The following is a 56,032-nucleotide window of genomic DNA, read 5'->3' on the forward strand; positions in this document are numbered from 1 at the left end:
GCGATGTTCGCGGGACCAGCCGATGCAGCGGCGCGCGTCGCAACGCTGGCGGCGCGCGGCGACCTGACCGACCGTAACGGTGCGCCCCTGGCGCGGACGATCGACGCGTGGACGATCGCGGTGCATCCGCGCAAGCTGGTGGGCGACCCTGCTGATATCGCGGCCAAGCTTGCCGCCCTGATGCCCGAGAAAGGCGACCAAGCCTGGTTTGAGCGGCAGCTGCGCCGGGACACCAGCTTCGTGTGGCTGCAACAGCGTGCAAGCCCGGCGCTGGTGGAACAGGTCAACGCGATCGGTGAGCCCGCGATCGAATTCGGCCGCCAGACCCAGCGGCTCTACCCGCAATCCTCCCTCGCTGCCCATGCGCTCGGCTTCTTGTCGACCGACGGGCACGGAATGAGCGGCATGGAGCGCGTTCTCGATGCCGAGTTGTTGAGCCCTGCGCGGGCGGGCAAGCCCATCCAGTTGTCGCTGGACACGCGGGTGCAGGCCGCGATGGAGTCGGAGCTCAGCCGCGCCATGACGACTTTCTCCGCGCGCGGCGCTGCGGGCCTCGTGCTCGACGTCAACACGGGAGAGGTCATCTCCATGGTGTCGCTGCCGGTGTTCAACCCCAATCGGGTCGGCATGTCGGGCAGCGAGCAGCTGCGCAACAACACTGTGCAGAGCGTGTATGAGCTTGGCTCCACGTTCAAGCCGATCACGGTCGCGACCGCGCTGGAATCCGGTGTGGTGAAAGACATCAGCCGCCGGTTCGACGCAACAAAGCCGCTGCACGTCGGCCGTTTCACCATTCATGACGAGGCGGGTGATCCCAAGCGCTGGCTCAACATGCCCGAAACGCTGATCTATTCGTCGAACATCGCGACTGCGCGGATCGCGGACGAACTGGGGCCGCAGCGCCTGCAGGCGATGTTCCGACGCCTGGGGCTGGACACCAAGCCCGACATCGAGCTGCGCGAAAAGGGCCGGCCGCTTTGGCCGACCTATTGGGCGCGCACGACCACTATGACCACCGCCTATGGTCATGGCATCGCGATCACTCCGCTTCAGCTTGCCGCCGCCTATGCCGCGCTGGTCAATGGCGGGACGTGGCGCCCGTCCACGCTGCTGAAGGTGGGGCCGGGCCACCCCGTGCCGCCGGGCCGCCGCGTGATCAGCGAGTCAACCAGCTATCGCATGCGCCAGATGCTGCGACTGATCGTGCTGAAGGGCACGGGTCGCAAGGGTGAGGCGCCCGGCTATCGCGTGGCAGGCAAGACAGGCACCGGCGAAATCCCGGCTGCTGGCGGCTATGACCGGTCGCGCAACATGGCGACGTTCGTGGCGACATTCCCGATCGACAATCCGCGCTACGTGGTCCTGTCCATGCTCGACTCCCCGAAGGGCACGAAGGAAACCGGCGGCTGGAAGACAGCGGCCTGGAACGCGGCGCCCGTCGTTGGCCGGGTGGTCAGCCGGGTCGGCGCTATGCTGGGCGTGATCCCCGACGCGACCCGCGACATCGACGAATCGGACCTGTTGCCGCTGCTGTGGACGGCGCCGGGCGAGAAACAGGCGGACGCGAATTGAGGGCGGTCGCATGAAGCTGAGCCAATTGATCGGCGGGTCGGACGATGCTGCGGTGACCGGCTTTGCGATCGATCATCGCAAGGTCGCGCCGGGCACCGTGTTCGGCGCGTTTCGCGGCGCGCGCTTCAATGGCGAGGAGTTCATCGAGGACGCGGTGCGATCCGGCGCGGTAGCGGTCGTGGCGGCGCCCGGTGCCCGGGTCGAGGGTGCAGTCCACGTATCCGACGACAACCCTCGGGAGCGCTTTGCCGCGCTTGCCGCGCAGTTCTTTGCGCCATTCCCCGAGGTTGCGGTGGCGGTGACCGGGACAAACGGCAAGACCTCCACCGTGGAGATGACGCGCCAGCTGTGGCGGATGGCGGGACACCATGCCGCGTCCATCGGCACGCTTGGCGTCACTACGGCGGACGACCGTGTTTATACCGGCCTGACCACGCCGGACGTGGTGACGTTTCTGTCCAACGTCGCCGGCCTTGCGCGCGAAGGCGTAACGCACCTGGCGTTCGAGGCGTCGAGCCATGGCCTGACGCAGTACCGGACGGAGGGGCTGCCCGTCGCCGCAGCGGCCTTCACCAATCTCGGCCGCGACCACCTCGACTATCATGGCGACATGGGCGCGTACCTTACCGCCAAGCTGCGCCTGTTTTCCGAAGTGCTGTCGCCCGACGGTACGGCGGTGGTGTGGGCCGACGATGTGGAGGCGGGGCGGGTCATCGACCTTGCCCGGGCTCGCGGCAACAAGCTGGTGACGGTTGGAACGCGGGGCGGGACGCTGCGACTGGTGGATCGTACGCCGACCCTGCTGGGGCAAGGGCTGGTGATCGAGGCGGATGGGGCGACCCACCAGGTTCGCCTGCCGCTGATCGGCGGATATCAGGCCGCCAACGCGCTGGTCGCTGCCGGGCTGGTCATTGCGACGGGCGGAGATGTCGCGGGCACGATCGCCAATCTTTCCCGGCTGCAGCCCGTGCCCGGCCGACTGGAGCGCGCCGCCATCGCGCGCAGCGGCGCGCCGGTTTACGTCGATTATGCTCATACGCCCGATGCGCTGGAGGCGGCGATCGCGGCGCTGAAGCCCCATGCGGGCGGACGCCTGGTGGTCGTGTTCGGCGCGGGCGGTGACCGCGATGCTGGCAAGCGTGAGACCATGGGGCAGGTCGCGAATACCCAGGCCGACGTGGTGATCGTCACCGACGACAACCCGCGAACCGAGCATCCCGCCACCATCCGCGCCGCCATCCTGCGCGGTGCCCCTGGCGCGCGTGAGATCGGCGATCGTCGCGAGGCGATTGCAGCGGCGGTGCAGGAAGCCGGTGCGGAGGACATCGTCCTGATCGCGGGCAAGGGGCACGAGCAAGGACAGGTCGTGGGTGACCTGGTTCTGCCATTTGACGACGTAACCGTGGCACGGGAGAGTGCAGCGTGATGCAGAGTGTTCGTAACGATCGGATCCGGGCAAAGATGACGGCCAAGCGCACGGAAGCGGGCTCACCGCCCAGCGACGCGCAGCCTGCGGGTAGCGGAGGCACCGAGCGCAAGCGACTGAGCCTCAAGTTCGGCGGGTGAGCAGCGTGTGGACCGCCGCCGAGATCGCCGACGCGACTGGCGGCACGGCCAACGAAGAGTTCGCGGTCGACGGCGTCGCTTTTGACAGCCGGGAGGTTGGTGCGGGCGACCTGTTTATCGCCCTGACCGGCGAGCATACCGACGGGCATCGGTTTCTTGAAGGCGCCTATGCCCAAGGCGCGGCGGGTGCCCTGGTCAGCCGGGACGCAGGCGGGCCGCACGTGCGCGTTGCCGACACCTTTGCCGCGCTCGAGGACCTGGGCCGCGCCAGCCGCGCGCGAACGGCTGCGCGAGTGATCGGCGTCACCGGCTCGGTCGGCAAGACCAGCGCCAAGGAAGCGCTGTGGGCTTGCCTGGACCGGTCTATGCCGGGCGAGGTGCACCGTTCGGTCAAGAGCTACAACAACCATACCGGCGTGCCGTTGAGCCTGGCGCGGATGCCGCGCGACACGCGGGCTGGCGTGTTCGAGATGGGGATGAACCATCCGGGCGAACTCGCGCACCTGACCCGTATAGTTCGTCCGCATGTAGCACTGGTCACCGCCATCGCGCCTGCCCACACCGAGTTCTTCCCGGACGAAAGCGCGATCGCGGATGCGAAGGGCGAGATCTTTCAAGGGCTGGAGCCGGGCGGTACCGCGATCGTGCCCTTCGACAGCCCGCATCGCGACCGGTTGATCGCGGCGGCGAAGCCGTATGCGGCACGGATCGTGACCTTTGGCAGCAGCGCTGGTGCCGATGTGCGTGCAATCGAGGCGGTGCGGTTGCCGACCGGCGCAAGCTTCGTCACGGCGCGGTTCGGGAGCGACCCCGCGACCGCGCGCGAGCTGAGCTTCACCCTGGCGCAGCCCGGCGCGCACTGGGTGTCAAACGCGCTTGCCGTGCTGGCCGCCGTTGACGCGATTGGTGCCGATCTGGGGCTGGCCGGGCTGGCATTGGCGGACCTTGGCGGGCTTCCCGGGCGGGGCGCACGTTTCACGGCGCCGCTGCCTGATGGCGGCGGCGAGGCGCTGGTCATCGATGAAAGCTACAACGCCAATCCCGCCTCCATGCGGGCGACGCTGGCGGTGCTGGCTAACGAGCCGGGGCGGCACGTCGCCGTGCTGGGTGAAATGCGGGAATTAGGAGAGCACTCGGCCCGCTACCATGCCGAGCTTGCCCCAGCGCTGGCGGCTGCACGCGTTGAAGCGGCCTTGCTGGTCGGCGAAGCGATGGGGCCGCTAGCCCAAGCCCTTGAGCAAACGGTTAACGTCGTTCATGTGCCCGACACCGCGAGTGCGATCGGCGCCCTGGGCGGCGTGCTGTCGCCGGGCGACGCGGTACTGGTCAAGGGATCGAATGGCGTGGGGCTGTCGCGGCTCGTCGCGACGCTGAGGGGGCAATAGACGGGCATGCTGTACCTGCTTGCCGAGCATCTCGGCTTTCCAGGCTTGTTGAACCTCATTCGCTACCTGTCGTTCCGCACGGGTGGGGCGATCGCGACCGCGTTGTTCCTGGGCCTGTTGATCGGCCCGAAGTTCATTGGCTGGCTGCGCGTGCGGCAGGGCAAGGGCCAGCCGATCCGCCTGGACGGGCCGCAATCCCACCTCGCCAAGCGGGGCACGCCGACCATGGGCGGGTTGATGATCCTGACCAGCATCACGGTGTCGGTGCTGGTTTGGATGGACCTGGCCAACCCCTATGTCTGGGCATGCCTGGCGGTGACGCTGGGCTTTGGGCTGATCGGGTTCCTCGACGACTATGACAAGGTGCGCAAGGCGAGCACCGCGGGCGTTTCGGGCCGTACGCGGCTGGCACTCGAGTTCCTGATCGCCGGTATCGCGGCCGTGCTGATCACCTACAAGGCGGGAACGCACCTGTACCTGCCGTTCACCACGCGCATGTACCTGGACCTTGGTTGGTTCTACCCGGTCTTTGCCGCCTTCACGATCGTCGCGTTTGGCAATGCGGTGAACCTGACCGACGGTCTGGATGGTCTGGCGACCATGCCGGTCATCATCGCGTCGATCGCGTTCATGCTGATTGCGTACCTGGTCGGCAACGCGAAGTTCGCCGCCTATCTCGGTATCCACCATGTACTGGGGTCGGGAGAGTTGGCGATCCTGTGCGGCGCCATCGTCGGGGCGGGGCTGGCATTTTTGTGGTTCAACGCGCCCCCGGCAGCCGTCTTCATGGGCGACACCGGCAGCTTGGCGCTGGGCGGCGCGCTTGGCACGATCGCGGTGGTCGCGCGGCACGAGATCGTGCTCGGCATCATCGGCGGGCTGTTCGTGGTGGAGGCGCTGAGCGTCATTATCCAGGTGTTCTTTTACAAGCGCACCGGCAAGCGGGTGTTCCGCATGGCCCCGATCCACCACCATTTCGAGCAGCTCGGCTGGAACGAGAGCAAGGTCGTGATCCGGTTCTGGATCGTCGCCTTTGTACTGATGCTCGCCGGCCTTTCGACGTTGAAGCTGCGGTGATCACAAGCCGCGCCTGGGCTGGCAAGCGCTTCGCGGTGCTGGGCCTTGCGCGCTCGGGCGCGGCGACGGTCGCTGCGCTGCTGGCGAGCGGCGCGAGCGTGGTTGCCTGGGACAGCGACGCTGCAAAGCGCGTCCATCCAGGCGACGGGCAGGGCAAACTGGAATTCCGTGAGTTCGACGACCTGACCGGCTTCGACGCGCTGGTGGTGTCGCCGGGCGTGCCGCTCAACACGCATCCGCTTGCGGCCAGGGCGCGCGATGCCGGCGTGCCGATCATTGGCGACATCGAGCTGTTCGCTCAGGCCCGCGCCGAGCTGCCGCCGCACAAGGTCGTCGGGATCACCGGCACAAATGGCAAGTCGACCACCACGGCGCTGGTCACGCACATGCTGCAGACAGCCGGGGTGCCTGCCCTGATGGGCGGCAATATCGGCCTGCCGATCCTGGCGCAGCATCCGTTGGCGGAGGGCGGGGTCTATGTGCTGGAGCTGTCGAGCTACCAGATCGACCTGACGCAAAGCCTGGATTGCGACGTGGCGGTGCTGCTCAATATCACACCCGATCACCTCGACCGGTATGACAACTTCGACACCTACGCCGCGTCCAAGGCGCGGCTGTTCGCGATGCAGTCGGGGGAGCACGACGCGATCATCGGCATCGGCGACCTGCCTTCGTCGCAAATTGCACGATCGCTGTCCGCGCGGGGCGAACACCTGACCAAGATTGCACCGGGCCTGTGTCTGGACCAGCGGCGCTGGCCGGCGTTGCAGGGTCCGCACAATGCACAGAACGCGCTTGCCGCTATCGCGATCGCCAAGGCGCTGGGCGTGTCGGAGGCGGATATCGACCGCGGTCTGCAGAGCTTTGCCGGCCTGCCGCATCGGATGGAACGCGTCGCGACGCTGGACGGCGTCACCTGGGTCGATGACAGCAAGGCGACCAATCCGGAAAGCACGGCGCCGGCGCTGGCGGCGTTCCCGCGGGTGCACTGGATCCTGGGCGGGCGCGCCAAGGGCGATGATCTGGACGCTTGTGCGCCCAACTTCCCCCATGTGGTGCGCGCTTACACGATCGGTGAGGCCGGCGGACGATTTGCCGAGGTGCTGCGCGGGCGCGTTCCGGTGGAGGAAGCTGGTACGCTGGACGTCGCCGTGGCCCGCGCCGCAGCGCATGCCGAGCGAGGTGAGGTGGTGCTGTTGTCGCCCGCAGCCGCCAGCTTTGACCAGTTTCGCGATTATGAGGACCGGGGGCGTGCGTTTCGCGCGGCGGTTGAAAGCCTGACGGGGAGGGAGCGCGCATGAACGCCGACACGGGCCTCATCGCCAGGGTCAAGCGCCGGGGTGGGCGCGGGGACCGGTCGCCACTGGGTGCCTGGTTCTGGGACATCGACCGCATGCTGCTGCTGCTGACGCTGTTCCTGATCGCGATCGGGCTGGTCGCGGTCGCGGCGGCGAGCCCTGCGACCGCGGTTCGTTATTCTGGCGAGCACCGCAAGATTGCGCCGCTATACTATTTCTGGCGGCAGCTGATGTGGGTTGGCGTGTCGCTGCCGGTGATGTTCCTGGTGTCGATGCTGCCGGTCGCGACCGCCCGTCGCTTTGCACTGGGCGGTGCGGCGTTGCTGGTGGCCCTGCTCGCGGTAACGCCCTTTATCGGGGCGGTGCACAACGGCGCGCGACGCTGGATCGGGCTGGGCATCGCCGAATTCCAGCCGTCTGAGTTCCTGAAGCCCTTGTTCATCGTCACTGTCGCGTGGCTGCTGTCGTTGAAAGCCAAGGACGAAGACCTGCCAACCGTGCTGATCACGGGCGGGATGACGGCGGCGGTTGCAGTGTTGCTGATGCTGCAGCCCGACTTTGGCCAGACGGTCATCTTTTGCGTCGTGTGGATGGCGCTGCTGACCATCGCGGGAACGCCCACTCGGGTATTGTTGGGGCTTGCCGCGTGTGTGCCGGCGGGGCTGGTGGCCGCGTACCTGTTCTACAGCACGGCGCGCGCGCGTATCGACGCGTTCCTGTTTCCGGGCGTGGAGGGCGAGGGCGCGGCCGATCATTTCCAGGTCAACGCCGCACACGATACGTTGACGGCGGGCGGCTGGACCGGGACGGGCCCTGGCGGTGGGCAGGCGAAGTTCGGGTTGCCCGAGGCGCATACCGATTACATCTTCTCCGTGATCGGTGAAGAATTCGGTCTGATCGCCTGTTCGATCATCGCGATCACGTTCCTTGCCATCGTGGTGCGGGTGTTCGTGAAGCTGCTGGACGAGCATGACGAGTTCAAGCTGCTGGCCGCGTCGGGGCTTGCCGTGCAGTTCGGCGCGCAGGCGCTGGTGTCGATGTTGGTCAACACCGGGCTTGCCCCGTCAAAGGGGATGACGCTGCCCTTCATCAGCTATGGTGGGTCGTCCATGATCGCGCTGTCGATCGGAATGGGACTGTTGCTGGCCTTTACGCGTCGCAATCCGTTCCTGACGCGCAGCCCTTATGTCGTTAAGTGGGGAACGACATGAGCAAGCATTACGTCCTTGCCGCCGGGGGAACCGGCGGACACATGGTTCCTGCGTCCGCGCTGGGGGCGGAACTGATGCGCCGCGGCCACCGCGTCGCGCTGATCTCCGACCCGCGCGGGGTGCGTTTCCCCGGGCTGTTCGACGACATCCAGACGCACGTCATTCCGGCCGGCCGCTTTATGCTGAAGAAGCCAGCCCGGTGGGTGCCGGCGATGCGCGAGATGTGGCGTGGCCGGGCGATGGCGCGCGAGCTGTACCGGACGTTCAGGCCGGCGGCCGTGATCGGGTTTGGCGGCTATCCGGCCTTTCCAGCGCTGATGGGCGCCTTTGCGGAAGGCATTCCGACCGCGGTGCATGAACAGAATGCGGTGCTGGGCCGGGTCAACCGCACGGTGTCGCGGCGCGTCGACGCGATCGCGACCAGCTATGACCAGACCGAGCGCCTTTCGCCCGCGCTGGCCGGCAAGGTGCATCTGGTCGGCAACCCCGTTCGCGAAGCGGTGCTGGCGCTGAGGGCCAAGCCGTATCCGCTGCTGGAGGAGGACGGCATCTTCCGCGTGCTGGTGACTGGTGGCAGCCAGGGCGCCTCTGTGTTGAGCCAGGTGGTGCCTGACGGGCTTGCCATGCTGCCCGTCCAGTTTCGCCGCCGGTTGCAGGTGACTCATCAGGCGCGGGTCGAGGACATCGACGCCGCGCGTGCCCAATATGCGCAGCATCATATCGCCGCGGACCTGGCGACGTACCTGCCCGACATGCCCGAACAGCTTGCCTGGGCGCATCTGGTGATCGGGCGTGCGGGTGCATCGACGATTGCGGAACTGACTGCCGCTGGCCGGCCTGCGATCCTGGTGCCGCTGCCGGGCGCGACGGACGACCACCAGACCGCGAACGCGCGCGAGATCACGCGCGCTGGCGGCGCGCGCACGATCCCGCAATCCGAGTTCACGGCGGTGGAACTGGCCAAGCAGATGCAGAAGCTGGGCCTCGATCCCGCCGCGCTGGAGAATGCCGCCGGGCGCGCGCGCAGTGTCGGCCGGCCCAAGGCGGTGAGCGACCTGGCCGACCTGGTCGAAAGCCTTGATGCCCCGGTAGCGCGCCTTCCTGTCGCGGCGCCCGCACGTCCCAAGCCTGCGATGGCCGGCGCATGAAGCTTTCCTCCACAAGCTCAGGACAGGCAATCCCCCTTGGCGGAGCTGTCCGATGAAGGGCGTTGCGACCGACATCGGCACGATCCACTTCGTCGGCATCGGCGGGATCGGCATGTCCGGCATTGCCGAGGTGATGAAGAACCTTGGTTATAGCGTGCAGGGTTCGGACGTGGCCGAGGGCTATGTCGTGCAGGGCCTGCGCGACCGGGGCATCCCGGTGATGATCGGCCACGCGGCAAGCAACGTCGCGGACGCGGCGGTGGTGGTCGTCTCCACTGCGATCACCCGCTCCAACCCGGAAGTCGAGGCGGCGCTGGAAAAGCGGATTCCCGTGGTGCGTCGCGCGGAGATGCTGGCCGAACTGATGCGCCTGAAATCCACGGTCGCGGTGGCGGGCACGCACGGCAAGACGACCACGACATCGATGGTCGCGGCGCTGCTCGACGCGGGCGGGGTCGATCCGACCGTGATCAACGGCGGCATCATCAACTCCTATGGCTCCAACGCGCGCCTGGGCGCATCCGACTGGATGGTGGTGGAGGCCGACGAGAGCGACGGCAGTTTCCTGCGCCTGGACGGTACGGTGGCGGTGGTCACCAACATCGACCCCGAGCACCTGGACCATTACGGATCGTTCGAGGCGGCCAAGGACGCCTATGTCGAGTTCGTCGAGAACGTGCCCTTTTACGGCGCGGCGGTGATGTGCCTGGACCATCCAGAGGTGCAGAACATCCTGCCGCGCATCCGTGACCGGCGCGTCGTGACCTATGGCTTTTCGGCGCAGGCCGATGTGCGGGGCGCGAATGTGCAGCCCATACCGGGCGGCAACCGCTTCGATTGCCTGGTGCGTGAGCGCGACGGGTCCACGCGCGTGATCGAGGGCGTGGAGCTGCCGATGGCGGGGCGGCACAATGTCCAGAACGCGCTGGCGGCGATCGGCGTGGCGCTGGAGCTGGGCATTGACGATGAGACGGTCGCGCGCGGCTTTCATGCGTTCGGCGGGGTCAAGCGCCGCTTCACCAAGGTTGGCGAGGTCGCGGGCGCGACCGTCATCGACGATTATGGCCACCACCCGGTCGAGATTCGCGCGGTGCTGGCCGCGGCGCGCGAGAGCGTGGCTGGCGGTAGCACCGGCCGCGTGATCGCAGTCGTGCAGCCGCATCGTTATTCGCGGCTCGGCAATCTGATGGAAGAGTTCCAGACCGCGTTCAACGACGCCGACCGCGTGATCGTGACGCCGGTCTATGCCGCGGGCGAGGCGCCGGTGGCGGGCGTCGACGCACAGGCGCTGGTGGACGGGCTGAAGCGACGGGGGCACCGTTCTGCCTGCACGGTGGCGGACGTGGGTGAGCTGGCCGATGAGCTCGCAACGATCGTGCGCGCGGGCGACATGGTGGTCTGTCTGGGCGCGGGCGACATCACGAAATGGGCGGCGGGACTTGCCGAGGCCATCGGCGAGCGCAGGGTGGAGGCGGTATGAGCGGCGCCACGCTCGAGATGCCCCGCGTGCGCGGTCGCCTGACCCCGGGCGGTGCGCTGGCGCCGCTGGTCTGGTTCAAGACGGGCGGGGCGGCGCAGTGGCTGTTCGAACCGGCGGACGTGGACGACCTGTCCGACTTCCTTCGCGACCTGGACCCGGCGGTGCCGGTGATGGCGCTAGGGCTCGGGTCCAACCTGATCGTGCGTGATGGCGGGGTGCCGGGCGTGGTGGTGCGGCTGGGCAAGCCGTTCGCAAAGGTCGAGGCGGACGGGATGACGCTGCGCTGCGGAGGCGGGTCGAGCGGGATCCTGGTTTCCTCCACCGCACGCGACGCCGGGATTGCGGGGCTTGAGTTCCTGCGCTCCATCCCGGGTACGGTCGGCGGCTTCGTGCGGATGAACGGCGGCGCTTATGGGCGTGAGACGGCGGACGTGTTGACCGAGGCCGAGGTGGTGATGCGCTCTGGCGAGCGACGGGTCCTGCCGGTGGCCGAGCTTGGCTATACCTACCGCCATTCGGAGCTGCCGGCGGGCGCGGTGGTGGTCAGCGCGACGTTCCGGGGCGAGCCGGGGGATGCGGCGCAGATCCAGGCGGAGATGGACCGCATCGCCGCCGCGCGCGAAGCGTCGCAGCCGCTGCGGTCCAAGACGGGCGGATCGACCTTCAAGAACCCGGACGGGCACAAGGCCTGGGCACTGGTGGACGAAGCGGGCTGCCGCGGGCTGACGCATGGCGGCGCGCAGGTGTCGGAAAAGCATACCAACTTCCTGATCAACACGGGCGCCGCGACCAGTGCGGAGATTGAGGCGCTGGGCGAAGAGGTCCGGTCGCGAGTGAAGGCCAAGTCGGGCGTGGAGTTAGAGTGGGAAATCCAGCGCGTGGGAGTGCCCGCATGACGAGCCCGCTTCATATCGTTGTCCTGATGGGCGGCTGGTCGGGTGAGCGGCCGGTGTCGCTGATGTCGGGCGCGGGGGTTGCCGACGCGCTCGAGGGCCTGGGCCATCGCGTCACCCGCATCGACATGGATCGTGACGTCGCCGCGCGGCTGGCGGACGCGAAGCCGGACCTGGTATTCAATGCGCTGCACGGCTCGCCCGGCGAGGACGGCACGGTGCAGGGCATGATGGACCTGATGGGGATCCGCTACACCCATTCCCGGCTGGCGACATCGGTGATCGCGGTCGACAAGGTGCTGACCAAGCAGGCGTTGGTGCCGCACGGCATTCCCATGCCCGGCGGCCGCGTGATCAAGTCGGTCGAGCTGTTCGACGGCGATCCGCTCGCGCGGCCGTACGTGGTGAAGCCGGTCAACGAGGGATCGTCGCTGGGCGTCGCCATAGTCACGGCGGATGGCAATTACGGCAACCCCATCGGCCGCGATGTTGCGGGGCCGTGGCAGGAGTTCGAGGAACTGCTGGCCGAACCCTATGTGCGGGGGCGCGAGCTGACGACCGCCGTTCTGGGCGAGCGCGCACTGGGCGTGACGGAGCTGCGGCCCAAGTCGGGCTGGTATGACTTCGACGCCAAGTACACGGACGGCATGACCGAGCATGTCTATCCCGCCCGCATCCCCGACGACATTGCCGAAGCCTGCAACCGGCTGGCCTTGCAGGCCCATCGCCTGTTGGGCTGTCGCGGGTGCAGCCGGTCGGATTTCCGCTGGGACGACGAGCGCGGGGTCGACGGATTGTTCCTGCTGGAGGTGAACACCCAGCCGGGCATGACGCCGCTCAGCCTGGTACCCGAACAGGCGCGGCACAACGGGATGAGCTATCCCGAGCTGGTGCAGGCGATCGTGGACGAGGCCATGCGGGACAGCGGGTCGCCATGAGCCGCACCATCCGCCGCGGAGCCCCGCCCAAGCGCCCCCAGCCGCGCCGCACGGTGCCGGTGAAGAAGATATCGGTGATGGACCGGCTGGTCGGCGCGCTGCCGGTCAGCGAGGAAGCGTTGCGCCGCATCGCGACCTGGACCTTCTCCGGCATTGGTGGCGCGGTCGCCATCGGCGTCGCGGTGTTCCTGGGCGTACCCGGCATGATCGGGTCAGCGTTGGCCGAGGGGGCGGGGCGGGCAGGTTTTCGCGTCGAGCAGATCGACATTGTCGGCCTGAAACGGATGGACCGCGACACGGTGTACGCGCTGGCGTTGCAGGGGCGGCAGGATCAGGCGATCTTTGCCATCGACCTGGATGAAGTGCGGCGCAACCTGTTGCGCTATGGCTGGGTCGCGGACGCGCATGTGTCCCGGCGGCTGCCCGACACGCTGCTGGTCGGCATCACCGAGCGGACGCCGGCGGCGGTGTGGCAGGATCGCGGGCAGCTGACGCTGATCGATGCGACCGGGCAGCTTCTCGACCCGGTCGACCCCAGCAACATGCCCGACCTGCCGCTGATCATCGGCCCCGGCGCCGATCGGCAGGAGGCGGCGTATCAGGCGTTGCTCGACGCAGCGCCGGCGTTGAAGCCGCGAGTGCGGGCGGCGACCTGGGTCGGCAACCGACGCTGGGACCTGACGTTCGAGTCGGGTGAGGTATTGAAGCTGCCGGAAGACGGCGCCGCAGCGGCGCTGGTCCAGTTCGCGCAAAAGGACGGGGCCCATCCGTTGTTGGGGCGCGGGTGGCTCGCATTCGACATGCGCGATCCGGCCAAGTTCGTGGCGCGGCGGCCCAGTGCCAGCATGGCGCACCAGGCGGCAGATGACGGCAAGCCTGTTGAAGAACCCAAGGGTACGGGCAACTCGGCGGAATCGGGGGAGGAAGGCTGATGGCTAAGGCAGCACCGGAAGGGCTGATCACGGCGCTCGATATCGGGTCGAGCAAGGTTTCGGCGATGATCGCGCAAAAGGGGGATGGGGGCGAGCTGATCGTGCTCGGCACCGGGCAGCGGGAAAGCCGAGGCGTAAAGGGCGGCTATATCGCCGACATGGGCGCGACCGAAGCAGCCGTGCGCGAGGCGGTGGAGCAGGCCGAGCGCATCGCGGGGCTGAACATCGAGAACGTATGGGTCGGCTTTTCCGCCGGCGGGCTGGTCAGCGATGTGGCGGAAGTCGAGTTCGAGCTGGGCGGCCACCGGGTCGAACAGGCGGACATCGACGCGCTGCTGGCGGCTGGGCGCAACTCGATCGATCCGCAGGGGCGCATGGTGCTGCACGCACAGCCAGCGCTTTACACACTTGACGGCCTGACCGGGGTCAAGAAGCCGCTGGGCCTTCATGCCGATCGGCTGGGCGTGCACATCCACGTCGTTGCCGCGGATGGTTCGCCGGTCCGCAACCTCGACCTGTGTGTCCGCTCGGCGCATCTGGAGGTGAAGTCGATCATCGCTTCGCCCGTGGCGACCGGGCTTGCCTGCCTGTCCGAAGAGGAGCGGGAGCTGGGCGTGGCGCTGGTGGAGATGGGGGCAGGAATCACCAACGTGTCGCTGTTTGCAGGCGGGATGCTGGTTGGGCTGACCTCCATTCCGATGGGCGCGGCCGACATCACCGACGACATCGCCTCCGCCTTTGGCACGCGTCGCCAGCAGGCGGAGCGGATGAAGTGCTTTCACGGCAGCGCCAACGCCTCTCCACGCGACAACCACGACATGATCCCGGTGGTGCCGGTCGGCAGCGAGGATGATGCGCATGGCCACACGCAGATCACCAAGGCCGCGCTGATCGGCGTCATCCGCCAGCGGCTGGAGCATCAGATGGGCGAGGTGCGAAAAGCGCTCGCCACCCTGAAGTTCGAAGGGCCGGTGGGTCGCCAGGTCGTGCTGACCGGCGGCGGCGCGGAGTTGAAGGGGATCGCGGATTATGTGCAGCAGGCGCTTGGCCGGTCGGTGCGGATCGGCCGCCCGCGCGGGCTGACGGCACTGCCAGAGGCGCATGCCGGGCCCGCCTTCGCCACACTGGCGGGATTGGCCTTTTACGCGTCGGCCAACCCGATGGATCTGCGAGCGATCGCGCCCACTCGCGAAACGGCGGTTCACCGCCCGCGCGGCATGGGCGTGTTTCGCAAACTGATTCAGGCGGCACGTGCAAACTATTGAATCGTTTTGCGGTGTCAGCACGTTTTCCCGCTGGCACCGGGGCAAAGGTAAGCTACAAAGGTTAACAGGGGTCCCGACCTGTTTGCCGGGGATGGGCGGAAGGATACGAGTATGAGCATCGAATTCATGGCGCCGGACGTCGACGAACTGACCCCGCGTATTTCTGTTATTGGCGTTGGTGGAGCCGGCGGAAACGCCATCGCGAACATGATGCGCGCGGACGTGCAGGGCGTCGAATTCTTGGTCGCCAACACTGACGCGCAGGCGTTGAAGCAGTCGATTGCGCCCCATCGCGTTCAGTTGGGCAGCAAGATCACGCAAGGCCTGGGCGCGGGCGCACGGCCGGAGATCGGCCGCGCGGCGGCCGAGGAGACCATCGATCAGCTCGCCAAGCAGCTGGAAGGAAGCCACATGTGCTTCATCGCTGCCGGCATGGGCGGCGGCACCGGCACCGGCGCTGCTCCCGTCATCGCCAAGGCGGCGCGTGACATGGGCATCCTGACCGTTGGCGTCGTGACCAAGCCCTTCTCCTTCGAAGGCAACCGTCGCGCCAAGGCGGCCGAGCAGGGGATCGAGGAGCTTCAGAAATACGTCGACACCCTGATCGTCATCCCGAACCAGAACCTGTTCCTGATCGCCAACGCGAACACGACCTTCAAGGAAGCGTTCTCGATGGCGGACGAGGTGCTGCAGCAGGGCGTGCGCGGCATCACCGACCTGATGGTCATGCCCGGCCTGATCAACCTCGACTTCGCCGACGTCCGCTCCGTGATGCAGGAGATGGGCAAGGCGATGATGGGCACCGGCGAGGCGGACGGCGACAACCGCGCGCTGGAAGCTGCGCAAAAGGCGATCGCCAACCCGCTGCTCGACGGCGTGTCGATGCAGGGTGCGAAGGGCGTGATCATCTCCATCACCGGCGGCGACGACATGCGCCTGCTGGAAGTGGACGAGGCCGCGAACCACATCCGCGAGCTGGTCGATCCCGACGCGAACATCATCTGGGGCTCCGCCTTCAACCCCGAACTGGAAGGCCGCATCCGCGTGTCGGTCGTCGCGACCGGCATCGAAGCGGAGGCGCGGCCGGAGCTGTCACAGGCTCGCGAGGCTGAGCCGACCACCACGCGCGGCTTCTCCTTCGGCCTGGGCCGCAAGGTAGACGAGCCCGCATCGTTCCGCCCGAGCGGCGCGACTGCCACGCCAAAGGCCCCGCCCGCACCCGCGCCGCAGGAAGAGCCTGTTGCCGCTGCGCCGGAGTCCGAGCCTGTTGCGCAATCGCAGGACGAGGAACTGGTGCTCGGCGCCGAGGAGATGGTGGAAACGCCAGCTCCTGCCGAGCAAGCACCTGCGCCCGCGCCTGCGCCTGCGCCCGTGCAAAGCCAGCCGGCAGCTAAGCCTGCGCCAGCTGCCAGGCCGGCGCCCGCCACGGCGGCACGGTCCTCTGCCGCCACGGCACCGGCAACGGCAGGTGACGATGCCGCCGCCCGCCGCCGCTGGCTTGCCCCGGGCGCGGAAGCAGACGCAGAGCCGGCGCCGGCTCCGCGCGTGAAGCTTGGCGGGACGCTGTTCGAGCGGATGAGCAACGCCGCGCGCGGCACTGGCGCTGCCCGGGACGAGAACGCGGAGGGCGAGCCTGCGCCGCTGGACATCCCGCGTTTCCTGCACCGTCAGAACAACCAGTAAAGCATGTTGATGCGACGGCGCCGAGAGGTGCCGTCGCAGATGCCTGAGCCCGACGCGCTGCGCGGCCCATCCAGGGCGTCGATTGCTCAACGGATCGGACACGTGCCCCGGACTTCGCTGTGCACCCCCATCGGCCGGATCGTTAGATCGATGATGCTGATCGGCGCGATCGCGGCTGGGACTGGCGACGCCACGGCTGGAGCGAAGAGGCAACAGGTCGCCCCGGACGGCATCCCATCCCCCGACCCTGACCACCTTATCGACATCGGCCGCTGGAATCCGGCGGGCGGGCGGCAGCAGATCCCGCTCTGGCCGGCAGGGCTGGCGATGGCAAAACCGGAGACGGACAAGCCGGAGACCACGGTCAAGGGCACGCGGCTTGTCGGCGGCCGTAGCTGGTCGGCGGTGATGAACGTTTCGACCCCGACCATGACCGTGTATCCACCACGTGGCCGGAATGGCGGCGCGGCGATGCTGGTGCTGCCCGGCGGTGGCTATGAGGTCGTCGCGATCGACCTGGAAGGCACGGAGATCTGCGACTGGGTGACGGCGCAGGGTATGACGTGCATCCTGCTGAAGTACCGGGTTCCACAAAGCTGGCATGCTGGCCCGAACGGGGCCGAGCGCGCGCCGCCGGTTCAGCTTGCTTTACAGGACGCGCAGCGCGCGATGAGCCTGATCCGGTACCGGGCGGCGACGCTGAAGATTGATCCGCGCCGGGTCGGCGTGATCGGCTTTTCAGCGGGCGGTCACCTGGTTCAGGCGGTCAGCAACGCCGATCGCCGAAGCTACAAGCCCGTTGACGCGGCGGATAGTCAGCCGTCACGCCCGGACCTCGCGATTGCCCTGTACCCAGGCCATATCCGGGACTCTTCGGGCGGAAAGGCGAGTGACAACACCCGGCTTGCGCCTTGGATCACCGTCAGCCCCAAAGCGCCCCCGACGTTCATTCTTCACAGCGTCAACGATCCCACGGACAGTGTGTACCAGTCCTTCGCCTATGGCCTGGCGCTGAAGAAGGCGGGTGTGCCGTTCGAGATGCATCTGTACGCCTATGGCGGGCACGCCTTTGGATTGCGGCCGAGCAAGGTGGCGATGACCGCCGAATGGCCAGGGCTGGTGGTGCAGTGGCTGCACAGCCTGGGAATAGGGTAATGGGTGGCGTGGCTTTCCATGCCCCGTACTTTGCGCCCCTGGATGATACGACGTTGCTCGTCGCCGCGCCTGCTCGCTTCATCGCGCCAGATGCTGTTGATCATTGCCGGTTCAGGCTCAATCGGGCTTAAACCGGTGCGATACATGCGAGTTCTTATACCCTCCACGCTGGCACTCGCCCTTTCGCTGGCCAGTGCCCCGACCGCTCTTTCGGCGCAGGCCCTGGTGCAGGCTGTGCCTGGCAGCACCGATGCCGACCGGCTGGGCGATACGATGCGGCGCCTGGCGACCAACCCCGGTGACCTGAGCGCGCTTCTGGACGCTGGCGAGCTGTCGTTGCGCGTCGACGATCTGAGCGGCGCGGCGTCGTTGTTCGCGCGCGCGGACAAGGTCGACCCGCGCAATGCCCGCGCGAAGGCGGGGATGGGCGCGATCCTGGTTCGGGCCGAGCGTCCCGGCGAAGCGCTTCGCTACTTTGCGCAGGCCGAGTCGCTGGGTCTGGCCCCGGCGCGCATGGCGGCCGACCGCGGCTTTGCCTATGACCTGATCGGCGAGCAGGAGCGGGCGCAACGCGATTATCGGCTGGCCCTGAAGACCGAGAGCAATGACGAGCTGTTGCGCCGTTACGCCCTGTCGCTGGGGATTTCGGGGCGGCGCGAGCAGGCGCTGGCCGTGCTCGAGCCGCTGATCCGGCGTTCGGACCGAGGCGCATGGCGTGCGCGGGCATTCGTGCTGGCGATGACTGGCGACGTTCCGGGCGCGACGACGATTGCCAGCACCATGATGCCGGGTGGCACGGCACAGGGGCTGCAGCCCTTCTTCCAGCAGCTGCCCTCGTTGGGCGCATCGGACCGGGCGTTCGCCGTGCACTTTGGCGAGATCCGCCCCACGCCCGAACGGCTGGCGGATGCTCGGCTGGCGCCGGCCCTGATGCCGCTCGCGCCCGAGCCGCAGCCGCAGGTGGCGGTGGCATCGGTTCAGCCGGCGCGCACCGACGATCGTCGCGATGACCGCCGCGGCCGCTCCGGACGTGACCGGCGTGCGGAACGCGAGGCGCGGCGCGCGGCGGCGCTGGCGTCTGTCCGGCCGGCGCTCACATCGGCACCGGCGCGGGTTGCGGCGACGACCGTGGTACAGCCGGTTCCGGCTCGCGTCGGATCGGTTGGTCAGCCGGCGCCGACTCAGGCTGCCTCTGTTCCGCAGCCCGGCCAGTTCGCGACAGCGCGCCCTGTGCAGACGCCGGCATTCCCATCGCAGGTCGGGCCGTCGCAGCCTGCAACACCGGCTCTTGCGGCCAACACCGGAACGGCGAACGCCGGGGTTCAGGCGCGGCCCTTTGCGACGGCGCCGGTGCAGGTGCCCGCTCCTGTGCCGGGAGCGCTCGCGACGCGAACCGCACCTCCCGCCACGCAGCCCGCCCCCATGGGATTGGCGTCAAGCTCGGCGGCGTCAGCTGCACGGCCATTCAGCACCCAGCCTGCGCCTGTCGGGTCGGGAGCGAACCCGGCGCTTTCGGCCGTGCGGCCTCCTTCACCGCCTGCGCCGGTGACGCTGGCGTCCAATCCGGCGACGGCGTCTGGACGTGGTACAACGGTCGCGCCCGGCTTCGTAACCGATACAGGCGGGGCGGTTGCTCCTGCTACGGCCCCCAATCCTGGCGTGCTGGCGGCCGCGGCTGAAAGCAGCACCTCCGTGTCGGCTGTGAACCCGGCCGGATCGGCGCCCGTCGCGGTAGCCAGCATGGCGGCCGCGCCAGCAGTGCCCGCCCCGATCGCGCCGCCTCCGCCTATCCGCCCTGCGCAAGACTCGGTGTTGGCGCGGATCATCGCGAACCTGTCGATCCCGGCTGCGGAGCTGAACGTTGCGCCCGGCCGCGCGCGCGCCAGCGTCGCCGAAGCCCGCGCCCGGGCGGCGGAGGACAGCGCCGAGCGCCGCGCCGCAGTGCGCCGCCTTGCGTCGGCGGAACCGCTGCGTGCCGAAACGGGCGCGCGGCGGCGTCGCGGCACGACCGAAGCGGACGCGGGTGAGGATGAAGGTGCCGCGCCCGCCGCTCGCACGCGCACAGGGTCGGCCGCACCCGGTCGCCGGCGTGGATCTAGCGCGGAGTTGGCCGAGGCCGAGGCCCCCGTGAGGACAAGCGTCACCCGTGATCGGCGCGGGCGCAGGGTGGTCCGGACGGAGATCGTGGAGGCCGATGCACCCGGCGCGACCAGCAGCGCGCGCAGTCGGCGCGGCCAAGTGGATGCCGACGAGGCGACGCCCCGTGCCGGGAAGCGCGGCGCAAAGACTGAGCTGGCCGCCAAGGACACGGCGACCGGTGGCCGGGGCAGCCGCAATCGCAAGGACGAGGACGAGGACACCGGCAAGGCGGGCAAGGGTTCGACCCGCACGGCATCAGGACGCGACGGCAAGACCGAAGGTCGTGCTGACAAGGCGGAAGCCGGGCGGGTTTGGGTGCAGGTCGCAACCGGCGCGCGCGACGCGGACCTGCCCAAGGCCTGGTCAACCGTCAGGAACAAGGCGCCAGAGGTGTTCAAGGGCCGGAGCGGCTATGCCACGCCATTGCGGTCAACCAACCGTGTCGTCACCGGCCCGTTCAAGACGCAGGCCGAGGCGCAGGCCTTCGTGAACGGTTTGGCCAAGAAGGGCGTGGCCGCCTCCACCTTCACGAGCGACGCCGGGCAGAAGATCGCCAAGCTGCCGACCGATAAGTGAGGCCGGCTGCACCTTATGCGGCCAATCCGTCGCTGAGTCGCGGCCGCCATCATCACGAGGGCGACTCGACCGAACGGGGGCCGCGCGACGCGTTCCAGCGTGACCGCGACCGGGTGATCCATTCGATCAGCTTTCGTCGGCTGCGGCACAAGACCCAGGTGTTCCTGTCACCGGACGGTGACCATTTTCGCGTCCGCCTGACCCACAGCCTGGAGGTCGCGCAGATCGGTCGCACGATCGCGCGGACGCTGGGGTTGAACGAGGACCTGACCGAGGCGCTCTGCCTGGCGCATGACATCGGCCACCCGCCCTTTGGCCATGCCGGGGAGGATGCGCTGAAAGAGGCGATGGCCGAGGCGGGCGGGTTCGACCACAATGGCCACACCCTTCGCGTCCTGACCACGATCGAGCGGCCGTACCCGCGATTTTCCGGGCTGAACCTGACGTGGGAAACGCTGGAAGGACTGGCGAAGCATAACGGGCCGGTGCGCCGTCCCGGTTGGGCGCTGGCGGCGGCGGACGCGGATTTCGCGTTGGAGCTGACGCAATGGTCGTCACTGGAAGCGCAGGTCGCCGCGATTGCGGACGACATCGCCTATGACAATCACGACATCGATGACGGCCTGCGTGCCGGGCTGCTGACGCTGGACCAGCTGATGGCGGTGCCCCTGGTCCAGGCAAGCTGGGCGGCGGCGTGCGCGCGCTTTCCGGACGTCGAGCATGCGCGGCTGACGGGAGAGCTGGTGCGCGGCCAGATCGGGGCGATGGCGAACGACCTGATCGCCGAAACGCGTCGGCGGATCGCGGAAGCGGGGGTTACCTCACCCGATGACGTGCGGAACGCGGGATGCGCGCTGGTCGGATTTTCCGAGGCGATGCGGACGCAGGAGCGCGACCTGAAGCGCTTCATGTACGCGAACCTGTACCATCACCCGACCCAACTCGCCGCCGCTGCGACGGCCCGACAGATCGTGTCGGGGCTGTTCGCGGGTTATCGCGCGAACCCCGCCGCGCTGCCGGCAGAGTGGCGCGAGCGGCTGCCCGAGAGTGAGCCCGACCGCAGCCGCCACATCGCCGATTTCATTGCGGGAATGACCGACCGGTACGCGATCGCGCGCTACGTGGAGGTAGTGGGGCCGATCGACGTGCCGGAAGGCTTCTGACGCCCGCCTACCCGATCAGGGCAGCATGGCGAGTTCTGCGCGGGGCGAGGCAGGTGCCGCAGGGGCGGTGAAGGCGACCGGGTAGCCGCCGGCCGTTCCCGTGACCTCCTTGCCGCGTACCCGCAACCGAAAGCGCGTACCGGCGGGGTAGCCGCGCCCTTCGATCACCTGGTCACGGCCGACCTGCCGTACGGTGTAGATGTATGTTTTTCCACCATCGGTGACCCGCTGCTTGATCGGCTCGCCAGCCGAAGCGGGCATGGCCGTCGCGAGAACGGGAGCGGCGAGGAGGGCTGCAAGGGTGAAGGTGGTGCGCATCGGGCAAGCTCCTGGCTAGGGAGAGAACAGTTGCAAAGCGCAACTAGTAAACGCCTTTCGGAGATAAGTTGCAAATGCAAACTTATCATCTCGGGTTGAGCCCGGTGCAATTTGCTGGCCGATGTTTCCTCCCGGTGCTGATTTTAAGCTGTCCTACAGCTGGCGGCACATGCCATGCCGGGGCCATGCCCAGCCCAATCCCCAATGCCCGCCCCACGATCCGCGAGAGGGGAGGGCCGCCCGTGTTGGCCCTCGCCGCCAGCCGCCGGACCCTTGCGCAATGCCTGGTGGTGTTTGAACCGCGCGTGGCCTTCGGCTAACGCGCGCGCCCATGTCTCTTTACACCCGCTTCGCCGCCCATCTTGATGCCGCGCTCGACGACCTGACCCTTGCGGGCAAGCTTCCCGAGGGGCTGGACCGCCGCAACGTCACGGTGGAGCCGCCGCGCGATGCCAGCCATGGCGACCTGGCGACCAATGCCGCGATGGTGCTGGCCAAGCCAGCCGCCACCAACCCGCGCGCGCTAGCAGAGGCGCTGGTCGCCGAACTGTCCAAGCTGCCCGAAGTAGAAGGCGCGAGCGTTGCCGGCCCGGGCTTCATCAACCTACGCCTGACCGCCGACACCTGGCGCGACGAGCTGGCGACGATCGCGCGCGATGCGGGCGCCTATGGCCGATCCTCGGTCGGTGACGGGATCACGGTTAACGTCGAATATGTGTCGGCCAACCCGACCGGGCCGATGCACATGGGGCATTGCCGCGGCGCCGTGGTGGGTGACGCGCTGGCTAGCCTGCTCGAGTTCGCCGGACATCGCGTGATCCGCGAGTACTACGTCAACGATGCCGGCGGCCAAGTCGACGTGCTCGCCCGCTCCGCGCACCTGCGCTACCGCGAGGCGCTGGGCGAAGACGTCGGCGCGGTGCCGGAGGGGCTGTATCCGGGTGACTATCTGGTCCCGGTCGGCCAGGCGCTCGCCGCCGAGTTCGGCGACCGGTATGCGTCGGCGCCCGAGAGCGAGTGGCTCGTCCTGTTCCGCACCCGCGCGGTGGCCGCGATGATGGACCTGATCCGCGCCGACCTGGCGCTGCTCGGCATTCACCACAACCTGTTCTCGTCGGAGGCCGAGTTGCAGGCGGCGGGCAAGCCGGAGGCGGCCGAAGCCGAACTGCGCAGCCGTGGCCTGGTTTATGATGGAACGCTGGAAGCGCCCAAGGGCGAGGTGCCCGATGATTGGGAGCCGGTGGAGCTGCCCTTGTTCCGGTCCACCGCGTTCGGCGACGATCAGGATCGCCCGATAAAGAAATCCAACGGGTCCTGGACCTATTTCGGTGCCGACCTCGCCTATCACTATCAAAAGGCGCAGAGCGCGGACCAGCTGATCGACATCTGGGGCGCGGACCATGCCGGTACGGTGAAGCGCATCGTCGCGGCGGTCGCCGCGCTGACGGGTGGGCAGACGCGGTTCGACGTGAAGCTTGTCCAGATGGTGCGGCTGTTGCGCGGTGGCGAGCCGGTGAAGATGTCCAAGCGGGCCGGCAACTTCGTGACGCTGGCTGACGTGGTGCGGGAAGTGGGGCGCGACGTGGTGCGCTTCACCATGCTGACCCGGCGGGCCGATGCGCAGATGGATTTCGACTTCGCCAAGGTGGTCGAGGCATCCAAGGACAACCCGGTTTTCTACGTCCAGTACGCCCATGCCCGTATCGCGTCGGTCGGCCGGCGTGCCGCGGCGGCGGGGATCAGCGTTGCGGGAACGCCCGACCTGTCCCGTCTTGACACCGATGAGCTGGAACTGGTGAAGCTCGCGGCGCAATTTCCGCGCACCGTGGAGATCGCTGCGGCGGCGCGTGAACCGCACCGGATCGCGTTTTATCTGTATGACTTGGCAGCCGCCTTTCACGCGCTGTGGAACGTCGGTAATGACCGCCCGGACCGCCGCTTCATCCAGGAGGATGACGCAGGTATCAGCGGCGCGCGTCTGTTCTTGGCGAGCGGCATCGCGCAGATTATTCGTAACGGGCTCGACATCATGGGGGTCGAGGCGGTTTCGGAGATGAATTGATGCCGGACGAGATGGACCTGCGCCCTTCTCAGATCCACGAGGAAGACCGGCTGCCCTGGCTCGAAACGGTGGAACCGGACGAGCCGCGAGGCCCGGGGGCGGGCCGCGTGGTCGCGTCCGTGCTTCTGGGGCTGGTGGTGCTCGCCGGCCTGGTCTGGGGTATCTACAAGCTGCAACGCGCCAGCCAGAGCCCGGACGGCCAGCTGATCGCGGCGCAGGAGGGCAGCTACAAGGTGCGTCCGACGGACCCCGGCGGGATGAAGGTAAAGGGCGAGGGCGATGCCGCCATCGCGACCAGCGCGGGCAAGGGATCGGGCACGGGCGCGATCGACCTCGGCGCGATGCCCGAAGCACCCGTTTCAGGCCGGCGCCAGGTCGCGCAACCGGACAAGCAGGACGATGGAGCCGCCAGCGCGGTGGCAGCGGTGCCGGCGTCTGGCGGCAAGCTGAAGGCGACCGCCCCGGTCGGCGCGAACCGGCCGGCGGCGGCGCCGATCCCGGCGGGCGGATCGCTGGTTCAGCTTGGCGCCTATCCCAGCGAGAGCGTGGCCAATGCGGCCTGGACCAGCTTTTCCAAGCGGTTCGGCTATATCGCCCAGCTCGGCAAGTCGGTGCAGCCAGTCGCCACCGGAGGGCGGACGCTGTATCGCCTGCGCGTGAACGCCGGCAGCGCCAACCAGGCAGCCGATATTTGCGGGCGGCTGCGCGTCGCGGGCGAAAGCTGCTTTGTCGCATCATAGGCCATAGCGGCGCATGACGGGCCGTGTGCGACACGCTACACGGCCCGGTCATGAAGCCCGTGATCTTCGGCCTTTCCGGCCCCGAACTGACACCTGACGAACGCGCCTTCTTCATCGAAGCGGCGCCGGCGGGATTTATCCTGTTCCGCCGCAACATCGAGGACCGGGCGCAGGTAAAAGCGCTGACCGACAGCCTGCGTTCGCTGTTGGGGCGCGACGACCTGCCGATCCTGATCGATCAGGAGGGCGGCAGGGTCGCGCGGATGGGTCCGCCCGAATGGCCGGCCTTTCCCGCCGGTCCGGCCTTTGACGCGCTGTACGATATCGCACCGATGTCCGCGATCGAGGCCGCGCGCGCCAACGCCCATGCGATCGGCCTGATGCTGAGCGAGGTCGGCGTGAGCGTCGACTGCCTGCCGTTGCTGGATGTGGCCGGGGCGGAGACGGCAGAGATCATCACCTGCCGTGCCTATGGCCGTGAGCCGATGCGGGTGGCGGCCATGGGGCGGGCGGTGCTGGAAGGATTGGCGGCAGGCGGGGTCGTTGGCGTCGTCAAGCATATGCCGGGGCACGGGCGCGCGTTGGTCGATTCGCACCTGACGCTGCCGACCGTGACCGCGAGCGACGAGGAGCTGCAGGTGGATCTTGCCCCGTTCAAGGCGCTGGCGAGCGCGCCGATGGGCATGACCAGCCACATCGTGTTCACCGCCTGGGACGCCGAGCGCCCGGCGACCCTATCGCCAACCGTCATCGACGAGGTGATCCGCAGTCGCATCGGCTTTGACGGGCTGTTGATGACCGACGACATCGACATGAAAGCGCTGTCGGGAAGCGCCGGGGACAAGGCCGCGGGTGCGATTTCCGCGGGATGCGACCTGGTGCTGGATTGCTGGGCAAGGATGGACGAGATGGTCGAGATCGCGGCCCGGTTGCCCGACATCACGCCGCGCGCTGCCGAACGGCTCGCCCGGGCGATGGGCAGCGTTGGCCGCCCCAGCGGTGATTTCGATGCGCTGATCGACACCCGCGACCGGCTTCTGGCGCTGTCATCGGCCGGGTGACGGATCGGCCGCGATCACAGGCTTTGCCAGTAGTAATGCCTGCCAAGGCGGCCTAGATAACACATAGCTTCAGGAGTAATCGTCATGGGCGGCTTCAGCCCCATTCACCTGCTCGTCCTTGCCGTTGTGGCCATTTTGCTGCTCGGCGGCGGGCGCTTTTCCAACCTGATGGGCGACGTCGCCAAGGGTGTGAAGAACTTCAAGAAAGGCATGGCGGAAGAGGAAGAGAACTCCTCCAAGCCATCGGCGCGCATCGAGTCGCAAAAAGCGGCGGAGCCGGCGTTCGATCGCGACGGTAATCGCGTTCGCGACGGACTGCGCGACGACGCCTGACCCTTGTTCACCTTGACCGTGTGTGGCCAGCCTGATGTGAGCGGGGGGCGCTGATGTTCAACGTCGATCCGTCCGAGCTGATGCTCGTCGCTTTTGTGGCATTGGTGGTCATTGGCCCCAAGGATCTGCCCAAGGCGATGCGCATCGTCGGCTATTGGGTCGGGCGCGCGCGCGGTGTTGCCCGCCAGTTCCGCCAGGGTTTTGACACCATGGTCCGCGAGGCCGAATTGGCGGAGATGGAGAAGAAGTGGGCGGAGGAGAATGAGCGGATCATGCGCGAGCACGCCAATCCTGCTCCTGAACCGGTCGCCGGGGTCGCTGCGATCGATGACACCCAGGAGCCGGTGATGGTGGAGCAGCCGCATGTTTCGCCCGCGCCCGAGGGTACGCCGCCTCACCGCGGGGATGGAGTGACTTCGTGACGGACGTCCATGGCGCGGCGGTGAATGACGAGCTGGAGGACAGCCGGGCACCATTGCTCGACCACCTGATCGAGCTGCGCCGCCGCTTGCTGTACTGCATTGCTGCCGTCGCGCTGTCGTTCGGCGTGGCCCTGTACTTTTCCGAGCCGATCTTCGCCTTCCTGCTGCAGCCGTTGAAGGCGGCGGGGCAGAGCACAGTAATCTACACGCAGATATTCGAAGCGTTCTTCGTGCAGGTGAAAGTCGCCTTTTTCTCGGCGATGATGATCAGCTTTCCGGTGATCGCAAACCAGCTGTGGCAGTTCGTCGCGCCGGGCCTGTACCGCAAGGAAAAGCGGGCGCTGTTGCCGTTCCTGTTCGCGACTCCTGTGCTGTTTCTGATGGGCGCGGCGCTCGCTTACTTCGTCGCGGTGCCGATGGCGCTGCACTATCTGCTCGGCTTCCAGGGCGACGTAGGGGGCGTCAAGCGCGAGGCGTTGCCGGCGATCGGCAATTACCTGTCGTTCGTGATGCAGTTCCTGTTCGGCTTCGGCACCGCGTTCCTGTTGCCGGTGCTGTTGATGCTGCTGGAGCGTGCCGGAATCGTGACCCGCAAAGGCCTGATCGGCGCGCGTCGTTACGCGATCGTGGGTGCGACGGCGATTGCGGCTGTGCTGACCCCTCCCGACTTGATGAGCCAGGTGTTGCTCGCGGTCCCGCTGATCATCCTCTACGAGCTGGCGATCATCGGCATCTGGTTCACCGAGCGCCGCCGCGCCAAGGAAGCGAGCGTACCGACGGTCGTCGAGTGACCTGATGCCGCGGCTGGTGAAGTTCGGGCAGGCGCCTTTGCGGTTGTATCGGTTCGCTCGACCGGGGCGCTGAAACAGCCGGCCATGCATTCGAAGCGCATGTAATAGCAAAACGGCTCCCCGCGGTCGCGAGGAGCCGTTCGTCGGTCTGAGTGCAGGTGCGCCTTACTTGGCGTTGTCGGCCGTCTTAGCCACCGTGCTGCCGGCTGAGCTCACGTCCTTGCCAACGCCCTCAACGGTGTTGCATGCCGAAACCAGCAGCACGCCCGCGACCAGCGCGAGCTTCAGAGCCTTGTTCATCTAATCCTCCGAAAGGCGGAAATGCCGATAGCGAAATGATCGGCACGCGTCGGAGGTTCCGGATAAGGGCCAAGGATGTTGGGGGAAAACTAAGGCCCGGAAGCGCCACCGGGGGGGGGGGAGGGGTGGGCGCTTCCGGGCCTATGTCAAGGATAGCGAGAGCGGGGGGGCATAAGGTCGCTATCCGAAGACAAGAACGGTGCGCGTGACGCGTGGTTCCAAGCCCCCAGACATTTTTCATTCACCTGTTGATTTTTAGCGGTTGTTTCAGTCGCGCCCGACGATGCTGATCGCGATTTCATACGCGCCGCTAAGGGGATCGTGGTGCAAGCGGGAGCGGAGCTGGCGGGCCAGCCCTTCCAGCACGCGACCGTAGCGAAGCGCTGCGCTTTCGTGCAGCCGGTCGCTTTCAACATAAGCCCGCGAGATCACGCGCAGGATGCCACGCGCGGGGTCGTCCTCCGCCTGGCTCAGCGCGATGCGGATCTGCGCAGCAGGGTCCACGGTCATGGCGAGCTCAATCGTCTCCGTCAGCAGGAAGGCGACTGCGACCGCGACGTCCTGGGTCACGAACAAGGGCGCTACATCGAGGCTTATGCCGAGCCCGGAACTGCCCGACGGAGCACTCGCGCGGATGCTGCTGGTCAGTTCGCCAATGGCGGCTCGTAGGTTCAGGCCGCGATTTTCCTCCATTTCGGCGAAGTGGTTGCGGTGAACCACGGCCAGGGCATCCACCCGCCGCTGGATCGAGGCATAAGCGGCGGCGGCGTCCGCGCTCGGCGCGCCGCGGGCGTGAAAGTTGATCAGGCTGGCGATGACCTGAAGGTTGTTCTTGACGCGATGGTGGACCTCTCGCGTCAGCTTGGTCTGGCGCACCAACCCCTCCGCCAGGCCTGCCTCGTGAGCGGCAACCGTGCGACTGATGGATCGGAAGGTGTCGCCAAGCTCCCGGATCTCCTGCGCCGGGGCATCGCGGGCCATGCCGGGGTCCATGACCTCGCCCGGTGAAAAGGCGGCAACGGCGGAGCGCAACTGCCGCAAGGGACGGATCAGCAACCGGTCGACGACGAACCAGCCGATCCCGGCCGCTGCCGCCCACATCAGGAGTGGCAGCAGCATCGCTACGATGAAGGACGACGAAATCGGCGCGCTGCGCACGCTGGTGCGCAAGGTCAGGTCGGCAATGCCGAGTTCGGGCGAGGTGGTTTCCGTTCGTGCGAAGGTGCTGAAGTCTTCTTCGGGTGACAGGTCCAGCACTTGATCATCATGGACCAGTGCGGTTCGAAACAGGCCAGCACGACCGCTGGGTGTTCCCAGCCGTTCCAGGAAATCCGAGGGGAACAGCGCCCGTGCGACGAGCCCCGTGCCGGGCGCGGCGGTGGCCATCACCAGACCGCGGCCGGGCAGAACGGTGGCGACCACTTCGCCCGATCGGACAGGCGGAAGCGTCGCTGGTGCCGCAATCGGCTGACCGCACAACAATTGACCGTTTCGGCCGATGATCGCGAAGCGGGTTCCCATCGAAGCCTGTTGCGCGAAAACGCCCTGCACGCGCGCGCAGCTGGGCGCATCGGCTGCATCGGAACCGAGTGCGGCCGCTGCCGTGCGCAGCGCCGTCATGTCGCCGATCAGTTCGATGGCGATCGCGCGGGCGCTTTCGTCAGCCGCAACGCGCAGACGCGCCCGCGCCTCCGCGTCGGCCAATCGGGTTGTCTGAAGGGTCGCGATCATCGCGATAAGGGCGAGCGGAAGCAGTGCCGCGCTGAGGATCAGGAACAGCTTGGCCCCGGTCGGCATCCGGGTGAACAACGAGCGCGCCTGGCGCGGGGTGTCGCCCACTTCTTCGGTGTCGACCGGTTCAGGAATAGCGGAAGCTGAGGCCATGTGGCCTCCCGTTAGTTAAGCTTGCCGAGCAGGTCGAGCAGATCGTCCGGCACTGCCTCGCTCACTGTTTCCTGGTACACCGAACGCAGGGCTGAACCCATGTCGCGGTCACGCCCAGGCAGCGATTTCGTGCGTGAAAACTGGTCCCGCGGCGAAAGTTGATCGTTCGATGCGCCGGTCCCCGACTGGGTCGTAGCATCCACCACTGGCGAGTCGACGGAAACGACGGGGGGCGCGGCGTGCGCTTTCTTCTGCGTTTCCCGGCCCGAACTCAACGACTTCCCCCTTGGACGGCCACTATGGGCTTCGACAGGCACAAACGCTGCCGGGCCAAAACCGGCCCGCAGCGCGCAAGTTACTGGGCGATGAAACCAAAGCGCTGCTCGATGGTTCCCCGCCCAGTCGAAAAAACCGCGTACGCCCCCGGGGGATCGGGCACGGTCTTTCGTCATCATGGCATTGCCCGGCGTCCGCCCCTGGCCCAAAGGGGTCGCCGCTCATCAGGAGATACCCACGCCCATGTCGCTTGGACAGCAACTCGCGCCGCACCTTCCATTCCTGCGGCGCTACGGCCGGGCTCTGACCGGCAGCCAGACCCAGGGCGACCGTTATGTCCGCGCAACGCTGGAAGCGATCGTGGCCGCGCCCGGAGAGTTCCCGCGGGACGTCGATCCACGCCTTGGCCTGTATCGCATGTTCCAGGGCATCTGGAATTCCGCGAACTACGACGTCGCCGACGAGCCATCAGCCGGTGGCGCCGAGGGCCAGGAGGCGGTGGCGCAGGCCCGGCTTGCGCGCATGACACCCTTGTCGCGGCAGGCGCTGCTGCTGACCGCGATGGAAGGGTTCACGCCCGAGGACGCGGCTTATCTGATCGAGGTCGAAACCAGCGAGGTCGAGCGACTGATCGCCGAAGCGCTGTCGGAGATCGAGAAGCAGACTCATGCGCGCGTCCTGATCATCGAGGACGAGCCCATCATCGCGATGGACATCGAAACTATCGTTCGCGATCTGGGCCATGAAGTGACCGGCGTTGCCGTGACCCGCGACGAAGCCGTGGCGCTGGCCATGGAGGATCGCCCCGGCCTGGTGCTGGCCGACATCCAGCTGGCGGACGATTCGTCCGGCATCGACGCGGTGAAGGACATCCTGGCCGAGTTCGAGGTTCCCGTGATCTTCATCACCGCCTTTCCCGAGCGGTTGCTGACGGGCGAGCGGCCGGAGCCGACGTTCCTGATCACCAAGCCGTTCCAGCGGTCCACCGTGAAGGCGGCGATCAGCCAGGCGCTGTTCTTCGATGAAAGCACGGTACCCGAAGCCGCGTAACAGTTACGGACCCAAAACGGATCTGGGAGGTTTATCGGCTCATGGCTGATCCGAACGAACGCGTAGAGCTGAACACCGACCAGGCGCGTGCGGGCGCGACCCCGCACATGACCCGCTATATCCTGCCGATCTCGTTGGTGCTGGTGATCGCGATTTTCGCGTATATCATCCTTCGCTGACCCCGGCCGTCCTTTCGGCCGCTGGCAATCGCCGGCGGCCGACCTTATGTTCTTGCCCGAGCGCACGGTTCTGCGCGGCAAGCCGATCGGAGCTTCATGAGCCAGCCAGCCACGCGCGACGACGATGACGAGGTCGTCGCACCCGTCGAACACGTCTCGCTGTCCGATCCCGAGTTCAAGGCGCAACTAGCGCAAGTGATCCCGCACCTGCGCGCCTTTGGCCGTTCGCTGTCGGGAAGCCGCGACCTGGCCGACGATCTTGTTCAGGAAACGCTGTTAAAGGCCTGGGCGGCGCGCAAGCGGTTCCAGGCGGGCACGAACATGCGGGCCTGGACCTTTATCATCCTGCGCAACCTGTACCTCAGCCAGATGCGGCGCGCCCGGTTCAAGGGCGAGTGGGACGATCTGGTCGCGGATCGCATCCTTGCCGCGCCTGCCAGCCAGGACCGCCATGTCGAGCTTGGCGACATGCAGCGCGCGTTGATGCATCTGCCCCAGCCCCAGCGTGAAGCGCTGATCCTGGTTGGCGCGGGCGGCTTCGCCTATGAGGAAGCGGCCGAAATCTGTCAGGTGGCGGTTGGCACCATCAAGAGCCGGGTCGCACGCGGCCGGGTGGCGCTGGAGTCGATCCTGACCGAAGGCAAGCTGCCGTCGCGCCGTGAGCACGATGCCGATCCCGACGTCACCGCACTCGACTCCATCATGGGGGATGTCGACGCGCTCAGCCGCGGTCGCTGACATCGGCGATGGCCACGCCGTCCAGCCGGTCAAGCGTTAGCCGAATATCGGGCGGTAGCGACCGGTCGCGACGATATACCCCGCGAAGCGCAAGTCCGATCGCATCGGTGCCGCGTGGCGCCTCGACCACCACCGTGGTTTGTGGGCAGGCGTGATGCGTGATGACCGACATGGCGGGATCAACGGCCGGATCGGAATAGTGTTTCGCCTTTATTGCAACCAGTGGTTTCACCGGTGACCGGACCACCGCCCGACTGGCGTGGTGCGGTTGCGCGGGCTGAGGCGCATGCGCCTTTTCTTCGCATGCTGCTCTCCCGCGAGCCCGACCTGGCCGCTGCCCTGGCGAACGGCGAGGCGCAGGTTGCCCCGCCTCCTGCATCGGACCAACCGGTCGCACGGAGGCTGAGGATCGAGCGTCGACGGCTGGCGCTGTCTGTTGCGGTCGGCGACCTGGCCGGGGCACTGGACCTGACGGCGGTCACTGCGGCGCTGACCGACTTTGCCGACCGTGCGCTGGACCTCGCGATCCGCACCGCGATCACTGAGCGTTACCCGGACGCCGAGCCGGTTGGATTCGCGGCGATTGCACTGGGGAAACAGGGGAGCCGCGAGCTCAACTACTCCTCCGACATCGATCCGATCCTGCTGTTCGACCCCCAAACGCTGCCACGACGTGCGCGCGAGGAGCCGGAGGAAGCGGCGGTGCGGATCGGCAGGCGCGTGGTCGAGCTGCTCCAAGCGCGCGATGGCGACGGTTATGTGCTCCGCGTCGACCTGAGGTTGCGTCCCTCTCCCGAAGTGACGCCGATCGTGCTGCCAGTGGATGCGGCGATAGCGTATTATGAGAGCCAGGCGCTGCCCTGGGAGCGCGCCGCGTTCATTCGCGCGCGGGCAGCCGCGGGAGATGTCGATCTGGGGCAGCGGTTCCTAGACGCGATCCGGCCCTTTGTGTGGCGCCGCGGGCTCGATTTCGGCGCGATGCGCGAGATCCGGGACATTTCGGCGCGGATTCGTGATCATCACGCCCAAGGGCAGCGGCTTGGGCCAGGCTTTGACCTGAAGCGCGGGCGGGGCGGCATCCGGGAGGCGGAGTTCTTTGCGCAGATCCACCAGTTGATCCACGGCGGACGCGATCCGGCGCTGCGCGTGCCGGCGACGCGTGAGGCGCTGGCAAAGCTCGCGTCGGCGGGATGGGTCGGTGCGGACGAGGCACGGGTTCTGGCCGACGCTTATTCGCTGCTGCGGACGATCGAGCATCGCGTGCAGATGGTCGACGATCGCCAGACCCATGCGCTGCCGGTGGACGGAGCGCTGGACGGGGTGGCGCAACTGCATGGCTTGGCCGACGGTGACGCGCTGATCGAGCTGCTGCGGCCGGCAACGAACGGCATCGCGACGATATACGACGGGTTGGACGACAGCCGGCGGCCCGAGCTGTCACGGGACCGGGTGATCCTGGACGCGGCGCTGGCCGAATATGGGTTCGCAGCGGATGCGGGGGCGGGTGACCGGGTCGCGCGCTGGCGGGACGGGGCGTACCCGGCGCTGCGCAGTCCGGCAGCACGCGCGGCGTTGGAGGCGGTGTTGCCCGTGGTGATGCCCGCGCTGGCGACGGCGCCGGACCCACGCGCGGCGCTGACGCGGTTTGACCGGCTGCTGGAGCGGCTGCCGAGTGCGATCAACGTGCTGCGCCTGTTGGAAGCGCGGCCTGCGTTGACGGAGCTGACTGCGGCCATCCTGAGCCATGCGGCCCCGCTTGCGGAGGCGCTGGCGGCACGTCCCGAGCTTCTCGACGGGTTGCTCGACGGGCACGCATTAGGGCCGGTCGGGACGGTGCCGGACCTGGCCGCAGCCATGCGGGTCGGGGATCCTGGCGACGATTATGGCGCGCAATTGGACCATGTCCGCCGCGTGGTGGGCGAGATACGCTTCGCGCTCGGGGCGCAGGTGGTAGCGGGCGTCAGCGATCCGCTGGACGTTGCGGCAGGATATTCGCGACTGGCGAAAGCGGCGACCGAGGTGCTGGCGGCTGCCGCGGTGGCCGAGTTCGAACGCGCGCATGGGCGCGTGCCGGACAGTGAGCTGGTTATCCTGGCGCTGGGCCGGTTCGGGGGTGGCGCGTTGACCAACGCGTCCGACCTCGACCTGGTTTACCTGTTCACCGGCGACTTTGCTGGCCAGTCCGACGGTGCGAAGCCGCTGGGCGCGACGCTGTACTTCAACCGGCTGGGGCAGCGCGTGACCGCCGCGTTGTCCGTGGCAACCGCCGCCGGGCCGCTTTACCCGGTCGACACGCGGCTGAGGCCATCGGGCAGTTCGGGGCCGCTGGCGGTGTCGCTCGACTCGTTCGAGCGCTACCAGCGCGAGGAGGCCTGGACCTGGGAGCACATGGCGCTGACCCGGGGGCGGCCGGTGTTCGGGTCGGCGGCGGCGCGTCAGGCGGTGCAGGACATCATCGCGCGGGTCCTGGGCGGCGACCGGCCGTCGCGGGACATTGCGGCTGAGGCACGATCGATGCGTGCCGACATGGCGGCGCACAAGCCGCCTACCGGGCCGCTCGATGCGAAGCTGTTGCCGGGCGGCCTGGTGGACCTGGAGTTCGCGGTTCACGTCGTCCAGTTGGCGCACCGGGCAGGGTTCGATCCGGACCTTCGGCGCGCCATCGACGCGCTGGTCAAAAGGGACCTGTTGCCGCCGACGATGCGCGACGCGCACGACCTGCTGACCCGCTTGCTGGTCACGCTGCGGCTGGTAGCGCCCGATGCGGCCGAGCCCGCAACCGCCACGCGGGCGCTGATCGCGTCGGCGGTTCGGGCGGCGGACTGGGACGAGGTGGTTGCCCGCCTCCTGACGACCCGGCAGGAGGTAGAGGCGGTTTGGGCGCGGGTGGCGAAGGGATGAGCATGGAAACGGGCGCGGCACTACCGGCTGGCAGCGTGACGCTGGCCGACGGAACAACGGTCGCGCTGTCCGACCTGCCGCTGCCGGCAGTGATCTATTTCTACCCCAAGGACGACACCAGCGGCTGCACCCGCGAGGCGCAGGATTTCACGGTGCTGGGCGATGACTTCGCCGCCGCTGGCGCGAGCGTGATCGGCGTGTCCAAGGACAGCCCGGCAAGCCACGCCAAGTTCGCCGCCAAGCAAGCGCTGACGGTGACGCTCGGATCCGACGAGGATGGCAGCGTATGCGACGCTTTCGGCGTCTGGGGCGAAAAGCAGATGTACGGGCGCACCTATCTGGGGATGGAGCGCGCGACCTTCCTGTTCGACGTGAACGGTCGATTGGCGAAGGTGTGGCGCAAGGTGAAGGTGCCGGGCCATGCGCAGCAGGTGCTGGATGCGGTGAGGGCGCTGTGAGCCCTGGCAAGGCGCCAGGATGCACATGACCAGCGTTGCAGAGGCATGCCGCCGCGTCCTGACGACGGGCGACCCCCTGACCAAGGTCAAGACTGCCAGGGCAGTCGCGCGGGCTTGGCGGCGGGGTTTGCTGTTGCACGACTTCGACGTGGCCGTGCCCGATGCGCCCGCGCGGCCGGCCGAGCCTGAACTGCTGCCGCCCAACCGAATGCCCAAACGGGGCAAGGGCGGGTCCGAGCGGGGCCGGGTCGCCCTGCTGCATGCGCTCGCCCATATCGAGTTCGTCGCGATCGACCTCGCGTTCGACATGGCCGGGCGGTTCGGCGCGCTGTTCCCGACCGGCTTTGTCGACGATTGGCTGTCGGTCGGCGCGGACGAGGCGATGCATTTCGCACTGCTCGACCGGCGCCTGCGCGTGCTGGGCAGTCGCTATGGCGCGTTGCCGGCCCATGCGGGGTTGTGGGAAGCAGCCACTGGCACCGCTGACGACGACCTAGCCCGGCTGGCAGTGGTGCCCATGGTGCTGGAGGCGAGGGGCCTGGACGTCACGCCGGAAACCGTGGCCCGCTTCGAAGCGGCGGGTGATCTGGCGAGCGCCCGTACTCTCAACCGCATCTACACCGATGAGATCCGGCACGTGTCGGTCGGCACCCGCTGGTTCCTTCATGGCTGTGCGCGAAACCGGATCGAAACGCCGGCGACTCACTGGCAAGCCCTTGTGACACGGCATTTTCGGGGTGGGTTGAAGCCGCCGTTCAACGACTCGGCGCGCGAGTCTGCCGGTCTGACGCGAGACTTCTACGCGCCTATTGCGTCATCCTGAGACACGCTGGCACACATTAACCGTCAAGCGCGGGTGGGGCTGCGTCGACACATGGAATGCACCAGTGCCGGTCCGGCGACGGATCCGGTGCGCTCATGCCGAGGTTCGATGACCAAGATTCGTAACGCGCTGGCCTTTGTGACCGCGCTGGCGCTCGGGGGAACGGGTATCGCGCAGGCCGCCGAAGGCGACGGGCACAAGGCAGCTGCCGTGGGTGGCCCGCTGGTTCCCGCAGCCAGCAGCGAAGCGACGGCGAACCTCAACGCGGACCAGCAGTATCGCTCGCTGTTCCTGAGCTGGAAGAAGCTCGACACGGTCGGACAGGGGCTGGGCAGCATCGGCGCGATCGCGATCCCGTCGGTCCAGCCGGTATCCAAGCTTCAGTTCACCAGCAACTTCGGCATCCGCTCCGACCCGTTCCGCGGCACGGCCGCGATGCACGCGGGCGTCGATATTCCCGGTCCGGTCGGCACGCCGATCTATGCAACCGCCGATGGCATGATCAGCAACGCCGACCGCCGCGGCGGCTATGGCAACATGGTTGAGATCAACCACGGCAAGGGCATTGCGACCCGGTACGGCCACCTGTCCAAGATCCTGGTTGCTGATGGCCAGCGCGTTACCCGCGGCCAGCTGATCGCGCTGATGGGTTCCACCGGTCGCTCCACCGGCCCGCACCTTCATTACGAAGTCCGGATCGACGGCCATGCGGTCAACCCGATCCCTTTCCTGACCACGGCCGACTATCTGCTCGCCGCCAAGGATCAGACGGTTCACGCCATTCCGGTGTCGACCGACGGCCCGGCTCCGCAGGACTGATCACGATAACTGGCCGGTCGGAGTGATCGGCCTGTTGTTGATGGTGGTGCGGTGATTGCCGTTGCGGCGCCCGCGTCCTATCTGGACCCCATGGCCAGTCTCGCTTCCGATATCGCCCTTAGCCCTGCCGCCGCGGCGCGTGTTGCCGCCATTGCGGGCAAGCAGGGCAAGCCTGCCATCCTGCGCCTCGCGGTTGATGGCGGCGGATGTTCGGGGTTCCAGTACCGGTTCGGCTTTGCGGATGCTGCGGAGGCCGACGATACGGTCGTCGAGACGGACGGCGTTCGCCTGGTCGTCGACAGCGTGAGCCTGGATCTCGTGCGGGGATGCCAGGTCGACTATGTCGAGTCACTCGGCGGCGCGGCATTCCGGGTCGAGAACCCCAATGCGGCTTCGGGCTGCGGCTGCGGTTCCAGCTTCGCCATCTGACGTGAAGATCGTCACGTACAACGTCAACGGGATCAAGGCGCGACTGCCGCGCCTGATCGAGTACCTCAACGAGGGGGACGCCGACGTGGTCTGCCTTCAGGAGCTGAAGGCGCCTGACGAGGCGTTCCCGATCGCGGACATCGAAGCTGCCGGATACGGCGCCGTCTGGCATGGGCAGAAGAGCTGGAACGGCGTTGCCGTCCTGGCCCGAGGAAGCCAGCCCGTCGAGCGGCAGCGCGGCCTGATGGGCGACCCCGACGACGAGCATAGCCGCTATTTGGAGTGCGACATCGTTGCCCCGGACGGCGGCAGGATCGTGGTTGCGTCATTGTACCTGCCCAACGGCAATCCGCGGCCCGGCCCCAAGTTCGATTACAAGCTGCGTTGGCTGGAGCGGCTGCGCGTGCGCGCGGGCGAGTTGCTGGCCGAGGAAGTGCCGGCGGTGCTCGCGGGCGACTACAACGTGATTGCCAACGATGACGACACCTACTCGGTGCGTGCCATGGCCGAGGATGCGTTGATGCAGCCCGAGAGCCGGGCGGGCTATCGACGTCTGCTGGGCGACGGCTGGACCGATGCGCTGCGAACGCGACAGCCGGCTGGCGGTGTCTGGACGTTCTGGGACTATCAGGCCGGCGCGTGGCAGCGCGACGCCGGGTTCCGTATCGACCATCTGCTGCTGTCACCGAGTGCTGCCGACCGGCTGGTCGATGCCGGCGTCGACAAGGCTTATCGCGGCCGGGAAAAGGCCAGCGATCATGCACCCACCTGGGCCCGATTGCGTTAGAGGCGCAAAGCGTAACGATCGCGAAGGGGCTATGGCATGATAAGGTGGGCGTTGGCCGGGGCAGCGTTGCTGACCGCGGTTCCCGCAGCAGCGCAGGATCTGCGCTTTTGCCCGACACGGCCCAGCCTGGGCTCCTCCGCCTGCATCACCGATCCTGGGCATGTTCACCTGGAGATCGGCGCAGTGGATTGGGAGCGCGATGACCGTAGCGACGCCCGTGACGACCAGGTGATCGCGGCCGATATGCTGGCCCGGATCGGTGTCGGCCCCACGACCGAGCTACAGATTGGCTGGACCGGCTTTGGCCATGTCCGCGATCGTGACAAGCAATCGGGCGGCATCGAGACGACGAACGGCGTTGGCGACGTGACGCTCGGGGTACGGCAGAACTTCCTTCATCCGGACGGCAAGGGCCTTTCGATCGGCATCCAGCCCTTTGTGACGCTGCCAACGGGGCGAAGCCCGATCGGGGCAGGCGACTATGCGCTAGGCGTGATCATCCCCGTTTCCTATGACCTGTCGGACTCACTCAATCTCAACTTCACCGGCGAGGTGGACGACGCTGCGGACGAGACTCGCGACGGTCATCATGCCGAATATAGCGGGATCGTGGGCCTGGGTTACCAACTCTCCAAGCAGGTGACCGTGGTGGGCGAAATGTCGCTGGCGCGGGTCGAGACGGAAGACCGGTACGAAACGCGCGCATTGGCGGCCGGGTCGATCGCGTGGCAGCCGCGTCAGGGATTGCAGCTCGACCTGTTGACGGTTGCCGGCCTGAATCGGACGTCGCCGGATGTGCGCGTTGCGCTGGGGGGCGCTGTGTTGTTCTGACCGCATTCTGGCGATCCGCGCCAGAGATTGGCGGCGGCATAAAGCGGCAATCGAGCTAAGTCGTTGTGATTGCTGCGCGGAGGTGTTTGGCACAGCTAATGCACTACTATGGTCAGAAGCGGCGCTGAGCCACTTCGGACCATAGGAGGTTGCGATGTCGAAGACCCTGCTGACCCTTGCTGCATTCGGACTGCTCGCGTCGGCCAATGCAAGCGCTGACCCTCGCGAGCCCAAGCCCGCTCCGTCCGCGAGCCCGGCCACGAATGACGGTTCGCTCGCGGACCGCACGGCCAGCGCTTCCCAATCGCGTCGCTACTGCATTGTCGCAGGGGACATTACGGGTACGCGTATCAACCGGAAGATCTGCCGTACGCGCGACGAGTGGATGAAGCAGGGCTTCGACCCGCTTGATCCGGTAGCACGCTGACCCTTTCCGTCGCGGCGCCCGGGGTGGGCGCCGCGGCTGGTCAGAATTCGCGGCCGTAGACGGTGTAGACCTTGTTGACCTGGCTATCGATCGTCTCGGCGATTGAGCGCATCCCCTGGTTGTCCTCCAGGATCCAGCCAATCTCACCCCGGCTGGCGCCGTAGCGCTCCACCGAAGCGCGGCGGATATATTCGATCATCATGAAGGCGAGCTGTGACGCGAGACGCGAGGACTGAAGCTCCTTTCGCACGCCCATCAGCGGCACCCGCATCGTGCGCACCTTTGGCGCCCGCAGCCAGAGGAGCAGCTTTGCCCAGCCGAACGGCAGCAGCGAGCCGTTGAGCGGCTTGATCGCCTCGTTCAGGTCTGGAAGCGTGATCATGAAGGCGACCGGCTTGCCGTCCAGTTCGGCGATCCGGATCAGGTCGTTGAACACGATCGGCTTCAGCTTGACGCCCACGTCCTTGATCTCGGGCGGGGTGAGGGGAACGAAGCCCCAATTGTCGGCCCATGCGTCGTTGAGGATGTCGAGGATGATGGCGGCCTCTTCCTCGAACTTCTTCTTGTTGACCTCACGGATGCGGATCCGCGGGTTGTTCTCACCCGACTTGATGATCCGTTTGACGATCGGCGGGAATTCCTGCGTGATGTCGAGCTCATAGGTCATGAGCTGCTTCACGGCCGAATAACCGGCGCGCTCGATCCAGCCCTGATAGACGGGTTTGGCATGGCCCATCATGATGGTCGGGCTGTGGTCAAAGCCACGGACCAGCAACCCCGGCTCTTCCCAGATCGACTGTGAGATGGGGCCGAGCGCGCGGACCATGCCCTGTTCGCGCAGCCATTGCTCCGCGCGGGCGAGGAGCAGGGTGAAGATCTCTTCCCGCTCTGCTTCCATCAGGCCCCACTGGCCAGTGCCGGGACCAAAGCCCTGTTCGGCGGGCATGGTCAGCGCAAGCGTGTCGATATGGGCAGAGATGCGACCCACCACGCGACCCTGTTCTTCCGCCAGAAAAAGCTGCGCCTTGGCGTGGCTGTACCAGCCGTTCTTTTCCGGCGTGATCAGCCCCAGCGCTTCACCCTTTAGCGGCGGCACCCAGTAAGGGTCATCCTTGTACAACCGGAAAGGCAGGTCGACGAAGGCCTGGCGGTCGCGCTTGCTGTGAATGGGGCGGATGGAGAGTTGGTCGGCCATGAGCCGACGTTTAAACGGCCGCGTCGATCATGGCGAGCGACCTTTCCGTAAAAGGGGCGCGTCGCAATGCCACGCTGTCGCCACTATATTACGGCAATGCCAATCGCCATGAACCAGTCGTTCGCCCTTGACCGACGCGCCGCAGCCGCCGTGCCGGCGACGGCTCGCGTGCCCTTTCACCAGATCGCCGATGACAAGGCGATGCTGCGTGCGGCCGCCGAGTTGACCCGCGACCTCGCAACGCCGCGCCCGGCAATCTATTGGGCGGACCTGGGCGTGTCGGCGTTGGTCGGCTATGCCGCGCTGGTCGTTGCGGCGACAGCTGATGCTACGTGGCTGACGATTGTCGCGTCGGTGGTATCGGTGCTGGCGCTGTATCGGGCGCTGCTGTTCATTCACGAGATCAGCCATGTGAAGCATGCCGCGCTGCCACGGTTCCGTCTCGGCTGGAATGCGCTGGTCGGCGTACCGATGCTGACCCCGTCCTTCATGTACGAAGGCGTGCACAACCTGCACCATGCCAAGACGCGCTATGGCACGTCGGAGGATCCGGAGTATCTGCCGCTGGCATCCATGAAGCCGTGGACGCTGCCGGTGTTCATCCTGGTATCGCTGCTGGCGCCGCTGGGCTTGCTGATCCGCTTTGCGATCCTGGGGCCGCTGTCCTTCGTGATCCCGGCCCTTCGGCGGCCGGTGGTGGAGCGCTTTTCCGCGTTGGCGATCAACCCTGACTTTCGTCGCCGGGTGCCGGAAGGCGAGGCATTGAAGCAGTTCAACCGCATCGACCTGTCCGCCAGCGCCTGGGCACTGACGTTGGTGGCGTTGGTCGCAGGCGGGGTGATCCCGTTGCGGTCGTTCGCGATCGGCTTTGCGATCATGTCGGCCGTGGCGGTGCTGAACCAGGTGCGCACGCTGGTCGCCCACCTGTGGGACAATCACGAGGGTGAGGCGATGAGCGTCACCGCCCAGTATCTCGACTCCGTCAACGTGCCGCCGCCATCGACGCTGCCGGCTTTGTGGGCGCCCGTGGGCCTGCGCTACCATGCGCTGCACCACCTGCTGCCCGGATTGCCCTATCACTCGCTGGGTGAGGCGCATCGCCGGATTTCCGCGGCGCTGGATGGCAGCTCGCCCTATCACAAGGCGAGCTATGCAGGGCTGCCGGGGCTGGTTGGCCGGCTGGTTCGTTCGACAATGGGGCGTAAGGGCTAGGGAAAAGGGACCGACCGCCCTACTCTTCCGTCCGGATCAGCACGGTTTCGCCGATCAGGAAGAACAGCAGGAACGGTGCCCAGGCGGCCAGAAACGGCGGATAAGCGCCGAGGTTGCCCATCGCCAACGCGAAGTTGTCCGCGACGAAATAGGCGAAGCCCAGCCCCATGCCGATCACGGCACGGACGAACAGCTTGCCCGAACGCGCGATGCCGAACGCCGCGACCGCGCCGAGAAGGGGCATCAGCACCGATGACAGCGGTCCGGACAGTTTGTGCCAAAGCGAGCTTTCAAGCGCCATGGTCGGGCGCCCCGCATCGGCCAGGTCGCTGATCGCGGAGCTGAGCGCGTGGAAGGACAGGCCGTCGGCGTCGACACGCGACAGGGTGAACTGATCGGGCCGGACCCCCTGCGCGATCACCACGGAACCGATTGGAGTCAACGTGCCGCGCGCGACATCGAAGCGGGTCGCACCATCGACGCGCCAGCCATTGCCCTCCCGACGACCCTTGGGCGCGCGCAGGATGGAAACGAGCGTGCCGCCGGTGCGATCATAGACGGTGACGTTGCCCAATAACGCAGTGGCGCCGCGGCCGCGGATCTGGTCGACCTCGATCAGGTCGTCGCCATCGCGAACCCAGACGTTGGTCCGGTCACCACGGTCGATCGGCAAGGGGCCGTAGTCGACCGTTTGCCACTGATCCAGCGTGGCCGTGGCGCGTGAGACGACGCGATCGTTGAAGGCGAAGGAGAGCAGGGCGACCCCCAGGCTGGCGAGCAGCAACGGCGCGAGCACCTGGTGCGCGGACAGGCCGGACGCCTTCAAGGCGATGATCTCGCTGTTCTGGTTCATCTGGATCAGCGTCAGGATCGTGCCCAGCAGCACCGAGAACGGCAGAAAGCGCGCGATGATTTCCGGCGCGCGAAGTGACACGTAACGCCAGATTTCGGCATCGCCATTCCCGGCATGGGCCAGGATCTTGCCGGATTCGCTCAACAGGTCGAGGGCCTGGAGCACCAGCACCAGAGCGGCGAGGATGCCGAATGTCCGCGCCAGGAACAGTCGCCCCATGTAGAGCGACACGGTGCGCGACGGAAAGAAAGTCAGCGGGTTCATGCAGAGGCGTCCGAGCGGCGGCGGCCGGGCAGCCAGCGGGTGACCAGCTTCGCCGCCTTGCCAAACACACGTTCGAGAGCGCCGATCGGCTGGCCGCCGGGCACGAACGCGATGGTGTAGAACATCCAGAAGGTGAGCGCCGCGAAGGCCAGGAACGGCACCCACAACGCGATCAGCGGATCGATGCGGCCGAGCGCACCGACCGAGGCCGCGTACTGGTTCACCTTGTGATAGGTGACAATGATCACGATCGACAGGAACACGCCAAGCGCCGACGAGCTTCGCTTTGGCGGAACGCCGAGCGCGACGGCGAGCAAGGGCAGGAGGAACATCGACACCACCTCCGCCAGCCGGAAGTGATATTCTGCCCGGCTGCCCGCGCGCTGTTCCACCGTCTGTCCCTGGTGCCCCAGCTTGGCGAGTTCGGGCAGGGTGAATTCCAGATTGCGCCCGCCGCGCTGACGGAAGCTTTCGAACTTGGGAAGGTCGATCGGCAGGTCGTGCTGCGAGAAGGTGAGGACGCGCGGAACGCGGAACTCGGGCCGGTTGTGGATCAGGGTTCCGTGGGTCAGGCGGAAGATGATGACATTGGGGTCGTCCGTCCGGAAGAACTGACCACGCTCCGCGTTAACGCCGATCCAGTCGCCGCCCTGGGTCTGCGCGTGCACGAAGATGCCCTGAAGGTCGCGGCCCTTTTCCCGGCTTTTCTCGATGCGCAGGGTCATGCGCGAGCCGAGATGCGTGAACTCGCCCACCTTGATCGACGCGCCGAGCGCCCCCGAGCGCAGCTCAAAGCGGAGCCGCTCATACTGGAAGCGCGCCTGGGGCTGGACATAGCCGACGATGGCAAGGTTCAGGGCCGCCAGCACGATCGCATACATGTAGGGCACGCGAAGCAGCCGCGTGTAGCTCATCCCCACCGCGCGCATGACGTCGAGTTCCGACGAGGTCGCAATGCGTCGAAAGGCGAGCAGGACGCCCAACATCAGCCCGATCGGAATGCCAAGTCCCAGATATTCGGGCAGCAGGTTGGCAAGCATGCGCCACACCACGCTGACCGGCCCGCCCTCCGTTGCGACGAAGTCGAACAAGCGCAGCATGCGATCCAGGATCAGCAGCATCGCCGCGATCACCAGTGTCGAGAAGAGCGGCACCGCGATCAGCCGGGCCATGTAGCGATCAAGCGAGTTCATGGGCGGAGCGGTGAGCCTCAGGCGGGAGCTTCTGGAGACGAAAGCTGCGGGTCGCTATAGCAGCCGGACGGAGCGCGTCACCCCCGCCGTGGACACGCGAGCGCGTTCATTCGGCGGCGATACGGTGAGGCGGGGCGGGACGATCGGTGGTCATGGCGCCGGCTACCGCCCGCTCCAGCCCGGCGAGGGTGAAAGGCTTTCGCAGCACGGGCATGTTGCCGAAGTCAGCGGCGTTCACATCACCTGCGAAGCCGGTCACGAACAGCACCGCCACATGTGCATGCCGTTCGCGCAGCGCCGTGACCATTTCCGGCCCGGTCTGCCGAGGCATCAACACGTCGCTGATCAACAGGTCGATATCGCCATGCTGGTCGAGCAATCCCGCCGCGGCGAGCGGGTCGTCGCAGGAGACAGGGTCATGCCCCAGTTCCTCAAGCGCGCCGGTCGTAGCGGCGAGCACGCGCGGGTCGTCCTCCACCACCAGGATACGCAGTCGTTCGGGCAGCAGAGGTGCGGCCGCGGCCGCTTCGGTGACCGGGGCCGCGGCAGGCGATGCGGCGTCGCGCGGCAGGAGCAAGGTCACGGTGGTGCCACGCCCGGGAGCCGTGTCGATGGTGATCTCTCCGCCCAACTGGCGCACCAGTCCAAATATCTGGCTGAGGCCCAACCCCGTTCCCTTGCCGGCTGCCTTTGTCGTGAAGAAAGGTTCGAAGACGCGGTCGGCGACCTCGGGCGTCATGCCGTGGCCGGTATCTGTCACGGACAAGGCGACGTAATCGCCGGCGCGGCAATGGTTGAGCTCTTCCTCGGCAAGCGCACGCCGTCCGGTCGAAATGGTCAGCTGACCACGCCCGCCCATGGCGTCGCGAGCATTCACGGCCAGGTTCAGGATGGCATTTTCAAGCTGCACCCGATCGGCATGGACCCGCCAGTCACCGGCATTGTCGACCACCGCCAGCGTGATCGCATCGCCGAGCGTCCGGTCGAGCAGGTCGCCCATGCCGGCGACCAGTTCACCCGCCCCGATCGGTTCGGGCTTAAGCGATTCCTCGCGGCTGAAGGCGAGCAGACGCCGCGTGAGCGCGGCGGCGCGATTGGCCCCTTCCGTCGCGCTGTCGATGTTGCGACGCACTTCAATCGGATTGCGGCCGAGATTGACCTTGGCCAGTTCCAACCCGCCCAGCACGACCGCCAGCATGTTGTTGAAGTCGTGCGCAATGCCACCGGTCAGTTGGCCCACCGCTTCCATCTTCTGCACCTGACGCAGCTTTGCCTCCTGGGCGCGCAACTCGTCGGTCGCCTGAGCTACGGCGGCCGATAGTTCGTCCGCGCGCGCCTGTGCCGCGTCTGCGTCCGCCCGTGCAGTCGCCCGTTCGCCGAACGCGGTCACCGTCACCCAGCCGAGCGCAATGGCGCCAAGCACGATCAGGATGCCGAACACGGCAAGCACGCTGGCGATTCGGCTGGAGCGGCCGACCGTCGCATCGGCGGCTGTAGTGCGCTTGTCCAGCAACTCGCGCTCGCTTCGAAGCACGTCCATCAGCGTCGAGTCGATGGTGGCAAGCGTGGGCGTCTGCGCGGCCTGATAGAAGCGGGCATAGGCCTGTTCGTTCTTGCCGTAGTTGGTCGACAAGGCGGTGTCAGCCAGTTCCAGCCCGCGCGCGTCATAGGCCGCCCGCAGCCGATCCACACGGGCGCGCTGCTCGGCGCTGTCGCTGGTGGTTCGCCCCAGCCGGTCGAGCTGGGCTCCGGCCAGGCGCCACTGGTCGAAATAGAGCTGGCCCATCCTACGATCGCCCGACACCACATAGCGCCCGAGCGACGCTTCGGATCGCGCCACGGTCGCCGACAGCGACCGTGCGAGGATCATCACCTCAAAACTATGAGCCTGGGCGTTGAGGGCGCGATCGCGCTGGCGATTGGCCCCGGACAGGATCGCAATCAGCGCGACAAGCGTCGCCGTCCCCAGCACCGCCATCACCACCAGGGTGACCGTTCGCCAGGCGACCCCGCCTTCCCCCGGCGCTGGCTCGCTCACGTCACGCTCCACGGCCTAGGCTGTAACCGATCCCGACGTGTCGGGAAAGCTAGCCGATAACGCCCACGGCACGCCCGGCCGCCTCGAACATCGCGGTCACGCGGGTCAGCTGTTCGGGGCTGTGCTCGGCGCATAATGAGCAGCGCAGAAGGAAGGTGCCGGCCGGAGTCGCAGGCGGACGGGCCATGTTCACATACAGTCCGCCGTCGAGCAGAGCCTGCCACATTGCCGCAGCCTGCTCCTGGTCCTCCAGGATCACTGCAACGATGGCGCTGTCGGGCGACTCGGTGCCGAGCCGGAAGCCGAGTTCCTTCAGCCCGCCATGAAGCTGCCGGGCATTGGCCCAAAGCTGCGCCCGCTTCTGGTCCGCCGTCATCAGCTTGCGGATAGAGGCGGCGGCAGTGGCGACCACACTTGGCGGCAGGCTGGCGGTGAAGATGTAGGGCCGGCAGGCGAGGCGGATAGCTTCGAACTTGGGGTGGTTCGAGATGCAGAAGCCGCCCACAGTGCCGACCGACTTCGAGAAGGTGCCGACCACGAAGTCGACGTCGTTCTCAAGCCCCTGATCCTCGTACACGCCGCGACCGTTGGGGCCATAGAAGCCCATCGAGTGCGCTTCGTCCGACAGCACCATGGCGGCGTGCTTCTTGGCGACGGCTACCATTTCCTTGAGCGGGGCAACGTCACCCAGCATCGAGTACACGCCCTCCAGCACGACGAGCTTGCCCGCCTCCTTGGGCAGGCGGCCCAGCCGGCGATCGAGGTCCTCGACCGAGTTGTGGCGGAAGCGGACGATATCCGCATTGCCCTGCTTGCAGCCGTCATAGATGGACGCGTGGCTGTCGGCATCGAGGATCACATACTCGCCCTTGCCGGCGAGCGTGGAGATCATGCCGAGATTGGCCATGTAGCCGGTCGAGAAGACGATCGCGCCCGATACGCCGTAGAAGTCGCGCAGCGCTTGTTCGACTTCCATGTGGTCGCGAAACGTGCCGTTCAGCATGCGCGAGCCGTTGGTGCCCGAGCCGAACTCGTCCAGTGCCGCCTTGCCCGCCGCGATCACGTCCGGGTCGAACGTCATCCCCATATAGTTATAGGTGCCGAGCAGGATCGTCTCGCGACCCTTGATCACCGCCTCGGTCGGCGATCGAACCTCGTCCATCACGATCGCGAACGGGTCGGTGACGCCGCTGTCGAGCAGCCGCTGCCGCTCTGCGATCAGCGGGTCGAACTTGCTCATCAGGTCGCGCTCTGGCGCAACGGGCGCCGGGTCGAACGCCAGGCTTTCGGGCTGAAGGCCGGTTTCGGTCATGCGGCGCCGTCCCTTAGCTTGGCGACCGCGTCGATCAGCTGGCCGACCGTCTCGATCTCCGCCTGCATGTTCATGGTGATGACGATGTCGAACTCGTCCTCGATTGCCGCAACGAAATCCATCACGGTGAGCGAGTCCCATTCAAGGTCGCCCTGGAAGGTGGTCGCATCCGAAAGCTGGACGCCCTTTTTGTTGAAGGGTTTGATCTGGGCGGCAACGGTGTCGAAGATCTGGCTACGGTCGGTCATGATGTGTCCCGTGGTGGCCCGCGATTGCGGCGACGTTGGGGCGCTATAGCAAGCGCTGCTCACGATACCACTGCGCGGTCGCGAGGAGACCGGCGTCGGTCGGGATCCTAGGGCTCCAGAGGAACGGTGGCGGACGGCGGGCGGGATCGGCGACCCAATCGGGATGCAGCAGGTAGTTGGCGCGATCCGGGGTGAGTTTCGCGCCGCGCCCACGCCACCAACGGTCCAGCCGCGCGCCCAGCCTGACCGCTGCGGCAGGGAGCGGGACGGGAAGCAGGCGGGGGCGGCCCATCGCGCGACCGATCGCGCGGGCAAGCGCGGCGTGGGTGAGCGCGGTGCCGTCGTCGACCTCGAACAACGATCCCGGCGGCAGGTCCTGGCCGGCCAGGGTAACGAGCAGGGCGGCCAAATCCTCCACCGCGACCAGGGACACGCGCCCCCTTGGCGGCGTGAGCGCAAGGCCGAAGCGGGCGAGACGGAACATGTCCACCATCTCCGTGTCGCCCGGGCCATAGACGCCGGTCGGGCGGACGATAGTGGCGCGAAGGGGGCTGTCGGCCACGACCCGCTCCGCTTCCCGCTTCGACCAGCCATAAAGCGACAGGTCTGGCTCACGCGCGGCGAGCGAGGAGACGTGGACGAAGCGGCTGATGTTCGCGTCGCTTGCCGCGGTCACCACTGCGCGTGTGCCCTCGATGTTGCCAGCGACGAAGCCGGCGCGATCGGGAGCGTTCACGACGCCAGCAATATGGATGACCGCGTCAACGCCCGTGACAAGCCGGGCGAGCGCGCCTGTGTCATCGAGCGCTCCGGCAATCCATTCCACCCCGTCGCGGTCGGATTGAGGACGGCGGGTCAGGGCGCGGACATGGTGGCCTGCCGACAGCGCGCGCTCGACCGTATGCCGTCCGACGAAGCCGGTCGCACCGGTGATGGCGAGGATCATAGCAGAGCCATGTGGTTGCGGTGGACCAGGGCAGCGCGGGGCGCATAGCCCAGCAGGGTGGCCTGCTCGTCGCTGCGCCGGCCGACCAGACGGGCGGCGTCGGCGGCGTCGTATTCCGCCAGGCCGCGGGCGATCGTACCGACCGGCCCCTCGATCGTCACCAGGTCCCCTCGCGCGAATCGCCCTTCGACACGGATTGCCCCGGCGGCGAGCAGGCTGGCGCCCGCACGAAGCGCGCTTGCCGCGCCGGCGTCGACATGGATGGCACCCGCCGCCGTCAGCCCACCGGCGAGCCACGCCTTGCGCGCGGGTGCCGCCCGCTCCGCCACGAACAAGGTGTGTCTCGCGTCGGCTGCGAGCGGGTGGTCGACGCGGCCGGACGCGATAGCCAGGCTGGCGCCGGCTGCGTTGGCAATGCGTGCCGCGGCGATCTTGGATACCATGCCGCCCGAGCCCATGCCCGACGAGGACCCGCGATCGGCCATCGCCTCGATCACAGAATCGATCCGCTCGACACGGCCAATATGGTTGGCACCGGGCTGCGCCGGATTGCGATCGTACAGTCCGTCGACGTCGGACAGGAGCACCACGCCGCCGGCACCAGCCGCCTGCGCGACGCGGGCGGCGAGGCGGTCATTGTCGCCGAAGCGAATCTCCTCGGTCGCGACCGAGTCGTTCTCGTTCAGGACCGGCACGGTGCCGAGCGCCAGCAGCCGGTCCAGGGTCGCAGCCGCGTTCAGGTAGCGCCGGCGGTCCTCAAGGTCGCCAAGCGTCACCAGCATCTGCGCCGCGGTCAGGCCAGAGGCGCCGAGCAGCTCCGCCCATACCTGGCTCAACGCGATCTGGCCCACAGCGGCGGCGGCCTGAGCGTCCTCCAGGCTGGCCCGCCCGCCCTTTGGCAAGCCGAGGCGCCGGGCGCCCAACGCGATCGCGCCGGATGACACTACCGCTATCTGCTGCCCCTCAACCGCCCGCGCGGCGATGTCTGCGGCCAGCCCAGCGAGCCAAGACCGTCGGACACTGCCATCGTTGTCGACCAGGAGCGCCGACCCGACCTTTACGACCAGTCGCCGGCAGGATGGGGGCGGGAAAAGCATGGTGGAGCCTTAGCGGGCAGGCGGGACAGCGCCAATGCGTGCGGGCGCCTTGAGCTGTTTAGTTTGCCAAGCGTTGACCGGACTGTATTGCTGGGATAGAACAGTGGGGCTGGGGGATCATGCCGACGCGTAGGGCTGTATTGGGTGGCGCGATCGGCGGAGGTGTCGCGGTCGCGCTGCCGGGTGAGCCAGCTGGCGTGAAAAGGTCGATGGTCTCGAGAGAATGGCTGGCGCTCGCGTCGGTGCCGGGCGCGAGTTGGGCGACGCTGCGCGGCGATGAGATTTCGGCGGGCGGCGAGGGCATGGCCCGAGTCGGTGGGGCGCCTGTCACGACCGAAACGCTGTTCGAGGCGGCATCATTGTCGAAGCCGGTGCTTGCCGCCGCGATCCATGCGCTCGTAGGCGAGGGACTGATCAAGCTGGACGAGCCGGTGGCGCGCCGCGTCGATTTCACGACCGATCCCGTTGTCCGAGAGATCACGCCGCGGCACCTCTTGTCGCATTCGAGCGGGTTGCCGAACTGGCGCGCGGACGCTGACAGTGTGCTTCAATGTCGGTTTAAGCCCGGGACGGCCTTCCGCTATTCGGGCGAGGGTTATGTACTGCTTGGCCGGCTGGCGGAGGCGGTGACGGGGCAGACGGCGGCGCAGGTGGTCCGCTCTCGTGTGATCGAGCCGGCGGGCATGACTCGCAGCAGCTATGGTTGGGCGGCGGGGCAGCGGGTCGCGGTCGCATGGGCCCATGACGCGGGGGGTGAGGTGCTGCCCGATGCAGGGCCGCCTCGCTACGAGAAAGCGCGGGATGCCGGGCCGCATCGGCCGGTAGAGGCGTGGACCAATGCCGATCGGGCCGCGGCGGCGCGAGCGCTTGGCAGGCCCGAGCTGCCGATCTTCACAACGCCCAACATGGCGGCGGGGCTGTGGACTACGGCAACCGACTATGCGCGCTTCCTGCGCTTCGCGCGCCGTTACCCTGGCATGAGTTCCCCGGCCGTTCGGGTGGAGGGCAACCTTGGCTGGGGGCTGGGCTGGGCGGTGGAGCAAGCTGGAGCCAGGCGCTTCGCATGGCATTGGGGCGCCAATGACGGGGTGGCCAACCTGTTCGTCTTTGACCCCGAACACAATCAGGCGCTGGTCGTGCTGACCAACGGCGCGGGCGGGCAGCGCGTTTATGAGCGCGCCGCCCGGGTCCATTTTGCGCGTGAGTTCGACGCTCTTACCTGGCTGCAGCCTTGAAGCCCTGCCGATAGGTCAGAGGGGCGACCACTCCACGGTATCCTCGTCGCCGTCGTCCTCCACCGGGCGGCCGCTTTCGGGGATGCCGGCCAGCAGTCGGTCGAGGGCCCAGTCGACGCCGACGCCGCTTGCGCCAGAAATCGGGATGACCTCCGCGCCGCTGGCCTGCTCCAGCTCGGCGGAAAGGGCCGCGATCAGCTCGTCATCCAGCGTGTCGATCTTGTTGAGTGCGACCACGACCGGCTTGTCGACCAGCCCCGCGCCATAGGCGGCAAGCTCGTCCCGCACGATGCGATAGCTTTCGGTTACATCGCGGTCGTTGGCATCAACCAGGTGCAGCAGCACGCGGCACCGTTCGATGTGCCCCAGAAAGCGGTCGCCGACCCCGGCCCCCTCTGCCGCGCCCTCGATAAGGCCTGGAATGTCGGCGAGGACAAACTCGCGTCCCTTATGGCGCACGACACCCAGCTGCGGGCGGGTGGTGGTGAACGCATAGGCGCCAACCTTTGCCTGTGCGTTAGTAACGGCGTTGATAAAGGTCGACTTGCCGGCATTTGGCAAGCCGACCAGCCCGGCGTCTGCGAGAAGCTTCAGCCTCAGCCAGACCCATGCTTCATCGCTCGGCCAGCCGGTGCCATGCTGACGTGGGGCGCGGTTTGTCGACGTTTTGTAGCTCGCATTGCCCCGCCCGCCATCGCCACCACGCAGAAACACGACTCGCTGGCCGACTTCCGTCAGGTCGAGCAGCAAGGTGCGCTCCTCGTCATCCGCGAGCACCTGTGTCCCCACCGGCACCTTGATGACCAGGTCGTCACCGCCGCCGCCAGTCATGTTGCTTCCAGCGCCACCTTGCCCACGTGGCGCGCGGAAATGCTGCGTGTAGCGGAAGTCGATCAGGGTATTGAGGCCGGCGACCGCCTCAAACACGATGTCGCCGCCCTTGCCGCCATTGCCGCCGTCAGGGCCGCCATATTCGATGAACTTCTCGCGGCGAAAGCTGACGGCGCCGGGGCCACCCGTGCCCGAACGGACGAAAATCTTGGCTTGATCGAGGAAATGCATGTCGCGCGACCTAACGCTTTAGCGCGGCTAAAGCGAGGCGAGAGCGGCCCCCGGGCGGATCCGGTCAGTAAACCCGTTCGACGACACCCGTAAGCCGCGTGGCGGCTCAGGCTGGAGTTGGCGAGTCGCGCCCCGCAAGCAACGCCGCCAATGCGATCTCCCTCGCCTTGCCGGGGTGCAGGCCAAGTGCCTGCGCCATGGGCGCGCCCAGCAGGGCATCGCCGAGCGCCAGAAGCACAAGGTGCAACGTTTGTTCGGCGAGCGGCCGATCACCGGCGCCTTCGGCCAAGTCGTCCACCAGATCGTGGATCGCGGTCAGGATCGGGTTCAGCGCGTCCCGGTTGCCGGACAGAATCATCCAGCTCGCCAGCGCGCCCGCCCCGCCGCTGTCGAACGCGTCGAAGGTGAGGTTCACGACATCGCGGGGGTCCTGGTCACCGGCCCTCGCCCGCAATGCGGCCGCCTTGATGGTTGCGGTGATCGTCCGCGCCATGCGCTCGACCAGCGCCGTTTGCAGGCCCTCCGCCGATCCGAAATGGTGGAGCAGGTTGGCGTGAGTGCGCCCGACCCGCGCCGCCACCGCCTTCAAGGTCACAGCCTGAGGGCCCCGCTCGACCAGCAACGCGCTCGCCGCCTCCAGGGCAGCGTCGCGCGATTCGGCGGGTGCAAGGCGGCGGCGTTGGGGAAGGGGGGGCGGGGACATGCCCGGCCCGTCTTCACCCAAACACCGCCGAGCGCAACACGGTCAGGCGGCGAGCGGCATCACCGGTCGCTCTCCCTCGTCAAGGTCGAGTTCCATCAGCGCGCTGTCGACGGCGCATCCACGGCCGAGCGAGGGCCGCGGTGCGCGCCCGACCTCACGAAAGCCGAGCTTTCGCAACACGCGGCCGGACGCCGGATTGTCGAGATGATAAAAGGCGGACAGGCGCGTGTGGCCGAGCATGCGGGCAACGCCGACCATGTGAAGCCCGGCCTCTGTTGCATAGCCCCGGCCCCAAGCAGCGGGGGTCAGCCAATAGCCGAGTTCAAGCCCCTCCTCACCCATATGCAGGCCGATGGCGCCAACCAGGCGCGGTGACCGGGCCAGGTCATGCGCGCAGATCAGCAGCGAGTATCCGTCGCGCGACTGACCGGCGAGCCAGTCGCGGGCGTGCTCAACCATATATGGCCAGGGCACGCGGGCAAGCTTTTCGACAACGCTTCGATGACCGATTGCGGCCAGCAGTTCAGGCGCGTCCTCCGGCCAGCCGGGGCGCAGCGTCAGTCTTGGCGTCCGTGCAAACATGCGCTCCTCCTCCTCCTCGCGTGAATCGCCAAGCACGTCCCGATGACGGCTTGGCGACAGTGGAAGGGAGCAACGAAAAAGGGAGCCGGGGTGACCCGCCTCCCTTGTCTGGTTCGGTTCCCTGTCAGGAACCCGGGTCACCCTGGTGGGCGACCCGTATGATCACCCGATGTTATTCGGCCGCAATCGGCATCTCGACCGAACAGAACTTTCGGCCAAGCTTGCCGTCGTGGAACACCACGCGGCCGTCGATCAGCGCGAACAGGGTATGATCCTTGCCCATGCCGACGTTCTTGCCCGGATAAAACTTGGTGCCGCGCTGGCGCACGAGGATGTTGCCGGCGATCGCTTCCTGACCGCCGAACTTCTTCACGCCGAGACGACGACCGGCCGAATCACGACCGTTGCGCGACGAACCGCCTGCCTTTTTATGTGCCATTGCTTCTTACTCCTGCGCTGCGCTGGCTCAGCCGACCGACACGATCTTGAGGATCGTGTGATTCTGGCGATGACCGTTGCGACGACGATAATTGTGACGGCGACGCTTCTTGAAGACGATGACCTTTTCGCCCTTCGCCTGAGCGATGATCTCCGCGGCGACGGTCAGCCCCTCAACCGAGCGCAGCTCTGCGCCCTCACCAGCGAGCAGAACATCGCCCAGCGTGATCTGGCTGCCGGCATCGCCGTCCAGCTTCTCGACGACGATCTTATCTCCGGCGGCGACGCGGTATTGCTTGCCGCCTGTGCGCACGACTGCGAACATGGCCCTTATCACTTCCCAAAAGCATGTGCCCGCGCGGGCGGACCCGGCGAGAGAAGCGATGCAGCTAAATGAGGGGGCCTGTTATGTCAACCGCCACCGGCCTCAATGACGATGTTCAGACCGGAGCTGGTAACGACCGCCGACAAAGTCGGTGAACAGGCCCGGGATCGCCGGGTGCTCGACCGGCTCGTCGCTATCGTCGGCGAGCAGGTTCTGCTGGCTGACATAGGCGACATAGGTCGATTCCATGTTTTCGGCGAGCAGATGGTAGAATGGCTGGTCCTTGTGCGGGCGGATCGCCTCCGGGATCGCTTCATACCATTCATCGCTGTTCGCGAAGACGGGATCGACGTCGAAGATCACGCCGCGGAAGTCGAACACGCGGTGACGCACCACGTCGCCGATGGAAAAGCGGGCGTGCGCGATCGACGGCATGGCAACCTTTCCCGCGTCGGGAAGGGCGGCCGGAAGAACGGAATCGTGAAAAGGCATGACTACAATCTAGTGGCTGTTCGCGTCTGCACAAGCGAGCGGCTTGCAGGGCCGGGGTCATTCGGCTAGAGGCCCGCCTCCATCGATCAGCCCCGCCTTCCCGGCGGGCGCAGACCCCCTCGCGGAGAGGTGCCAGAGTGGTCGATTGGGACGGTCTCGAAAACCGTTGTGCCTTTACGGGTACCGTGGGTTCGAATCCCACCCTCTCCGCCACTTTCCCTGCCAATGAAGCGGCCGTGCCGCCCGTCAGGACCCGGCTTCGGGCACGTCCACGCTGACGCTGGCCGTGCCCCTGCCGCGCACAGGCAGGTACACGCCCTGGCCGAGAGCCTGAATCTGTCCGGTTTCCACGTCGTCGATGCGAGCGCGAATGACGAAGCTCCCGGTCCGCTTGACCGAGATCGATCGGCTCACCTTGGTCAGCAGCTTATCGTAATCGTCGCTGAAGTTCTGCGTAAGCGCGTCGGATAACGTGGTAGACAGGGTTGGCGCGTTGGCCAGGCGAAGCAACAGGTTCGTGCCGGTCGAATCGGTGACGCCGCTGACCTGCAACTGCGTGAAGGCAACGCGACGGCTGTTGGGCGCGTTGATCGGGAGGGCGGTCAGCCATACCGTGCCGTGCGATGGGGAGCCACCTTCAGTCGCGGCGCTGAAGGCGAGCCCGACGGCGATGCGACCGCCGGTCGTGCCGTACACGGTCACCTTGGCAAAGCGCGCGAGCACCGGGCCGATGCCCGGGACGTGGAAGGGGCGGCTTGCCCGCTTGGCCAATGCGCGGGCCAAGACCGGCTCCAGTTCCTCATAGGCAGCAATGACGGGCAGCGCGAACACGACGCGGTTGGTGCCGGGGCGACGCTTTGTCAGCGCGGGCAGGGGAGTGGGGGCGGGATCGGCGGGACGGGGGCCGACAAAGGTTTCGGTCCGGGCCGTCATCCCCAACCGTAGCACCAGCATCTGCCCTTCGACCCGATAACCACCATAGCTCATCGCCTGCGGGGCGATGCGAAGCCAAACGGGCGGGCGGGATCGGTTTACCTGAAGAGAAGTAAAGGCGGAGCGCCACGCCGCTTCCGCCTGATCGCGTACATGCAGCCTGGCGAGTTCCCGGGGCAGGGTTTGCTCCAACCGGCCGACCACGCCGCGGAGCTTCGTATCAGCGCGGCTGGTGAATTCGATCCGTTGCCCAAGGAAGTCGATATGCGGCTCATCCGTCCAGTCATAATGGATGTCGACCGACCCGCGCGGCGACCAATCGGGCGCGATGTCTAGAGTCGTATCTGCGCGCACCTGCGCGTCACCCACTGCCGTTTCACCGTGGAGCACATGGCCGATGTCGCGCGCACTGACGCTGGCGTGGATCGGCATGGTGACGGACAGGATGCGCCCCTTGCCCGACAGGCGGAGCGGCCCGCGCGTGACCTGTCCTATGATGTGGCAGGACAGGGTGGGCGTCTTGATCTTGGCAAAAAGGATCTTGACCGACCTGGAAGGGACGCAAGCCTGGTTAGGCTTGTCGATGGTCCAAAGTCGGCGCGGAATTGCCTCCTCGAGGGCGGCCGACAGGGTGGCGAGCCGGGCGCTGATCGGAACGTCGAGCTCCGAGGTTTGAGGCTCGATCTCGACGACGCCGGTCGCGCGGGGCGGAGCGCGATCGGGCGGGCGGTGACACCCGGCCAGCGAAAACAGTGCCGCGGTCGCGGCGGCAAGCCAGGCTCGATTAGGAAACC

At 67.2% G+C, this 56,032-nt stretch carries 55 protein-coding genes and 1 tRNA gene (2 of these 56 only partly in view); 36 read left to right on the forward strand and 20 right to left on the reverse strand.

The window, feature by feature from the left end; all coding sequences use genetic code 11:
* The 16 genes from FHS94_RS12700 to FHS94_RS12775 form a co-directional block, all read left to right on the forward strand.
* A protein-coding gene (locus FHS94_RS12700; protein ID WP_184058383.1) for a peptidoglycan D,D-transpeptidase FtsI family protein crosses the window boundary here: on the forward strand, positions 1–1,572 show its 3' portion. Its footprint begins 150 nt before the window's first position; 1,572 of the gene's 1,722 nt are visible here — the last part of the coding sequence; its start codon lies off the left edge, out of view; it ends in the stop codon at positions 1,570–1,572.
* A 10-nt stretch (positions 1,573–1,582) separates the two neighbouring features.
* Positions 1,583–2,998 (forward strand): UDP-N-acetylmuramoyl-L-alanyl-D-glutamate--2,6-diaminopimelate ligase, encoded by a 1,416-nt coding sequence (locus FHS94_RS12705; RefSeq protein ID WP_184058385.1) that lies wholly within the window; start codon positions 1,583–1,585, stop codon positions 2,996–2,998.
* Positions 2,999–3,134: 136 nt separating this feature from the next.
* The gene (locus FHS94_RS12710) at positions 3,135–4,523 is read left to right on the forward strand and encodes a UDP-N-acetylmuramoyl-tripeptide--D-alanyl-D-alanine ligase (protein ID WP_184058387.1); all 1,389 of its coding nucleotides are present in this window, start codon (positions 3,135–3,137) and stop codon (positions 4,521–4,523) included.
* Positions 4,524–4,529: 6 nt separating this feature from the next.
* Positions 4,530–5,600 carry a phospho-N-acetylmuramoyl-pentapeptide-transferase gene (gene mraY / locus FHS94_RS12715; protein WP_184058389.1) on the forward strand — a complete coding sequence of 357 codons (1,071 nt, stop codon included), beginning with the start codon at positions 4,530–4,532 and terminating at the stop codon, positions 5,598–5,600.
* Positions 5,597–6,901 carry a UDP-N-acetylmuramoyl-L-alanine--D-glutamate ligase gene (murD, locus tag FHS94_RS12720; protein WP_184058391.1) on the forward strand — a complete coding sequence of 435 codons (1,305 nt, stop codon included), beginning with the start codon at positions 5,597–5,599 and terminating at the stop codon, positions 6,899–6,901. The genes mraY and murD overlap by 4 nt, the downstream gene beginning before the upstream one ends.
* Positions 6,898–8,109 carry an FtsW/RodA/SpoVE family cell cycle protein gene (locus FHS94_RS12725; protein WP_184058393.1) on the forward strand — a complete coding sequence of 404 codons (1,212 nt, stop codon included), beginning with the start codon at positions 6,898–6,900 and terminating at the stop codon, positions 8,107–8,109. The genes murD and FHS94_RS12725 overlap by 4 nt, the downstream gene beginning before the upstream one ends.
* Positions 8,106–9,257 carry an undecaprenyldiphospho-muramoylpentapeptide beta-N-acetylglucosaminyltransferase gene (gene murG / locus FHS94_RS12730; RefSeq protein ID WP_184058395.1) on the forward strand — a complete coding sequence of 384 codons (1,152 nt, stop codon included), beginning with the start codon at positions 8,106–8,108 and terminating at the stop codon, positions 9,255–9,257. Before FHS94_RS12725 ends, murG begins: the two co-directional genes overlap by 4 nt.
* Before the next feature lie 52 nt (positions 9,258–9,309).
* On the forward strand, positions 9,310–10,737 hold the full coding sequence (murC, locus tag FHS94_RS12735; protein ID WP_184058397.1) for a UDP-N-acetylmuramate--L-alanine ligase: 1,428 nt from the start codon (positions 9,310–9,312) through the stop codon (positions 10,735–10,737).
* Positions 10,734–11,633, forward strand: coding sequence for a UDP-N-acetylmuramate dehydrogenase (gene murB, locus FHS94_RS12740; RefSeq protein WP_184058399.1), 900 nt, complete (start codon positions 10,734–10,736; stop codon positions 11,631–11,633). Before murC ends, murB begins: the two co-directional genes overlap by 4 nt.
* Positions 11,630–12,568 (forward strand): D-alanine--D-alanine ligase, encoded by a 939-nt coding sequence (locus tag FHS94_RS12745; RefSeq protein WP_184058401.1) that lies wholly within the window; start codon positions 11,630–11,632, stop codon positions 12,566–12,568. The genes murB and FHS94_RS12745 overlap by 4 nt, the downstream gene beginning before the upstream one ends.
* Positions 12,565–13,500, forward strand: coding sequence for a cell division protein FtsQ/DivIB (locus FHS94_RS12750; RefSeq protein ID WP_184058403.1), 936 nt, complete (start codon positions 12,565–12,567; stop codon positions 13,498–13,500). The genes FHS94_RS12745 and FHS94_RS12750 overlap by 4 nt, the downstream gene beginning before the upstream one ends.
* Positions 13,500–14,765, forward strand: a complete 1,266-nt coding sequence (gene ftsA, locus FHS94_RS12755) for a cell division protein FtsA (RefSeq protein WP_184058405.1) — start codon at positions 13,500–13,502, stop codon at positions 14,763–14,765. The genes FHS94_RS12750 and ftsA overlap by 1 nt, the downstream gene beginning before the upstream one ends.
* Before the next feature lie 111 nt (positions 14,766–14,876).
* Positions 14,877–16,448: a cell division protein FtsZ gene (gene ftsZ / locus FHS94_RS12760; protein ID WP_184058407.1), complete on the forward strand. Its 1,572-nt coding sequence runs from the start codon at positions 14,877–14,879 to the stop codon at positions 16,446–16,448.
* A gap of 102 nt (positions 16,449–16,550) precedes the next feature.
* Positions 16,551–17,603, forward strand: coding sequence for an alpha/beta hydrolase fold domain-containing protein (locus FHS94_RS19795; protein ID WP_221234747.1), 1,053 nt, complete (start codon positions 16,551–16,553; stop codon positions 17,601–17,603).
* A 144-nt stretch (positions 17,604–17,747) separates the two neighbouring features.
* Complete coding sequence (locus FHS94_RS19800) at positions 17,748–20,318, forward strand: SPOR domain-containing protein (protein WP_184058410.1); 2,571 nt, start codon at positions 17,748–17,750, stop codon at positions 20,316–20,318.
* Entirely contained in the window at positions 20,315–21,481 is a 1,167-nt protein-coding gene (locus FHS94_RS12775) for a deoxyguanosinetriphosphate triphosphohydrolase (RefSeq protein WP_184058412.1), read from the forward strand. The genes FHS94_RS19800 and FHS94_RS12775 overlap by 4 nt, the downstream gene beginning before the upstream one ends.
* Positions 21,482–21,496: 15 nt before the next feature.
* Here FHS94_RS12775 and FHS94_RS12780 read toward each other — a convergent pair whose 3' ends face one another.
* A complete protein-coding gene (locus FHS94_RS12780; RefSeq protein ID WP_184058414.1) occupies positions 21,497–21,799 on the reverse strand; it encodes a hypothetical protein in 303 nt (100 codons plus the stop codon).
* Positions 21,800–22,130: 331 nt separating this feature from the next.
* Here FHS94_RS12780 and argS point away from each other — a divergent pair, with 331 nt between their 5' ends.
* From argS to tatC, 6 genes are all read left to right on the forward strand, one after another.
* Complete coding sequence (gene argS / locus FHS94_RS12785; RefSeq protein ID WP_184058416.1) at positions 22,131–23,861, forward strand: arginine--tRNA ligase; 1,731 nt, start codon at positions 22,131–22,133, stop codon at positions 23,859–23,861.
* Positions 23,861–24,601: an SPOR domain-containing protein gene (locus FHS94_RS12790; RefSeq protein ID WP_184058418.1), complete on the forward strand. Its 741-nt coding sequence runs from the start codon at positions 23,861–23,863 to the stop codon at positions 24,599–24,601. The genes argS and FHS94_RS12790 overlap by 1 nt, the downstream gene beginning before the upstream one ends.
* A gap of 50 nt (positions 24,602–24,651) precedes the next feature.
* On the forward strand, positions 24,652–25,662 hold the full coding sequence (locus FHS94_RS12795; protein WP_184058420.1) for a glycoside hydrolase family 3 protein: 1,011 nt from the start codon (positions 24,652–24,654) through the stop codon (positions 25,660–25,662).
* An 84-nt stretch (positions 25,663–25,746) separates the two neighbouring features.
* Complete coding sequence (locus FHS94_RS12800) at positions 25,747–25,995, forward strand: twin-arginine translocase TatA/TatE family subunit (RefSeq protein WP_184058422.1); 249 nt, start codon at positions 25,747–25,749, stop codon at positions 25,993–25,995.
* A 53-nt stretch (positions 25,996–26,048) separates the two neighbouring features.
* Positions 26,049–26,417 (forward strand): Sec-independent protein translocase protein TatB, encoded by a 369-nt coding sequence (gene tatB / locus FHS94_RS12805; protein ID WP_184058424.1) that lies wholly within the window; start codon positions 26,049–26,051, stop codon positions 26,415–26,417.
* Complete coding sequence (tatC, locus tag FHS94_RS12810; RefSeq protein ID WP_425506184.1) at positions 26,414–27,208, forward strand: twin-arginine translocase subunit TatC; 795 nt, start codon at positions 26,414–26,416, stop codon at positions 27,206–27,208. The genes tatB and tatC overlap by 4 nt, the downstream gene beginning before the upstream one ends.
* Positions 27,209–27,373: 165 nt before the next feature.
* On the opposite strand, the gene FHS94_RS12815 is transcribed toward tatC, so the two are convergent.
* From FHS94_RS12815 to FHS94_RS12825, 3 genes are all read right to left on the reverse strand, one after another.
* The gene (locus FHS94_RS12815; RefSeq protein ID WP_184058426.1) at positions 27,374–27,508 is read right to left on the reverse strand and encodes an entericidin A/B family lipoprotein; all 135 of its coding nucleotides are present in this window, start codon (positions 27,506–27,508) and stop codon (positions 27,374–27,376) included.
* 267 nt (positions 27,509–27,775) lie between these two features.
* Positions 27,776–29,392, reverse strand: coding sequence for a sensor histidine kinase (locus tag FHS94_RS12820; RefSeq protein ID WP_343055279.1), 1,617 nt, complete (start codon positions 29,390–29,392; stop codon positions 27,776–27,778).
* Between the two features lie 11 nt (positions 29,393–29,403).
* Positions 29,404–29,493 (reverse strand): NepR family anti-sigma factor, encoded by a 90-nt coding sequence (locus FHS94_RS12825; protein WP_184058429.1) that lies wholly within the window; start codon positions 29,491–29,493, stop codon positions 29,404–29,406.
* Between the two features lie 418 nt (positions 29,494–29,911).
* On the opposite strand from FHS94_RS12825, the gene FHS94_RS12830 reads away from it, so the two are divergent.
* The 3 genes from FHS94_RS12830 (at position 29,912) to FHS94_RS12840 (ending at position 31,635) form a co-directional block, all read left to right on the forward strand.
* Positions 29,912–30,718, forward strand: coding sequence for a response regulator (locus FHS94_RS12830; protein WP_184058431.1), 807 nt, complete (start codon positions 29,912–29,914; stop codon positions 30,716–30,718).
* Between the two features lie 41 nt (positions 30,719–30,759).
* Positions 30,760–30,897: a hypothetical protein gene (locus tag FHS94_RS12835; RefSeq protein ID WP_184058433.1), complete on the forward strand. Its 138-nt coding sequence runs from the start codon at positions 30,760–30,762 to the stop codon at positions 30,895–30,897.
* A 96-nt stretch (positions 30,898–30,993) separates the two neighbouring features.
* On the forward strand, positions 30,994–31,635 hold the full coding sequence (locus tag FHS94_RS12840) for a sigma-70 family RNA polymerase sigma factor (protein ID WP_184058435.1): 642 nt from the start codon (positions 30,994–30,996) through the stop codon (positions 31,633–31,635).
* Here FHS94_RS12840 and FHS94_RS12845 read toward each other — a convergent pair.
* Positions 31,619–31,807, reverse strand: a complete 189-nt coding sequence (locus FHS94_RS12845; RefSeq protein WP_184058437.1) for a hypothetical protein — start codon at positions 31,805–31,807, stop codon at positions 31,619–31,621. The two genes, FHS94_RS12840 and FHS94_RS12845, sit on opposite strands and share 17 nt — an antisense overlap.
* A 131-nt stretch (positions 31,808–31,938) precedes the next feature.
* Between FHS94_RS12845 and FHS94_RS12850 the strand changes: the two genes are divergently transcribed.
* The 8 genes from FHS94_RS12850 to FHS94_RS12885 all read left to right on the forward strand — a co-directional run bounded on the left by FHS94_RS12850 (position 31,939) and on the right by FHS94_RS12885 (position 39,110).
* Positions 31,939–34,536 carry a [protein-PII] uridylyltransferase family protein gene (locus tag FHS94_RS12850; RefSeq protein WP_184058543.1) on the forward strand — a complete coding sequence of 866 codons (2,598 nt, stop codon included), beginning with the start codon at positions 31,939–31,941 and terminating at the stop codon, positions 34,534–34,536.
* Between the two features lie 2 nt (positions 34,537–34,538).
* A complete protein-coding gene (locus tag FHS94_RS12855; RefSeq protein ID WP_184058541.1) occupies positions 34,539–34,994 on the forward strand; it encodes a peroxiredoxin in 456 nt (151 codons plus the stop codon).
* A gap of 25 nt (positions 34,995–35,019) precedes the next feature.
* Positions 35,020–35,817, forward strand: coding sequence for a ferritin-like domain-containing protein (locus FHS94_RS12860; protein WP_184058439.1), 798 nt, complete (start codon positions 35,020–35,022; stop codon positions 35,815–35,817).
* Positions 35,818–35,925: 108 nt separating this feature from the next.
* On the forward strand, positions 35,926–36,636 hold the full coding sequence (locus FHS94_RS12865) for a M23 family metallopeptidase (RefSeq protein ID WP_184058441.1): 711 nt from the start codon (positions 35,926–35,928) through the stop codon (positions 36,634–36,636).
* A gap of 90 nt (positions 36,637–36,726) precedes the next feature.
* Entirely contained in the window at positions 36,727–37,065 is a 339-nt protein-coding gene (gene erpA, locus FHS94_RS12870; RefSeq protein WP_184058545.1) for an iron-sulfur cluster insertion protein ErpA, read from the forward strand.
* Position 37,066: 1 nt separating this feature from the next.
* On the forward strand, positions 37,067–37,852 hold the full coding sequence (gene xth, locus FHS94_RS12875; RefSeq protein ID WP_184058443.1) for an exodeoxyribonuclease III: 786 nt from the start codon (positions 37,067–37,069) through the stop codon (positions 37,850–37,852).
* A gap of 36 nt (positions 37,853–37,888) precedes the next feature.
* Entirely contained in the window at positions 37,889–38,683 is a 795-nt protein-coding gene (locus tag FHS94_RS12880) for a transporter (protein WP_184058445.1), read from the forward strand.
* A 154-nt stretch (positions 38,684–38,837) separates the two neighbouring features.
* Positions 38,838–39,110, forward strand: a complete 273-nt coding sequence (locus tag FHS94_RS12885; RefSeq protein WP_184058447.1) for a hypothetical protein — start codon at positions 38,838–38,840, stop codon at positions 39,108–39,110.
* Between the two features lie 40 nt (positions 39,111–39,150).
* Here the strand turns inward: FHS94_RS12885 and FHS94_RS12890 are convergent, their stop codons facing one another.
* Positions 39,151–40,305 (reverse strand): N-acetyltransferase, encoded by a 1,155-nt coding sequence (locus tag FHS94_RS12890; protein ID WP_184058449.1) that lies wholly within the window; start codon positions 40,303–40,305, stop codon positions 39,151–39,153.
* 108 nt (positions 40,306–40,413) lie between these two features.
* On the opposite strand from FHS94_RS12890, the gene FHS94_RS12895 reads away from it, so the two are divergent.
* The gene (locus FHS94_RS12895) at positions 40,414–41,517 is read left to right on the forward strand and encodes a fatty acid desaturase family protein (RefSeq protein WP_184058547.1); all 1,104 of its coding nucleotides are present in this window, start codon (positions 40,414–40,416) and stop codon (positions 41,515–41,517) included.
* 19 nt (positions 41,518–41,536) lie between these two features.
* Here the strand turns inward: FHS94_RS12895 and lptG are convergent, their stop codons facing one another.
* The 7 genes from lptG to proB all read right to left on the reverse strand — a co-directional run bounded on the left by lptG (position 41,537) and on the right by proB (position 49,468).
* A complete protein-coding gene (gene lptG, locus FHS94_RS12900) occupies positions 41,537–42,634 on the reverse strand; it encodes an LPS export ABC transporter permease LptG (RefSeq protein ID WP_184058451.1) in 1,098 nt (365 codons plus the stop codon).
* Positions 42,631–43,827, reverse strand: coding sequence for an LPS export ABC transporter permease LptF (gene lptF, locus FHS94_RS12905; protein WP_184058453.1), 1,197 nt, complete (start codon positions 43,825–43,827; stop codon positions 42,631–42,633). Before lptF ends, lptG begins: the two co-directional genes overlap by 4 nt.
* A gap of 106 nt (positions 43,828–43,933) precedes the next feature.
* Entirely contained in the window at positions 43,934–45,805 is a 1,872-nt protein-coding gene (locus FHS94_RS12910; RefSeq protein ID WP_184058548.1) for an ATP-binding protein, read from the reverse strand.
* Positions 45,806–45,914: 109 nt separating this feature from the next.
* Positions 45,915–47,177 (reverse strand): serine palmitoyltransferase, encoded by a 1,263-nt coding sequence (gene spt / locus FHS94_RS12915; RefSeq protein ID WP_184058455.1) that lies wholly within the window; start codon positions 47,175–47,177, stop codon positions 45,915–45,917.
* A complete protein-coding gene (locus FHS94_RS12920; protein ID WP_184058457.1) occupies positions 47,174–47,425 on the reverse strand; it encodes an acyl carrier protein in 252 nt (83 codons plus the stop codon). Before FHS94_RS12920 ends, spt begins: the two co-directional genes overlap by 4 nt.
* Before the next feature lie 43 nt (positions 47,426–47,468).
* On the reverse strand, positions 47,469–48,371 hold the full coding sequence (locus FHS94_RS12925) for an NAD-dependent epimerase/dehydratase family protein (RefSeq protein ID WP_184058459.1): 903 nt from the start codon (positions 48,369–48,371) through the stop codon (positions 47,469–47,471).
* On the reverse strand, positions 48,368–49,468 hold the full coding sequence (proB, locus tag FHS94_RS12930; RefSeq protein ID WP_184058461.1) for a glutamate 5-kinase: 1,101 nt from the start codon (positions 49,466–49,468) through the stop codon (positions 48,368–48,370). Before proB ends, FHS94_RS12925 begins: the two co-directional genes overlap by 4 nt.
* Positions 49,469–49,587: 119 nt before the next feature.
* Here proB and FHS94_RS12935 point away from each other — a divergent pair, with 119 nt between their 5' ends.
* Entirely contained in the window at positions 49,588–50,703 is a 1,116-nt protein-coding gene (locus tag FHS94_RS12935) for a serine hydrolase domain-containing protein (RefSeq protein WP_184058463.1), read from the forward strand.
* A gap of 15 nt (positions 50,704–50,718) precedes the next feature.
* Here FHS94_RS12935 and obgE read toward each other — a convergent pair whose 3' ends face one another.
* From obgE to hspQ, 6 genes are all read right to left on the reverse strand, one after another.
* Positions 50,719–51,765, reverse strand: coding sequence for a GTPase ObgE (gene obgE, locus FHS94_RS12940; protein ID WP_184058465.1), 1,047 nt, complete (start codon positions 51,763–51,765; stop codon positions 50,719–50,721).
* Between the two features lie 106 nt (positions 51,766–51,871).
* Entirely contained in the window at positions 51,872–52,468 is a 597-nt protein-coding gene (locus FHS94_RS12945) for a TetR/AcrR family transcriptional regulator (protein WP_184058467.1), read from the reverse strand.
* A gap of 42 nt (positions 52,469–52,510) precedes the next feature.
* On the reverse strand, positions 52,511–53,086 hold the full coding sequence (locus FHS94_RS12950) for a GNAT family N-acetyltransferase (RefSeq protein WP_343055281.1): 576 nt from the start codon (positions 53,084–53,086) through the stop codon (positions 52,511–52,513).
* Between the two features lie 136 nt (positions 53,087–53,222).
* Positions 53,223–53,489 (reverse strand): 50S ribosomal protein L27, encoded by a 267-nt coding sequence (gene rpmA / locus FHS94_RS12955; RefSeq protein ID WP_184058469.1) that lies wholly within the window; start codon positions 53,487–53,489, stop codon positions 53,223–53,225.
* A gap of 27 nt (positions 53,490–53,516) precedes the next feature.
* On the reverse strand, positions 53,517–53,813 hold the full coding sequence (gene rplU / locus FHS94_RS12960; protein ID WP_184058471.1) for a 50S ribosomal protein L21: 297 nt from the start codon (positions 53,811–53,813) through the stop codon (positions 53,517–53,519).
* A 102-nt stretch (positions 53,814–53,915) separates the two neighbouring features.
* Positions 53,916–54,305, reverse strand: coding sequence for a heat shock protein HspQ (hspQ, locus tag FHS94_RS12965; RefSeq protein WP_246348601.1), 390 nt, complete (start codon positions 54,303–54,305; stop codon positions 53,916–53,918).
* Between the two features lie 123 nt (positions 54,306–54,428).
* Here hspQ and FHS94_RS12970 point away from each other — a divergent pair.
* Positions 54,429–54,518 (forward strand) — tRNA-Ser (locus tag FHS94_RS12970).
* Positions 54,519–54,551: 33 nt separating this feature from the next.
* Here FHS94_RS12970 and FHS94_RS12975 read toward each other — a convergent pair.
* Positions 54,552–56,032, reverse strand: the 3' portion of a protein-coding gene (locus FHS94_RS12975; RefSeq protein WP_184058473.1) for a DUF4403 family protein. It continues 19 nt past the right edge of the window; only the last 1,481 of its 1,500 coding nucleotides appear in the window; its start codon lies off the right edge, out of view; it ends in the stop codon at positions 54,552–54,554.

The sequence above is a fragment of the Sphingomonas aerophila genome, assembly GCF_014199305.1.
In the GTDB taxonomy this organism is placed as follows: Bacteria; Pseudomonadota; Alphaproteobacteria; order Sphingomonadales; family Sphingomonadaceae; genus Sphingomonas; species Sphingomonas aerophila.

Excerpts from the sequence above, each read along its gene's own strand:
- murG (WP_184058395.1), top strand. The coding sequence starts at position 8,106 with ATGAGCAAGCATTACGTCCTTGCCGCCGGGGGAACCGGCGGACACATG.
- FHS94_RS12855 (WP_184058541.1), top strand. The coding sequence starts at position 34,539 with ATGGAAACGGGCGCGGCACTACCGGCTGGCAGCGTGACGCTGGCCGAC.
- FHS94_RS12795 (WP_184058420.1), top strand. The coding sequence starts at position 24,652 with ATGAAGCCCGTGATCTTCGGCCTTTCCGGCCCCGAACTGACACCTGAC.
- murB (WP_184058399.1), top strand. The coding sequence starts at position 10,734 with ATGAGCGGCGCCACGCTCGAGATGCCCCGCGTGCGCGGTCGCCTGACC.
- FHS94_RS12850 (WP_184058543.1), top strand. The coding sequence starts at position 31,939 with ATGCTGCTCTCCCGCGAGCCCGACCTGGCCGCTGCCCTGGCGAACGGC.
- mraY (WP_184058389.1), top strand. The coding sequence starts at position 4,530 with ATGCTGTACCTGCTTGCCGAGCATCTCGGCTTTCCAGGCTTGTTGAAC.
- FHS94_RS12935 (WP_184058463.1), top strand. The coding sequence starts at position 49,588 with ATGCCGACGCGTAGGGCTGTATTGGGTGGCGCGATCGGCGGAGGTGTC.
- FHS94_RS12925 (WP_184058459.1), bottom strand. The coding sequence starts at position 48,371 with ATGATCCTCGCCATCACCGGTGCGACCGGCTTCGTCGGACGGCATACG.
- FHS94_RS12820 (WP_343055279.1), bottom strand. The coding sequence starts at position 29,392 with ATGGCCTCAGCTTCCGCTATTCCTGAACCGGTCGACACCGAAGAAGTG.
- rplU (WP_184058471.1), bottom strand. The coding sequence starts at position 53,813 with ATGTTCGCAGTCGTGCGCACAGGCGGCAAGCAATACCGCGTCGCCGCC.
- FHS94_RS12920 (WP_184058457.1), bottom strand. The coding sequence starts at position 47,425 with ATGACCGACCGTAGCCAGATCTTCGACACCGTTGCCGCCCAGATCAAA.
- spt (WP_184058455.1), bottom strand. The coding sequence starts at position 47,177 with ATGACCGAAACCGGCCTTCAGCCCGAAAGCCTGGCGTTCGACCCGGCG.
- FHS94_RS12880 (WP_184058445.1), top strand. The coding sequence starts at position 37,889 with ATGATAAGGTGGGCGTTGGCCGGGGCAGCGTTGCTGACCGCGGTTCCC.
- argS (WP_184058416.1), top strand. The coding sequence starts at position 22,131 with ATGTCTCTTTACACCCGCTTCGCCGCCCATCTTGATGCCGCGCTCGAC.
- FHS94_RS12910 (WP_184058548.1), bottom strand. The coding sequence starts at position 45,805 with ATGGCGGTGCTGGGGACGGCGACGCTTGTCGCGCTGATTGCGATCCTG.
- FHS94_RS12845 (WP_184058437.1), bottom strand. The coding sequence starts at position 31,807 with ATGTCGGTCATCACGCATCACGCCTGCCCACAAACCACGGTGGTGGTC.
- FHS94_RS12815 (WP_184058426.1), bottom strand. The coding sequence starts at position 27,508 with ATGAACAAGGCTCTGAAGCTCGCGCTGGTCGCGGGCGTGCTGCTGGTT.
- rpmA (WP_184058469.1), bottom strand. The coding sequence starts at position 53,489 with ATGGCACATAAAAAGGCAGGCGGTTCGTCGCGCAACGGTCGTGATTCG.
- obgE (WP_184058465.1), bottom strand. The coding sequence starts at position 51,765 with ATGCATTTCCTCGATCAAGCCAAGATTTTCGTCCGTTCGGGCACGGGT.
- hspQ (WP_246348601.1), bottom strand. The coding sequence starts at position 54,305 with ATGCCTTTTCACGATTCCGTTCTTCCGGCCGCCCTTCCCGACGCGGGA.
- FHS94_RS12865 (WP_184058441.1), top strand. The coding sequence starts at position 35,926 with ATGACCAAGATTCGTAACGCGCTGGCCTTTGTGACCGCGCTGGCGCTC.
- lptG (WP_184058451.1), bottom strand. The coding sequence starts at position 42,634 with ATGAACCCGCTGACTTTCTTTCCGTCGCGCACCGTGTCGCTCTACATG.
- murC (WP_184058397.1), top strand. The coding sequence starts at position 9,310 with ATGAAGGGCGTTGCGACCGACATCGGCACGATCCACTTCGTCGGCATC.
- FHS94_RS12945 (WP_184058467.1), bottom strand. The coding sequence starts at position 52,468 with ATGTCCCCGCCCCCCCTTCCCCAACGCCGCCGCCTTGCACCCGCCGAA.
- FHS94_RS12830 (WP_184058431.1), top strand. The coding sequence starts at position 29,912 with ATGTCGCTTGGACAGCAACTCGCGCCGCACCTTCCATTCCTGCGGCGC.
- FHS94_RS12725 (WP_184058393.1), top strand. The coding sequence starts at position 6,898 with ATGAACGCCGACACGGGCCTCATCGCCAGGGTCAAGCGCCGGGGTGGG.
- FHS94_RS12790 (WP_184058418.1), top strand. The coding sequence starts at position 23,861 with ATGCCGGACGAGATGGACCTGCGCCCTTCTCAGATCCACGAGGAAGAC.
- FHS94_RS12705 (WP_184058385.1), top strand. The coding sequence starts at position 1,583 with ATGAAGCTGAGCCAATTGATCGGCGGGTCGGACGATGCTGCGGTGACC.
- FHS94_RS12890 (WP_184058449.1), bottom strand. The coding sequence starts at position 40,305 with ATGGCCGACCAACTCTCCATCCGCCCCATTCACAGCAAGCGCGACCGC.
- FHS94_RS12835 (WP_184058433.1), top strand. The coding sequence starts at position 30,760 with ATGGCTGATCCGAACGAACGCGTAGAGCTGAACACCGACCAGGCGCGT.
- FHS94_RS12840 (WP_184058435.1), top strand. The coding sequence starts at position 30,994 with ATGAGCCAGCCAGCCACGCGCGACGACGATGACGAGGTCGTCGCACCC.
- FHS94_RS12825 (WP_184058429.1), bottom strand. The coding sequence starts at position 29,493 with ATGGGTTCAGCCCTGCGTTCGGTGTACCAGGAAACAGTGAGCGAGGCA.
- ftsA (WP_184058405.1), top strand. The coding sequence starts at position 13,500 with ATGGCTAAGGCAGCACCGGAAGGGCTGATCACGGCGCTCGATATCGGG.
- FHS94_RS19800 (WP_184058410.1), top strand. The coding sequence starts at position 17,748 with ATGCGAGTTCTTATACCCTCCACGCTGGCACTCGCCCTTTCGCTGGCC.
- FHS94_RS12750 (WP_184058403.1), top strand. The coding sequence starts at position 12,565 with ATGAGCCGCACCATCCGCCGCGGAGCCCCGCCCAAGCGCCCCCAGCCG.
- lptF (WP_184058453.1), bottom strand. The coding sequence starts at position 43,827 with ATGAACTCGCTTGATCGCTACATGGCCCGGCTGATCGCGGTGCCGCTC.
- erpA (WP_184058545.1), top strand. The coding sequence starts at position 36,727 with ATGGCCAGTCTCGCTTCCGATATCGCCCTTAGCCCTGCCGCCGCGGCG.
- FHS94_RS12745 (WP_184058401.1), top strand. The coding sequence starts at position 11,630 with ATGACGAGCCCGCTTCATATCGTTGTCCTGATGGGCGGCTGGTCGGGT.
- FHS94_RS12780 (WP_184058414.1), bottom strand. The coding sequence starts at position 21,799 with ATGCGCACCACCTTCACCCTTGCAGCCCTCCTCGCCGCTCCCGTTCTC.
- proB (WP_184058461.1), bottom strand. The coding sequence starts at position 49,468 with ATGCTTTTCCCGCCCCCATCCTGCCGGCGACTGGTCGTAAAGGTCGGG.
- tatB (WP_184058424.1), top strand. The coding sequence starts at position 26,049 with ATGTTCAACGTCGATCCGTCCGAGCTGATGCTCGTCGCTTTTGTGGCA.
- FHS94_RS12800 (WP_184058422.1), top strand. The coding sequence starts at position 25,747 with ATGGGCGGCTTCAGCCCCATTCACCTGCTCGTCCTTGCCGTTGTGGCC.
- ftsZ (WP_184058407.1), top strand. The coding sequence starts at position 14,877 with ATGAGCATCGAATTCATGGCGCCGGACGTCGACGAACTGACCCCGCGT.
- FHS94_RS12860 (WP_184058439.1), top strand. The coding sequence starts at position 35,020 with ATGACCAGCGTTGCAGAGGCATGCCGCCGCGTCCTGACGACGGGCGAC.
- FHS94_RS12895 (WP_184058547.1), top strand. The coding sequence starts at position 40,414 with ATGAACCAGTCGTTCGCCCTTGACCGACGCGCCGCAGCCGCCGTGCCG.
- FHS94_RS12885 (WP_184058447.1), top strand. The coding sequence starts at position 38,838 with ATGTCGAAGACCCTGCTGACCCTTGCTGCATTCGGACTGCTCGCGTCG.